This window comes from Shewanella sairae, from assembly GCF_023283535.1.
GTDB classification, from domain to species: Bacteria; Pseudomonadota; Gammaproteobacteria; order Enterobacterales; family Shewanellaceae; genus Shewanella; species Shewanella sairae.
Window position 1 is genome coordinate 57,672 of sequence record NZ_JAKILT010000013.1, and the last position, 53,260, is coordinate 110,931.

48 protein-coding genes (1 of these 48 running past the window's edge) are annotated in these 53,260 nt (G+C 44.0%); 30 read left to right on the top strand and 18 right to left on the bottom strand.

Annotated elements, in window-relative coordinates:
* The 7 genes from L2748_RS07620 to L2748_RS07650 form a co-directional block, all read left to right on the top strand.
* Nucleotides 1-848, top strand: the final stretch of a protein-coding gene (locus L2748_RS07620) for a YhdP family protein (RefSeq protein WP_220778808.1). 3,508 nt of this gene lie to the left of the window's left edge; only the last 848 of its 4,356 coding nucleotides appear in the window; the start codon falls outside the window, past its left edge; it ends in the stop codon at nt 846-848.
* Nucleotides 772-1,599, top strand: a complete 828-nt coding sequence (locus tag L2748_RS07625; protein WP_220778806.1) for a carbon-nitrogen hydrolase family protein — start codon at nt 772-774, stop codon at nt 1,597-1,599. The genes L2748_RS07620 and L2748_RS07625 overlap by 77 nt, the downstream gene beginning before the upstream one ends.
* A gap of 99 nt (nt 1,600-1,698) precedes the next feature.
* Nucleotides 1,699-3,147, top strand: a complete 1,449-nt coding sequence (tldD, locus tag L2748_RS07630; protein WP_220778804.1) for a metalloprotease TldD — start codon at nt 1,699-1,701, stop codon at nt 3,145-3,147.
* 200 nt (nt 3,148-3,347) lie between these two features.
* Complete coding sequence (locus tag L2748_RS07635) at nt 3,348-4,739, top strand: TolC family protein (RefSeq protein WP_220778798.1); 1,392 nt, start codon at nt 3,348-3,350, stop codon at nt 4,737-4,739.
* Nucleotides 4,729-5,700, top strand: a complete 972-nt coding sequence (locus tag L2748_RS07640) for an HlyD family secretion protein (RefSeq protein WP_220778797.1) — start codon at nt 4,729-4,731, stop codon at nt 5,698-5,700. The genes L2748_RS07635 and L2748_RS07640 overlap by 11 nt, the downstream gene beginning before the upstream one ends.
* A gap of 19 nt (nt 5,701-5,719) precedes the next feature.
* Complete coding sequence (locus L2748_RS07645; RefSeq protein ID WP_220778791.1) at nt 5,720-6,886, top strand: ABC transporter permease; 1,167 nt, start codon at nt 5,720-5,722, stop codon at nt 6,884-6,886.
* Between the two features lie 2 nt (nt 6,887-6,888).
* Nucleotides 6,889-8,025 (top strand): ABC transporter permease, encoded by a 1,137-nt coding sequence (locus L2748_RS07650; RefSeq protein ID WP_220778789.1) that lies wholly within the window; start codon nt 6,889-6,891, stop codon nt 8,023-8,025.
* Between the two features lie 212 nt (nt 8,026-8,237).
* On the opposite strand, the gene L2748_RS07655 is transcribed toward L2748_RS07650, so the two are convergent.
* On the bottom strand, nt 8,238-10,763 hold the full coding sequence (locus L2748_RS07655) for an autotransporter outer membrane beta-barrel domain-containing protein (RefSeq protein WP_220778787.1): 2,526 nt from the start codon (nt 10,761-10,763) through the stop codon (nt 8,238-8,240).
* A gap of 148 nt (nt 10,764-10,911) precedes the next feature.
* Nucleotides 10,912-11,454, bottom strand: a complete 543-nt coding sequence (gene yjgA, locus L2748_RS07660; RefSeq protein ID WP_220778785.1) for a ribosome biogenesis factor YjgA — start codon at nt 11,452-11,454, stop codon at nt 10,912-10,914.
* Between the two features lie 228 nt (nt 11,455-11,682).
* On the opposite strand from yjgA, the gene pmbA reads away from it, so the two are divergent.
* From pmbA to L2748_RS07690, 6 genes are all read left to right on the top strand, one after another.
* Nucleotides 11,683-13,023, top strand: coding sequence for a metalloprotease PmbA (pmbA, locus tag L2748_RS07665; RefSeq protein WP_220778783.1), 1,341 nt, complete (start codon nt 11,683-11,685; stop codon nt 13,021-13,023).
* 267 nt (nt 13,024-13,290) lie between these two features.
* Nucleotides 13,291-13,635 (top strand): metalloregulator ArsR/SmtB family transcription factor, encoded by a 345-nt coding sequence (locus L2748_RS07670; RefSeq protein ID WP_220778782.1) that lies wholly within the window; start codon nt 13,291-13,293, stop codon nt 13,633-13,635.
* Nucleotides 13,636-13,692: 57 nt separating this feature from the next.
* Complete coding sequence (gene arsB, locus L2748_RS07675; protein WP_220778778.1) at nt 13,693-14,727, top strand: ACR3 family arsenite efflux transporter; 1,035 nt, start codon at nt 13,693-13,695, stop codon at nt 14,725-14,727.
* A gap of 95 nt (nt 14,728-14,822) precedes the next feature.
* Nucleotides 14,823-15,833: an ArsJ-associated glyceraldehyde-3-phosphate dehydrogenase gene (locus L2748_RS07680; protein ID WP_220778775.1), complete on the top strand. Its 1,011-nt coding sequence runs from the start codon at nt 14,823-14,825 to the stop codon at nt 15,831-15,833.
* Between the two features lie 659 nt (nt 15,834-16,492).
* Nucleotides 16,493-17,710, top strand: coding sequence for an organoarsenical effux MFS transporter ArsJ (gene arsJ / locus L2748_RS07685; protein ID WP_220778774.1), 1,218 nt, complete (start codon nt 16,493-16,495; stop codon nt 17,708-17,710).
* 308 nt (nt 17,711-18,018) lie between these two features.
* A complete protein-coding gene (locus L2748_RS07690; protein WP_220778772.1) occupies nt 18,019-19,395 on the top strand; it encodes an alanine/glycine:cation symporter family protein in 1,377 nt (458 codons plus the stop codon).
* Between the two features lie 113 nt (nt 19,396-19,508).
* Here the strand turns inward: L2748_RS07690 and L2748_RS07695 are convergent, their stop codons facing one another.
* The 5 genes from L2748_RS07695 to L2748_RS07715 all read right to left on the bottom strand — a co-directional run bounded on the left by L2748_RS07695 (nt 19,509) and on the right by L2748_RS07715 (nt 22,647).
* Nucleotides 19,509-19,688 (bottom strand): PA3496 family putative envelope integrity protein, encoded by a 180-nt coding sequence (locus L2748_RS07695; RefSeq protein WP_220778764.1) that lies wholly within the window; start codon nt 19,686-19,688, stop codon nt 19,509-19,511.
* A gap of 328 nt (nt 19,689-20,016) precedes the next feature.
* Entirely contained in the window at nt 20,017-20,709 is a 693-nt protein-coding gene (locus tag L2748_RS07700) for a TorF family putative porin (RefSeq protein WP_220778762.1), read from the bottom strand.
* A gap of 229 nt (nt 20,710-20,938) precedes the next feature.
* Nucleotides 20,939-21,211, bottom strand: a complete 273-nt coding sequence (locus L2748_RS07705; protein WP_012156924.1) for an HU family DNA-binding protein — start codon at nt 21,209-21,211, stop codon at nt 20,939-20,941.
* 136 nt (nt 21,212-21,347) lie between these two features.
* Nucleotides 21,348-22,145, bottom strand: a complete 798-nt coding sequence (locus tag L2748_RS07710; protein WP_220778753.1) for a response regulator — start codon at nt 22,143-22,145, stop codon at nt 21,348-21,350.
* A 100-nt stretch (nt 22,146-22,245) separates the two neighbouring features.
* Complete coding sequence (locus L2748_RS07715; RefSeq protein WP_220778751.1) at nt 22,246-22,647, bottom strand: hypothetical protein; 402 nt, start codon at nt 22,645-22,647, stop codon at nt 22,246-22,248.
* A 172-nt stretch (nt 22,648-22,819) separates the two neighbouring features.
* Between L2748_RS07715 and L2748_RS07720 the strand changes: the two genes are divergently transcribed.
* On the top strand, nt 22,820-23,329 hold the full coding sequence (locus L2748_RS07720) for a DUF4240 domain-containing protein (RefSeq protein ID WP_220778749.1): 510 nt from the start codon (nt 22,820-22,822) through the stop codon (nt 23,327-23,329).
* Nucleotides 23,330-23,390: 61 nt separating this feature from the next.
* Here the strand turns inward: L2748_RS07720 and L2748_RS07725 are convergent, their stop codons facing one another.
* Both L2748_RS07725 and L2748_RS07730 read right to left on the bottom strand, forming a co-directional pair.
* Nucleotides 23,391-23,699 carry a hypothetical protein gene (locus tag L2748_RS07725; protein WP_220778746.1) on the bottom strand — a complete coding sequence of 103 codons (309 nt, stop codon included), beginning with the start codon at nt 23,697-23,699 and terminating at the stop codon, nt 23,391-23,393.
* Between the two features lie 204 nt (nt 23,700-23,903).
* Entirely contained in the window at nt 23,904-24,209 is a 306-nt protein-coding gene (locus tag L2748_RS07730; protein ID WP_220778745.1) for a hypothetical protein, read from the bottom strand.
* Nucleotides 24,210-24,451: 242 nt separating this feature from the next.
* Between L2748_RS07730 and L2748_RS07735 the strand changes: the two genes are divergently transcribed.
* Entirely contained in the window at nt 24,452-24,976 is a 525-nt protein-coding gene (locus tag L2748_RS07735; RefSeq protein ID WP_220778744.1) for a DUF3016 domain-containing protein, read from the top strand.
* 13 nt (nt 24,977-24,989) lie between these two features.
* Here the strand turns inward: L2748_RS07735 and L2748_RS07740 are convergent, their stop codons facing one another.
* Both L2748_RS07740 and L2748_RS07745 read right to left on the bottom strand, forming a co-directional pair.
* Nucleotides 24,990-26,735, bottom strand: coding sequence for a GGDEF domain-containing protein (locus L2748_RS07740; RefSeq protein WP_220778743.1), 1,746 nt, complete (start codon nt 26,733-26,735; stop codon nt 24,990-24,992).
* 109 nt (nt 26,736-26,844) lie between these two features.
* Complete coding sequence (locus L2748_RS07745; protein WP_220778742.1) at nt 26,845-27,156, bottom strand: prephenate dehydrogenase; 312 nt, start codon at nt 27,154-27,156, stop codon at nt 26,845-26,847.
* A gap of 45 nt (nt 27,157-27,201) precedes the next feature.
* Between L2748_RS07745 and L2748_RS07750 the strand changes: the two genes are divergently transcribed.
* Together L2748_RS07750 and L2748_RS07755 are read left to right on the top strand one after the other, a co-directional pair.
* Nucleotides 27,202-28,086 carry a TraB/GumN family protein gene (locus L2748_RS07750; RefSeq protein WP_220778741.1) on the top strand — a complete coding sequence of 295 codons (885 nt, stop codon included), beginning with the start codon at nt 27,202-27,204 and terminating at the stop codon, nt 28,084-28,086.
* A 142-nt stretch (nt 28,087-28,228) separates the two neighbouring features.
* Nucleotides 28,229-29,062: a MaoC family dehydratase gene (locus tag L2748_RS07755; RefSeq protein WP_373317171.1), complete on the top strand. Its 834-nt coding sequence runs from the start codon at nt 28,229-28,231 to the stop codon at nt 29,060-29,062.
* Nucleotides 29,063-29,148: 86 nt separating this feature from the next.
* Here the strand turns inward: L2748_RS07755 and L2748_RS07760 are convergent, their stop codons facing one another.
* Complete coding sequence (locus L2748_RS07760) at nt 29,149-30,039, bottom strand: aldo/keto reductase (RefSeq protein ID WP_220778738.1); 891 nt, start codon at nt 30,037-30,039, stop codon at nt 29,149-29,151.
* A gap of 150 nt (nt 30,040-30,189) precedes the next feature.
* Here L2748_RS07760 and L2748_RS07765 point away from each other — a divergent pair, with 150 nt between their 5' ends.
* The gene (locus L2748_RS07765) at nt 30,190-31,902 is read left to right on the top strand and encodes a formate--tetrahydrofolate ligase (RefSeq protein ID WP_220778735.1); all 1,713 of its coding nucleotides are present in this window, start codon (nt 30,190-30,192) and stop codon (nt 31,900-31,902) included.
* A 67-nt stretch (nt 31,903-31,969) separates the two neighbouring features.
* On the opposite strand, the gene L2748_RS07770 is transcribed toward L2748_RS07765, so the two are convergent.
* A complete protein-coding gene (locus tag L2748_RS07770) occupies nt 31,970-33,586 on the bottom strand; it encodes a mechanosensitive ion channel family protein (protein WP_220778734.1) in 1,617 nt (538 codons plus the stop codon).
* 176 nt (nt 33,587-33,762) lie between these two features.
* Between L2748_RS07770 and L2748_RS07775 the strand changes: the two genes are divergently transcribed.
* On the top strand, nt 33,763-34,101 hold the full coding sequence (locus tag L2748_RS07775) for a hypothetical protein (protein ID WP_220778732.1): 339 nt from the start codon (nt 33,763-33,765) through the stop codon (nt 34,099-34,101).
* A gap of 124 nt (nt 34,102-34,225) precedes the next feature.
* Here the strand turns inward: L2748_RS07775 and L2748_RS24430 are convergent, their stop codons facing one another.
* Entirely contained in the window at nt 34,226-34,351 is a 126-nt protein-coding gene (locus L2748_RS24430) for a hypothetical protein (protein WP_275974212.1), read from the bottom strand.
* A 243-nt stretch (nt 34,352-34,594) separates the two neighbouring features.
* Between L2748_RS24430 and L2748_RS07780 the strand changes: the two genes are divergently transcribed.
* From L2748_RS07780 to rraB, 6 genes are all read left to right on the top strand, one after another.
* A complete protein-coding gene (locus L2748_RS07780; RefSeq protein ID WP_220778731.1) occupies nt 34,595-34,876 on the top strand; it encodes an ABC-type zinc uptake system zinc chaperone in 282 nt (93 codons plus the stop codon).
* Between the two features lie 79 nt (nt 34,877-34,955).
* Nucleotides 34,956-36,182: a hypothetical protein gene (locus L2748_RS07785; protein WP_220778730.1), complete on the top strand. Its 1,227-nt coding sequence runs from the start codon at nt 34,956-34,958 to the stop codon at nt 36,180-36,182.
* 43 nt (nt 36,183-36,225) lie between these two features.
* The gene (locus L2748_RS07790) at nt 36,226-37,092 is read left to right on the top strand and encodes a metal ABC transporter solute-binding protein, Zn/Mn family (protein WP_220778911.1); all 867 of its coding nucleotides are present in this window, start codon (nt 36,226-36,228) and stop codon (nt 37,090-37,092) included.
* A 93-nt stretch (nt 37,093-37,185) separates the two neighbouring features.
* Nucleotides 37,186-37,995: a metal ABC transporter permease gene (locus L2748_RS07795; RefSeq protein ID WP_220778729.1), complete on the top strand. Its 810-nt coding sequence runs from the start codon at nt 37,186-37,188 to the stop codon at nt 37,993-37,995.
* Between the two features lie 218 nt (nt 37,996-38,213).
* On the top strand, nt 38,214-38,942 hold the full coding sequence (locus L2748_RS07800; protein WP_220778728.1) for a 1-acylglycerol-3-phosphate O-acyltransferase: 729 nt from the start codon (nt 38,214-38,216) through the stop codon (nt 38,940-38,942).
* 29 nt (nt 38,943-38,971) lie between these two features.
* Nucleotides 38,972-39,382, top strand: a complete 411-nt coding sequence (gene rraB / locus L2748_RS07805; RefSeq protein WP_220778727.1) for a ribonuclease E inhibitor RraB — start codon at nt 38,972-38,974, stop codon at nt 39,380-39,382.
* A 76-nt stretch (nt 39,383-39,458) separates the two neighbouring features.
* On the opposite strand, the gene L2748_RS07810 is transcribed toward rraB, so the two are convergent.
* Entirely contained in the window at nt 39,459-40,430 is a 972-nt protein-coding gene (locus L2748_RS07810; protein ID WP_246616068.1) for a sensor domain-containing diguanylate cyclase, read from the bottom strand.
* 13 nt (nt 40,431-40,443) lie between these two features.
* Nucleotides 40,444-41,439, bottom strand: a complete 996-nt coding sequence (locus tag L2748_RS07815; protein ID WP_220778725.1) for a response regulator — start codon at nt 41,437-41,439, stop codon at nt 40,444-40,446.
* A 370-nt stretch (nt 41,440-41,809) separates the two neighbouring features.
* On the opposite strand from L2748_RS07815, the gene L2748_RS07820 reads away from it, so the two are divergent.
* Nucleotides 41,810-42,616 carry a crotonase/enoyl-CoA hydratase family protein gene (locus L2748_RS07820; RefSeq protein WP_220778723.1) on the top strand — a complete coding sequence of 269 codons (807 nt, stop codon included), beginning with the start codon at nt 41,810-41,812 and terminating at the stop codon, nt 42,614-42,616.
* A gap of 189 nt (nt 42,617-42,805) precedes the next feature.
* Nucleotides 42,806-43,297 carry a YqhA family protein gene (locus tag L2748_RS07825; RefSeq protein WP_220778721.1) on the top strand — a complete coding sequence of 164 codons (492 nt, stop codon included), beginning with the start codon at nt 42,806-42,808 and terminating at the stop codon, nt 43,295-43,297.
* Between the two features lie 26 nt (nt 43,298-43,323).
* Here the strand turns inward: L2748_RS07825 and L2748_RS07830 are convergent, their stop codons facing one another.
* Nucleotides 43,324-44,226: a DUF3530 family protein gene (locus L2748_RS07830; protein ID WP_246616067.1), complete on the bottom strand. Its 903-nt coding sequence runs from the start codon at nt 44,224-44,226 to the stop codon at nt 43,324-43,326.
* Between the two features lie 117 nt (nt 44,227-44,343).
* Nucleotides 44,344-47,250 carry an RNA polymerase-associated protein RapA gene (gene rapA / locus L2748_RS07835; protein WP_220778719.1) on the bottom strand — a complete coding sequence of 969 codons (2,907 nt, stop codon included), beginning with the start codon at nt 47,248-47,250 and terminating at the stop codon, nt 44,344-44,346.
* 330 nt (nt 47,251-47,580) lie between these two features.
* On the opposite strand from rapA, the gene L2748_RS07840 reads away from it, so the two are divergent.
* The 3 genes from L2748_RS07840 (at nt 47,581) to L2748_RS07850 (ending at nt 53,187) form a co-directional block, all read left to right on the top strand.
* On the top strand, nt 47,581-48,975 hold the full coding sequence (locus tag L2748_RS07840; RefSeq protein WP_220778717.1) for a PhoH family protein: 1,395 nt from the start codon (nt 47,581-47,583) through the stop codon (nt 48,973-48,975).
* 179 nt (nt 48,976-49,154) lie between these two features.
* Entirely contained in the window at nt 49,155-52,859 is a 3,705-nt protein-coding gene (locus L2748_RS07845) for a response regulator (protein WP_220778715.1), read from the top strand.
* Nucleotides 52,860-53,016: 157 nt separating this feature from the next.
* On the top strand, nt 53,017-53,187 hold the full coding sequence (locus tag L2748_RS07850; protein WP_220778917.1) for a hypothetical protein: 171 nt from the start codon (nt 53,017-53,019) through the stop codon (nt 53,185-53,187).
* The last annotated feature ends 73 nt before the right edge of the window (nt 53,188-53,260 follow it).

Sequence of the window (53,260 nt, forward strand, 5' to 3'; positions counted from 1 at the left end):
GGCTTTATTTCGACTCTTTTACTGGCACGTTAAAAATTGATAACGGCGTAGTCAAAACGACTGATACTGAGATGAATGCGGTAGCGGGTAATATGCGCGTGCGGGGTTATACTGATCTGATGAGCGAAAGTTTAAATTATGACATTCGCTTTGTGCCGCAATTGGCTTCAAGCGTACCAACGGTTGTGCTACTGAGTACTGGTGGTTGGACACTCGGACTCGGCGCGTTTGCATTAACTAAAGTACTAGAGCCTGTGATTGAAGTGATTTCAGAGATCCGCTTCAGACTAACTGGCACTATGTCAGAGCCAAAGCTGGAAGAACTCGAGCGTAAGAGTAAAGAGATTGAAATCCCTGAGTCTATTTTACCGAAGAAAGAGTCGCAGACAGGCACTCAAACGCCGCAAGTTTCATCTAATGAAAATAGCGAAATCAATGGTCATGATGCCAGCGTCCCGCCAGTTAATACGCCTGCAGATATTACAGCCTCAGGTGTTGAGCTTAAAGCGGTGACACCGCCTGATACGCAATTTGGTCGTAGTGAATCTCGCCTTAATCGCGGCAATAGCGCAAACTTAACATCAAACAAGCAAGCGGCTGCGAATGTTGTTAATCCTCAGGCCGCGGCTAATGATGGCGTTAACAAAACTCCGCCAGTGTTAGTGACAGAGCCACAAGACGCTGAAACGCTGATTGCGCCTGCAATATTGCCAAGTTCAGTTGTTGAAGATAGTTCAGCTGCTGAAGATAATCGCCAACAGGGAGAGTTAGATGCAAGTCAACCTACTGCAATGTCAAAGCAGCCGCAGCGTAGCCGACAATCTAGCGTTTATCGAGTCGCAGCTTAAGCTGTTAAGCAAAAATAATTCAACACAACTTGTTGTACTGCCTGAGTGCTGCCTATTATTTGGTGGCCAAGAGAGCCAGCAGTTGCAATACGCAGCTCATGCTGCCGACAGCGAATTAAAACAAGCGTTGGAGTTATTGGCTGCCAAGTATCAAGTGGTTTTAGTTGCAGGTAGCATCCCTATTTTGGCTGAAGATGGCCGCGTTTATAATCGCTGCTATGTTTTTGCTGCCGATGGCAGTGTTTTAGGTCAATACGATAAACTGCACCTATTCGATGTCGAGGTCAGTGACGGCACTAAGCAGTATCGCGAAAGTGACGCATTTTGCCCTGGCGATCGTATCGTGGTTGTCGATACGCCAATGGGAAAGCTGGGACTGGCGATTTGCTACGATATTCGTTTTGCTGATCTATTTCGCGCACTTAGAGAGGCGGGCGCAGAGATGATAGCGCTGCCGGCGGCATTTACTAAAGTCACTGGTGAAGCGCATTGGCAAATCTTATTGCAAGCGCGGGCGATTGAAACTCAATGCTTTATCTTTGGTGCCGCTCAGTGGGGCCAGCATAATCAAGGTAGCCGCGAGACCTGGGGACAAAGTATGATAGTCAGTCCGTGGGGTGAGGTTATTGCGCAAAAACAGGAAGGCACTGGTTGGTTACAGGCGGAGATTGATCTGCAAAGCGTACAAGATATTCGCGCCAAAATGCCGGTGATTAACCATAATCGGTTTGTATTACCACAGCTTAAGTAATTGATTTTAGATTAAGCAACACGACCTAATTTAGCCTAACTAAGTAGACAGCATACTTAGTCGGCAACACTTTATTGAAATAATATTAAGAGAGAATAGATGTCACTTTTAACTCAAGTTGGACAAAGCCTATTACAAGATGGGCTAGCATTAGATGATCTACAGAGCTATTTAAAGCGTATCCATGAGCATCAAATTGACTTCTCAGATCTTTACTTTCAAGGAAGTCGCCATGAGTCTTGGGTGCTGGAAGACGGCATAGTTAAAGACGGCAGCTTTCATATTGAACGTGGTGTTGGTGTTCGCGCTATCACAGGCGAAAAAACCGGCTTTGCTTATGCCGATGAAATTACGCCAGTAGCACTAGAGGCGGCAGCAACAGCTGCACGTGGCATCGCAACTGCGGGTGGCAATGCGCAGGTTAATGCTTGGAAAAAGCAGGACAACAAGGCGCTTTACATTAGCTCAGATCCAATCGCTGCGATGGAAGAAGTGAAAAAGATTGAGCTTTTGAAGCAGGCGGATGTTTATATTCGCAGCCTAGACAGCCGTATTATTCAGGTGGTTGTGAGTTTATCCGGTGTACATGAAGAGATTCTAGTGGCAGCAAGCGATGGCACACTCGCAGCTGATATTCGCCCACTTGTGCGTTTTAACTGTAGCGTTATTCTAGAAGAAGACGGTAAGCGTGAACGTGGTGCATCAGGTGGCGGTGGTCGTCATGACTACAGCGTATTGCTTGAGGATGGCGATGATGGGCTACCCTATTGCTTTTCCTTTGCTCGCGAAGCGGTGCGCCAAGCGCAAGTGAACTTACACGCGATTGATGCGCCAGCAGGTGAAATGCCAGTAGTACTTGGTGCGGGGTGGCCGGGCGTACTGCTACATGAAGCTGTGGGTCACGGTCTTGAGGGTGACTTTAACCGCAAGGGCAGCAGTGCCTTTAGCGGTAAAGTGGGCCAAAAAGTGGCGTCAGAGTTAGTTACCGTTGTTGATGACGGCACCATGGCCAACCGCCGTGGCTCATTAACGATTGATGACGAAGGTGTACCAACGCAAAAGACGGTACTGATTGAAAACGGCATCTTAAAAGGCTACATGCAAGACAAGCTTAATGCTGGCTTGATGGGCGAGCAATCAACCGGTAATGGTCGTCGTGAGTCATATGCTCACCTGCCTATGCCGCGTATGACCAATACTTATATGGAAGCCGGTGAGTCAGATCCTGCCGAGATCATCAAGTCGGTTAAGAAAGGGATCTACGCGCCTAACTTTGGTGGCGGTCAAGTGGACATTACTTCTGGTAAGTTCGTGTTCTCTGCTTCTGAAGCTTATTTGATTGAAGATGGTGAAATTACCCAAGCGATTAAAGGTGCAACCTTAATCGGTAATGGTCCTGAGTCAATGAGTCAGATCTCAATGGTAGGTAACGATCTTGCCTTAGATAAAGGCGTTGGCGTTTGTGGTAAAGACGGTCAAAGCGTACCAGTTGGTGTCGGTCAGCCAACATTGAAGCTAGATAAGTTAACCGTTGGCGGTACCGCTTAATCACAAGCGGATTAAGTACTGGTCTTAATTTAGAGTGCTTTTTAGCAACCTCGTTCAAGTTTTATATTGAGCGGCGTAAAGCAAAAAATTCAGTCTAGTCTAGGATTTAGCGATGAGAGTTTCGCCTAAATCCTAGCTTGCTATATTTAGCAATGATAGTATCTACCAATGGGATTGGAGTAAAAGCTCTAGAGGTGCTGATGAAACGTTTGCTGTGTGCGATTTTACTTACTTTGCCGTTAACTGCCCAAGCTAAGACGATGGCGTTTGACGAGGCGTGGCAGCAGCTGATGAAAGTCAGCGATAAACTGCAAGCGGGGGCGCAAGAAGTTAACCGCGCAGAAGCTGAACGCGAAGCCGGTGAAGATATGAATTTGCCGTCGATTAACTTGACTGGTAGCTACACTCGCTTAGAAAAACCGATTGAGTTGGATCTACGCGATCTCAACCCTTTAGCCTCACTTGATCCTGCTACATTGCCACCTGCACTTGGTGGAGCATTGGCCGGGATCCCTGGCTCCTTATTTGTTACCCCTTTCACTGAGCAAGATATTTTCCGCTCTAGCTTACAAGCGATGTGGCCGATTTATACCGGCGGCAAAATCTCTGCAGCTCAGGGGATCCATGAAGCTCACGTTGCCGAAAAAGAGCAGCAACTAAAACTCACCAGTCGTGAACTGTTTTTACAGCTTGTTGATCGCTACTACGCAGTTGCTGTAACTCAAGCACTCGCAAACACTCAAGCTGAGTTGGTTGATTCACTGACCTTACACGCCTCCCATGCGCAAAAGCTGGAACAGCAAGGGCAAATCGCTAAAGTTGAGCGCCTCAACGCCCAAGTCGCATTAGAAAATGCTCGCGTCAGTTACGGTAGTGCGAAACGTCAATCTGAAATGGCTATGATCGCATTATCGCGCATGCTGCATGAAAGAGAAATCGACACTACATCGCCGCTGTTTATGCTAAATAGCTCACCTTCGTTACCGCAGTTAGCCCAGCTAACGATGAAGCAACACCCTGCACTAAAGCTGCTTGAAGCAAAAGAAGCTCAAGCTCAAGGTCTAGTAGATGTTGAAAAGGGCAGTTATCTGCCAACAGTATTCCTCTACGGTAACTACACCTTGTATGAAGATGACAGCTTGTTTTCCCAAATTGAACCAGATTGGATGCTAGGAGTTGGCTTCACTATGCCGTTACTTAGCCGAGATGGTCGCAGTGGCAAAGTAGAAGCGGCGCAAAGTGCACTCCTACAAGCCAGATATACCAAAGCGCAGACTCAACAAGATCTGAACTTACTGCTTGATCAAAGTTACCGGCAGATGTTGCAAGCTCAAGAGGAGGTATTGTCGCTCAATACGTCTATGAGCTTGGCTGAAGAGAATAAACGTCTTAGAGATATCGCCTTTAAGCAGGGACTATCGACGTCAATTGAAAAGGTCGATGCTGAACTTAAATTGAATGCGGTAGCGACGCAGCAATTAGGCGCGCAGTATCGATATGTACAGGCATACGCAAGACTGATGGCGATTAGCGGTCAGCTAGATGAATTTATAGGTAGAAGTATCATGCAAGGGGAAGCGAATGCGTTCTAACCGTATTTTAGCCGCAGCGGCATTAATCATATTAGTTGGTGCCTTGGTATATGGATTAATCCTAGCTTACACGCCTAAGCCGCAGCTACTGCAAGGCCAAATTGAAGCGCGTGAATATAACGTCTCTTCTAAAGTACCAGGACGTGTAGAAGAAGTGCTGGTTAGACGTGGTGACAAGGTTAATGAGGGCGACCTACTTTATGCCATTTACAGCCCAGAGCTAAAAGCTAAGCTAATGCAAGCTGAAGGCGGCCGTGATGCAGCGCTAGCAATGCAGCAAGAGGCGGACAACGGCGCGCGCAAGCAACAAATTGCAGCGTCTAAAGAGCAGTGGCTCAAGGCGCAAGCGGCAGCAAAATTAGCGCGCACTACCTTTGACAGGGTAGAAGTCCTGTTTAATGAAGGCGTTTTGGCGAGACAAAAGCGTGATGAGGCCTTTACCCAGTGGCAAGCGGCTAAATACACCGAGCAAGCAGCACTGGCTATGTATCAAATGGCCGATGAAGGTGCACGAGTGGAAACCAAAGCCGCTGCTGCAGGTAATGCTCGCATGGCAGAAGGTGCAGTTAACGAAGTCACAGCGATTTTGGCTGATAGCCAAATGCGTTCACCTAAAACCGGTGAGATCAGCGAAGTATTGTTACAAGCGGGTGAGCTAGCACCAAGTGGTTTCCCTGTGGTGAGCTTAATTGATATGAGCGATGCTTGGGCGGTGTTCCAAGTACGTGAAGATCAATTAAAGCAGTTTAAGCAAGGTGATGTCCTCAAGCTGAATATTCCTGCACTTGAGCAGCAAGTCGAATTTACCGTAAGCCATATTTCGGTGATGGGTGATTTTGCGACTTGGCGTGCAACTGAAAGTGGTCATGACTTTGATATGCGTACCTTTGAAGTAGAGCTGCGCCCGAACGAGGCAATAAAAGATCTACGGGTTGGAATGTCGGTGTTATTCACGCTTTAAGAGCTGAGAGGGCAAGGCTTTGATAAAGGCGCTCAAACGAGAGTTCACCGCCCTGCAAGACGATCCTTGGCAGCTGGCGTTAATAAGCTATATTCCGCTAATCAGCATTATTGCTCTTTGGTTACTTTTTAGTGCGGGGCTGCCGAGGCAGTTACCCGTGGCAGTGGTTGATTTAGATAACAGTCAAACCAGCCGCGCATTAGCGCGGCAGCTGCAAGCTAATCCGGTCACTAAACCAATTAGTTATACAGGGATCCCGAGCGCCGAGGCGGCAATGCAGCAAGGTGAAGTTTATGCTTTGCTAGTGCTGCCTTATGGTCTCAAACGTGATTTATTAACCTCAAAAACACCTACCATAGATATTCGATATAACAGCCAATTCTTGCTGGTGGGTAAGTTATTATCAAGCCAGTTACAGGCCAGTATGGCTGATGGCTTAAAGCCCTTAGGCGAGCTTAAATTGCTTGCGGCAGGGGTGCCAATGCAAAGAGTGGCGGTTAATTTAAACCCGGTGAGCAGCCAAACCACTGCATTGTTTAACCGCAACAATAACTATGTGGGCTTTTTAGTGCCGCCGGTTCTCATTGCGCTGTTGCAGCTGGTGGCTATGATGGTGTTTGCCAATAGCCTAAACCGCGAACTTCGCTGGAACACCACTGCGCAGTGGTATGAATTAGGCGTATGGAAAGTGGTTGGCGCTAAAATATTATTTTACACGCCATTAGTCTTGCTCCATGGCGGCTTTATTCTCGCGCTTATTTACGTGTATCTTGGCTTACCCATTGCTGGCAGTATCGCGGTACTTTTGATTGCTCAAACGGTGATGCTACTTGCGGTATGGTTGATGGTGTTGGCGATCTTCTTTGCCCTTAAAGATAGCGCTCGAGTGATAAGTTTTTGTACTGCGATGTTTGCACCAGCCTTTGCATTTATGGGCGTGACATTTCCAACCCATGAAATGCCACAACTCGCCCAGTGGTGGCGAGTGATTATGCCAACGAGTCATTATATTGAAACCCATATAGCGGTAGTCAGTTACGGCCAAAGCCTGATTGCTAGCCTGCCGCACTTACTCAGTTATTGGGGCTTCCTGTTGTTATTAATACCTATCAGTATTTTTGCTAAAAAAGGTTTTCCAGCCGTTAATGAACAGGCTGAAATTAGCCCGATGATTAAGGGGCAATAACAATGAGCTTCTTACAACTTATTTGGGCTGAACTTAAAGCCGTATTAGCAGATAAAACAATCGTCATCACTGTATTTGGTGGCGTGTTGTTTTATTCAATCTTGTATCCATTACCGTATTTGCATCAAGTTCCTACCGAGCAACAGTTGGTGGTGATTGATCATGATCACTCATCCCTTAGTCGGCAACTGATCCGCCATGCTGATGCCAGCCCTAAGATTAAGGTGATAGCAGAGCTGGGTTCAATAGATGAAGCGAAGCGCTGGATTGAGACGGGTCGTGCTCACGGTTTGTTAGTGATCCCTGCAGACTTTAGACGCGATTTACTATTAGGTAGTGGCGTGACCTTAAGTTATGGCGGAGATGCCAGTTACTTTTTGATTTACTCGGCGGTGGCTGAAGGGCTTATTTCTGCAGGTATAGATGCGGGTAAGAATATCCAGCGGTTAGGCATGTTAGCTAAAGGCGAAAATGCAACTGCGGTAAAGCAAAGCCTTAATGTGGTTAAGCTCAATAGTATTCCAGCGTTTAACCCAAGCTTAGGCTATACACCGTATATTGTACCGGGGCTGTTTTTACTTATCCTGCACCAAACCTTGTTGATTGGTACTAGCATTCTTGGCGCAAGCCAGTGGCAGCATAAAGGCTATTGGCGTGAGGTCAGCCCGTTTAAACTAGTTTGTGGGCGTATGGCGGCGTTTATGGTGATTTATAGCCTGCTCAGCAGTTACTACGTGGGGTATTGTTACTATTGGTATGATGTGAGCTTGCAAGCAAGCATTGGCCAAGTTGCGTTATTGATGTTGCCATTCTTATTGGCGACTACGGCTGCAGGGATCGCGTTTAGTAGCCTGTTTACCCGCCGCGATCTGCCGACCCAAGTATTACTACTGGTGTCGATGCCGATATTGTTTGTGTCAGGCTTTGTGTGGCCAACAGCGCTTATTCCTGAGGCTGTGGTGGCTTTTTCGCAAGTCGTTCCTGCTGTACCGGGGATTATGGCAATGTTAGAGCTAAATCAAATGGGCGCATCGTGGCAGAGTATTATGCCGCAATGGCTGCAATTGTGGGCGATGGTTATAGTGTTCTTTAGCTTGGCTTATTGGGGCACATCTAATCGTTTAAAAGCTGTAAGTTAACGCTCCGTTTAGCTAGTTGATAGCTGATATTGATGCGAATAGACAGGTTTATGCTGAAGCTTGAGTTAAGGGTTTATCTGAGAATAATACTTTGATAAATCGGCAAGCTAAACCTTGCTCAATCTCGGTAGATAAACATTAAAAAGCCCGTGTTCATTAAGTTGAACACGGGCTTTTAATATTTAGCGACTAAGTTGCTTTAATTTAAGTCATTAAGGTGTTGGTGCTGATAGCTCAACGCTAAATAAAATACCGGACTTTATCGTTTTAGGTGTTTCTGACTCAATAGATACTAGGCTGATTTTTGTTGGCTCATCAGTGCTTGTTGGGTCAATATCATTGGTTAATACAAAACTAGTGCTGCTGCCACCACGTCTATTACGGTTGCGTACTTCATAAGGGTCCGCATCCAACTCACCTTTGCTAGCCGTCGTTGTGATAATGGTACCTTTCGGTAGGATCTGGTTAGCGCTATCGAAGAAACGCACATGGAATATTGAAAAGTCTCCTGCTGGAATAGGCTCTAGCTCTGCTAGGTCTGTACCTGCAATATCACTGTAGAAAGGTTTTGGGTTGTTACCTTGGTGTACTTCAAAACGCGCAGTAGAGCCTGACATAGTCATGATAAGCGCTTTACGGATGTAGGTTTTGTTAGCTTGGTCTTTACCGCATAAGCTCCCGGTGCACTGAGGTCCATTGAATACTCCATCAGCTAACTTATATTCAGCCTTTGATTCGGTATTAAAGTATGACTCACCGGGGGTGTGTGAATATGACTCATCATCATCACGGAAGGCATCGCCTAAATCACTAAAGCCTTGAGGATGATATGTCTCAATATCCATACCATTGCCTGAACATGCAACCGCATCACCATTGGCTTTTAAACAAGCTGCCGCTACAGCTGTGCCATCTTCATCATCAAATACGTTATTACCGTTAGTATCGAAGAAGGTTTCATGGCCTAAGGCGTAAGCTAATACTGTGATGCGATGATCTGGCACTCGTGGGTCTGCAGCAGTCCATTCAACACTACAAGTACCGTTTACTGTGGCGCAACTTGGCTGAATTTGGCCACCTTCAGAGGTGAAGTTAATCGTGGTGTCATCTGGGGCTGGGTTGCCAAAGCTGTCTGATGCATACGCTGTAATAGAGACGACGTCACCGTTGTGACTGCCCGCTTCTGGATTAAACAAGCTGCTCGATAAGCTAAAGCCTAGCTGTTGTGGTAAACCAGTATTAATAGTCAGCTGTTCTGACTGGGTTGTTACAGACTCGCCATTAGCTGTTGCTGTCGCTAATACGCGCACCGGCGTAGGCATAGTGCCTGATAGTACTGTTGCGCTAACTAGACCTGCCGAGTTACTGGTATTGCTAGTAGTAATGCTGTCATTGGCGAATGTAATGCCGCCCACAGTAGTATCAAGCGAGAAGTCGACGGTTTGCTGGGCAATAGGCTGACCATTGGCATCAGCCACTTTAAAGGTGATAAGTGATGACTCGCTTGAACCTGTACCGCCAGCACCTTGGATGCGGATTGATGTTGGCTCGGCAGAGATAAAGCTTAGGTTCGCTAAGGTTTGGCTTGCGAGAGAGAAATCTAAGGTCGCTGAAACGGTCTGGTTGCCTGCAACCACAGACGCTGTAATTTGGTCATCGCGTTGACTATTACCACTGCAGCTAGTGTTTTGGAACGTCGAGCTTGCTGTACCTGAAAGTGTAGTGACAGGTGAGTCGATGCTGGCATCATTGCTAAGTACACAGCTAGAGCTGAAGCTCACGCTTGTTGGTGTTTGCAAGCGAGTATAGGTGCCATCATCGTTCTTGGTGGCTAAGTCCGCAGTGACGCCAAATGTACCGCCTGCGCTAACTGTTTTGTCATCAGGTAAGGTGGTTGCAAGTAGGTTTTCAGTAAAGCTACCATCTGTTGAAAAATGGCCGATAACAATCACGCCATCATCACTGACAGCATCCTTGGCTAATACTTCGTAGAGACCCGAACTTTGGTAGGTTTTACCGTCATTTTCTAGGGTCACTGAAAAGTTTGCTGCACCAAGTTCGGTTTCGCTAGCGGTATAGCTCACTTGCGCAATACCATTGTCTTTGGTTAATGCTGAACTTGGATTTAAACTGGCGTTACCGGCTGTAAAGGTCGCCATTTTACCCGCGACGCCTTGGCCTTGTTCATCTAAAAAGGTTGCTTGTAGTTGTACAGTTTCTTCAGCTTTAAACTGAGTGACTACAAGAGTGCCGTTTATGATTGCGCTATTTAAGCTGAACTTGTGCTCTGATGGATTCGATGTTGAAGTGAATTCAAAATTTCGAGTTGCGCTGGCGTTATTGTCACCTTCAGTAAAGTCGGTCGTTAGTGTGCCTGCACCTTCAGCATTTTCAGCGTTACTAATAATAACTTCGGCTTGGCCGTTTTCATTGGTTAATTTAGTGCTGCTTGAAAGTTCGCCAAAACTAGCTGAAAAGCTAATCAGCTTGCCGCTGCGGTTGCTGTTACCTTGCTTGAGATTGGCTACCGCACAAAAAGATTCATTAGCTGCAAAGCTAAGTGAATTAGTGGGTTCAGCACATGCTCCATTGACAACCGTTTTATAACTTACCGATAGGCTATATGTGCCACCGTTATCGGTATCGGTGCTTTCGTCAGATGAGCCATTACAACCACCTAATAACGATAGACAGATAATAGATAATGGCAGAGTGGCCAGTTTTTGGGGCAGGCGCATGTGCATATTCCTTGTGCTACAAATTTTGTACAGGATTCTAGGAGGGCTGAAGTCAAGATAAACAGACCAAAAAAAGCCCCTTAAGTCTGGTAAAAACTTAAGGGGCTATTGTGGGGTTATATAGCGATAATGTCTATATATGTAACGATTAATCTTTGATCTCGTTACGTAAATACTTACTTAATTCTTTCGCTGTCTTAGATGCTTCGATATCAGCGTTTTTCGTCAGCTCTTTTTTAGTTTGACGGACTAGCTGGCGTAGCTTTTGTCTGTCAAATTCAGGGTGCTGCTCGATAAGCGCTTGTACAGCAGAGTCGCCTTCAGCAATTAGCTGATCGCGAGTCTTATCTGCAACGTTAGTTTTAGCACTTTCGTTACTGTTTTGGTTTAACACGTTCTTAATTGCGATCTCTAGCTCTTCGAGATCGACATAGCGCATTAGCTTACCAATGTACTGAATATGACGACGGTGCGCTTCAGTATTAATCTTGATTGTTTTAGCTTTCAAGACATTATCGTAAAGCGTTTCATCAAGGTTTAGCTTTTCTACTTGGCTCTTACTAAGTGCTACTAATCTATTGCCATATTCTTGATAGATGGCGATTTCGCGTTTAGCGTCCGCTCTACTTTCGTAGTTGTCATCTTTGTCATAGGGCTGGTGGAAGTGTTCTGAGTCACCGACAATCTTCATATCTACAATCTCTTACAAATTCTGTGCTAATAATAACATCTAAACTTGGTTATTTCCTTTCCTATTTTTGACCGTAGCATGCTTTCTTATGAGTTTTAGCGCTTGTTTAGCGGTTATTTTTCTAGCAATTGCTAAAGTCATTATGCTTGCCTGCATGGGATTATTTAATGTGATTGGCATTTGGGTTTGTTATGCTAGCGCCATTGCCGACAATTAAAGAGTAGAACTGTGTCTTCACCTAGCATTGATATTGAATTGGATTCCCTGAAAGACGCTGTGTCAATGGCGCTGGAATACGCAAAAACATTGGGCACTTCTGGTGCAGAAGTTGCCATAAGCAAGCAACAAGGCTTGTCGGTTTCAACGCGAATGAAAGAAGTTGAGACTGTTGAATTTAATAAAGATGGTGCCTTAGGGATTACCGTTTTTAGAGATGGCTGCAAAGGTAGTTCATCGACTTCTGATTTGAGTAAAGCTGCGATTGAGCAAGCGGTAAAAGCAGCTAATGATATTGCGCGCTTTACCTCTGCCGATGAATTTAATGGTTTGGCTGACAAATCGTTAATGGCGACTCAGTTTCCTGATCTTGACCTGTATCACCCACAAGATATATCGCCAGAAGAGTTAACTCGCCTTGCTATATTAGCTGAAGAAGCGGCGCTAGATACTGACAAACGTGTACAAACCTCTGATGGCGCCAGTGCGAATGCCCACACTAGTGTGAAGGTTTATGGTAATAGCCATGGTTTCTTAAATGGTTTTTGTAGTTCTCGTTACAGCCTTAGCTGTGTCGCCATTGGTGAGCACGAAGGCGGTATGCAACGTGACTATGACTATACCGTTGCGCGTAAATTTAATGAGATGTGTGCACCAGAGTTAATTGGTCGTAAAGCGGCAGAGAAAACCGCGGGTCGACTCGGTGGACGTAAGATCGCCACAACTCAGCTACCTGTGCTGTTTTCGCCTGAAATCGCTACCGGTTTAATGGGTCATTTAGTCGGTGCGATCAGTGGTGGTAGCCTGTATCGTAAGTCGAGCTTCTTACTGGATGCGATTGATACTCAAGTTTTCCCAGACTGGTTCAGCATCCATGAAGATCCATTACTTGTAGGGGCATTGGCAAGTGCGGCTTACGACAGTGAAGGTGTTGCGACTAAAGCGCGTGACATTATCGATAATGGTCGTTTGGCAACATATTTAACGACTAGCTATTCTGCACGTAAACTTGGCATCGCTAACACAGGTCATGCGGGCGGGATTTATAACTGGACGCTATCTACAACAGGGCAAACCTTTGATCAGTTAGTTAAAGAGATGGGCACTGGCTTGATTGTGACTGAAGTAATGGGCCAAGGCGTTAACACTGTGACCGGCGATTACTCTCGTGGTGCAGCGGGTTTCTATGTTGAAAATGGCGTGATCTTGTATCCAGTAGAAGAGATCACCATTGCGGGCAACCTTAAAGATATGTACAAGAATATTGTTGCTGTGGCTAAAGATAGAGATCTGCGTTCATCAATTCGTACTGGTGGGATCTTAATGGATAAGATGAAGATCGCTGGTAACTAAGCAGCTTTATACTGATAGTTAAATGCTGATTAAGGCTTCCTTCGGGAAGCCTTTTTTATTGGCTAAAATTTATGTTTGATAATTTTATTCTGATTGGCATTAAAGGCCATAAGTAATTGGATCTTAAATGTTTGGCTAGGATCCTTGTTATGAGCAATGGGATCTTTTACTTAGTAAATTAAATTAATACTTGAATATATGAAAAATCATATATATCATTTTTCGTATATACTATATTTCGTACATTTAATATATCGAGAAATTGAGATGACACCTTTAACGTTTTTTAAGGCGCTGGCCGATGACACGCGACTACGCAGTTTATTGCTGATCCAGGCTGAGTCAGAACTGTGTGTTTGCGAGCTAATGACGGCACTTGAAGAGATCCAACCAAAAATCTCACGCCATTTAGCACAATTGCGCAAACTAGGTTTGCTGGTTGATAGACGTCAGGGTCAGTGGATTTTTTACTGCATTAATCCACAGCTGCCTAGTTGGGCTAGTGAGATTATGCAAACTTTGGCTAAGGAGCAGGCCAATCTTATTAGCGAAAATTTAACTAACTTACAGCAGATGGGCGACCGTCCTGAAAGAGTTAAAAACTGCTGCTAACTGCTAAGCACTCATGTTGTAACTGAGTGCCACCATCATTGTAATAGGCCAAAGATTATGGGTATTTTCGAACGTTATTTAAGTGTGTGGGTGGGCTTAGCCATCCTCGCAGGTGTGTTTCTGGGTAATTTATCTCCAGATACGTTTGCGGTGGTTGCTGGGCTCGAATACGCCCACGTTAACCTAGTGATAGCTGTACTGATCTGGGTAATGATCTATCCAATGATGGTGCAAATTGACTTTTCAGCAGTCAAAGATGTGGGTAAAAGCCCCAAAGGCTTAGTGCTGACTTTAGTGCTTAATTGGTTAATTAAGCCTTTTACAATGGCGGCATTAGGTTGGTTATTCTTCAGGGTTTTCTTTGTTGATTTAGTTGACCCTGCCACGGCCAGTGAATATATCGCCGGTATGATCTTGCTTGGCGTTGCACCTTGTACTGCAATGGTCTTTGTCTGGAGCCAACTTACCAAGGGCGATCCAAATTACACCTTAGTGCAAGTGTCGGTTAACGACTTAATTATGGTTGTCGCTTTTGCGCCAATAACGGCATTACTGCTAGGCGTTAGTGACATTGAGGTGCCATGGGCTACGCTATTGTCATCTGTTGGTTTATATGTGGTATTGCCGCTAGTTGCAGGTGCTATCACTCGTCATCTGTTGCAGAAAAAGGGCGATGATTCTCAGTTAAATGCATTTGTTGCTAAGTTAAAGCCTTGGTCTATGGTGGGCTTGTTAGCCACTGTGGTGCTGCTATTTGGCTTTCAAGCAGAAACCATTATTGCCCAGCCGCAAAACATTGCGTTGATAGCAATCCCGTTATTAATTCAGACTTACGGTATTTTCTTTATTGCATTTTATGCTGCTAAGAAAATGAAACTGACTCATAAAGTGGCTGCACCAGCTTGCATGATTGCGACCTCTAACTTTTTTGAACTAGCGGTAGCGGTAGCCATTTCATTGTTTGGTCTGCACTCAGGTGCGGCGCTTGCCACTGTAGTCGGTGTGTTAGTTGAAGTGCCGGTAATGCTGTCATTGGTGGCAATCGCTAATCGCAGTCGCCATCTGTTTGCCGAAGATGAAGCAAGCAGTTAATTAAGAGCTAAGCAATCAGCTCGGGTCATAACGCTGCGAGCTGGTTGAATAACAGAGTTTATTTACATCCTTTAAAATTAGGTTGAGAGATGATTATGACAATCAAAATTGGTATCAATGGCTTCGGTAGAATGGGGCGTTTAGCATTAAGATCGGCTTGGCATAATAGCGATGTTGAATTTGTACAGATCAACGATCCAGCCGGTAATGCAAATACATTAGCACACCTATTAACCTTTGACTCAGTACATGGTCGTTGGTCAGAAGAAGCAACGGCAGACGGCTCTGATATCGTAATTGGAAGTCAGCGTATTACCACTACGCGCAATAAAGCGATCGCAGATACTGATTGGTCTGGCTGCGATGTAGTGATTGAAGCTTCTGGCGTGATGAAAACCAAAGGTTTACTGCAAGCTTACTTGGATCAAGGTGTTAAAAGAGTCGTTGTTACCGCGCCTGTTAAAGAAGACGGGGTACTTAATGTCGTGATGGGCGTGAACCATGACTTATATGACAAGGCGATTCACCCGATCGTGACGGCTGCTTCTTGTACCACTAACTGTTTAGCACCTGTGGTGAAAGTGATCCATGAGAAGATCGGTATCAAGCACGGCTCGATGACCACTATCCATGACATTACCAATACCCAGACGATTTTAGATGCACCCCATAAAGATCTACGTCGTGCCCGTGCCTGTGGCTTAAGCTTGATCCCGACAACGACGGGCAGTGCAACGGCTATCACTCATATCTTCCCTGAGCTAAAAGGTAAGTTAAATGGCCATGCGGTACGTGTTCCGTTAGCTAATGCCTCGATTACCGACTGCGTGTTTGAGCTACATCGTGACACTACTGAAGCTGAAGTGAATCAACTGCTACGTGAAGCTGCTGAGGGCGAGTTAAAAGGTATTTTAGGTTATGAAGAGCGCCCGTTGGTGTCGGTTGATTATAAAACCGATCCGCGCTCAAGCATTATCGATGCACCTTCGACTATGGTGGTGAATGGCACGCAAGTGAAGTTGTATGTTTGGTATGACAACGAGTGGGGCTACGCTAACCGAACTGCCGAGCTTGCCATTATGGTAGGTAAGATGGATCAGGCTTAAAGGAAAACCAGGACGCTTCGCTTACGGTAAAGAAAAGATAGTACATTGACTGTAGGTTGGGCTTTAGCCCATCAAGCTAAGATGATGCCAGACTGAGTCAGTTTGCTGTTCTAGCTTTTTCCAAGTAGCGCAGCGTCCTAGGCCCTTTTGATCGATCCTTAGAATATGAATTCTTTGCATATAGAGAATAAGCTGTAGTTGATTGTTACGGGGGCCCTATTTGAGGGGGCATTGCTCTAAACGCTCTAATTTTAAAATCGTAAGTAATTGGTTTAGGTGGTTTGATCGTGCTAACAAAACTTCGTTCATTGCCTGATAGCATTAAGCAGTATTTAATCGTTACGGGGCCCTATTTGAGGGGGCATTGCATCCGTTATTTTAATATTTTTCATATAGAGAATAAGTCGTGCTAACAAAACTTCGTTCATTGCCTGATAGCATTAAGCAGTAGTTGATTGTTACGAGGGCCCTATTTGAGGGGCATTGCATCCGTTATTTTAATGTTTTTCATATAGAGAATAAGCCGTGCTAACAAAACTTCGTTCATTGCCTGATAGCATTAAGCAGTATTTAATTGTTGCAGGGGCCCTATTTGAGGGGGCATTGCTCTTAACGCTTTAATTTTAAAATCGTAAGTAAATGGTTTAGGTGGTTTGATCGTGCTAAAAAAACTTCATTCATTGCCTGAGAGTATTAAGCAGTATTTAATCGTTACTGGGAACTACTGGGCATTTACCCTTACTGACGGCGCGCTGCGCATGTTGGTGGTGCTGCATTTTTACGACTTAGGTTATCAACCTCTCGCTATTGCCATGCTGTTTTTGTTCTATGAGATCTTTGGCGTGATCACTAATCTCGTTGGCGGCTGGCTTGGTGCAAGGTTAGGTCTTAACCGAACCATGAATATCGGGCTTGGATTACAGATCCTTGCGCTTTCGATGCTGTTGCTACCAAGCGCAATGCTTACTGTACCTTGGGTGATGGCGGCGCAGGCATTGTCAGGGATCGCTAAAGATCTTAATAAAATGAGCGCCAAAAGCGCGATCAAAACCTTAGTGCCAAAAGGTGCTGAAGATAAGCTTTATCACTGGGTAGCCATGCTAACCGGTTCTAAGAATGCTTTAAAAGGTGCAGGCTTTTTCTTAGGGGGGCTACTGCTATCAACTGCAGGTTTCGCCGGTGCTGTTGCGATTATGGCTGCGACTTTGTTGTTGGTGTGGATCTTCAGTATTGTTAGTTTAAAAGCTGATTTAGGCAAAGCTAAATCTAAACCCAAATTCACTGAAATATTTTCTAAAAGCCAGAAAGTGAATATCCTTTCGGCGGCGCGGTTATTCCTATTTGCGGCCAGAGATGTTTGGTTTGTGATTGCTTTACCGGTGTTTTTAGCTAGCCAGCTTGGCTGGGAGCATAGTAGTGTTGGCGCATTTTTAGCGTTATGGGTTATCGCTTACGGCATAGTGCAATCTGTGGCGCCAAAGATAACCTCGCGTAAAAATAGTCCAGACGGCAAGGTTGCGACACTCTGGGTTGGTGTGCTCACAGCTGTTACTGCGGCGTTAGCGTTAGTCATGTTTACGGGGTGGGTTGCACCAGAGGTTGCCTTGATTGTCGGGCTAATGGTATTTGGCGCGGTGTTCGCCATTAACTCCTCGCTGCATAGCTACTTAATCGTGAGCTACGCTGGTGATGATGGTGTGTCATTAGATATTGGCTTTTACTATATGGCGAATGCCATGGGCCGATTAATTGGTACCATACTGTCAGGTTGGGTATATCAACAAGCGGGACTCGCGGCTTGTTTGTTTATATCGGCGGGCATGTTATTTCTGACCTTTATCATTTCTTTTAAACTTCCGCGCCACCCTGTTCGCTAAGTTGCGCACGCAGCAAAATTAACTTTGCTGAAAGCCTGCTGTAATAATTGTCATGGCGCTACAAACGCCATGACAACTTTTCATCTGCCTACTTTAGTTTGTTTTCTAGCCTTTCCAAAGGTTAACAATTCGTTGTACTCTGTTTGCTAAGTTTGAGTGTTTTTAGCTCGATGAGCTAACCGCTGACTTAGATAGGACCTTTTGATCTTGCAAGCCAATGACAGATCAAAAAGCCCTAAATACATGATTATAAATATAAGTATAAATATAAATAATAACGAAAAATTATCTGTATCGACGAGGTTTGAATGGAAGCTATTACGAATTTTGTAAGCATGATCAATGGGGTGGTTTGGGGAACACCTATGTTGGTTATGATCTTGGGAGTGGGCTTATTTCTCACTGTCGGATTACGTTTAATGCCAATTGTGAAATTGGGCACCGGCTTTAAATTACTATGGTCTGGCAGGATCCCTGATAAAGATAAAAACATGAAAGGGGAAATTAGCCCTTTTAATGCCTTAATGACATCACTGTCTGCCACTATTGGTACCGGTAATATTGCTGGTGTTGCTACGGCGATTTTTATTGGTGGTCCTGGTGCACTGTTTTGGATGTGGTGTACTGCGTTGGTGGGCATGGCGACTAAGTTCGCCGAGGCTGTGCTTGCAGTTAAGTACCGTGAAGTTGATGACAATGGTAACCACGTTGGTGGACCAATGTATTACATTAAAAATGGTCTTGGTTCTAAGTGGGCTTGGCTCGGGACCGCATTTGCGCTATTTGGCTCTTTGGCAGGTTTTGGTATTGGTAATACCGTGCAGGCTAACTCTGTTGCTGATGCGCTTAGCAGTAATTTTGGCGTGCCCAACTGGGTTACAGGTGTAGTGTTAATGGTGCTGGTTGGTGCTGTGCTTATGGGCGGTATTAAGCGTATTGCTGATGTGGCCGGTAAGCTAGTCCCTATGATGACGGTATTTTATATTGCTGCGGGTATTGCTGTATTAGTCGTTTACGCTGCAGAAATTCCAGCGGCAATTGAGTTGATTTTGCATAGCGCATTTAACCCTGTGGCGGCGCAAGGCGGTTTTGCTGGCGCAGCGGTTTGGGCGGCAATTCGTTTTGGTGTTGCACGTGGTGTGTTCTCTAACGAAGCAGGTCTTGGTAGTGCGCCAATTGCACATGCTGCAGCGCAGACCAATAACCCTGTGGCTCAAGGTCTAGTGGCGATGCTAGGTACTTTTATCGATACCTTAATCGTTTGTAGCATTACAGGCCTAGCGATTATCGTCTCTGGTGCATGGACTTCGGGAGAAAATGGTGCGGCATTAACTTCGTTTGCTTTTTCACATGCCTTCCCGTTAGGTAATTATGTAGTGGCAATAGCGCTGACGGTATTTGCGTTTACGACGATTCTGGGCTGGAGCTTTTACTGTGAAAAGTGTGTGCAGTTCTTGTTTGGGGTTAAGGCGATTAAGCCTTTTAGAGTGATTTGGACCTTAGTTGTGCCACTCGGTGCGGTGAGCTCACTTGAGTTTATTTGGCTACTGGCTGATACGCTGAATGCCATGATGGCTATTCCAAACTTAATTGCCTTAGCACTATTAAGCCCTGTGGTGTTTGCGTTGACTCGAGAATACTTCTTAAACAAGCGTGAGGCCGATGCGAAGACGCAAAAGAGTTAAGTTCGCTTGCTGTTTATAAAACTAAAAAAGCTCCTGCATATGATGTCAGGAGCTTTTTTTATTTATCTGAGTAAGCTGATGCTTGTCAAATATTTGCTAGCACGTACTTTGGGTTATGCCCAGAAGTCATCTTCGCTTAAATCACGCTTCAATTGCGCTTGTTCAAGGTATGCTTCAAGACGTTTTTTAACGGCTTTCTTGTGTGCTAACTCGTCAGCAGCTTGCTGAGTTTTAGGCGCTGTATACGCCTCCATTTCTACATCGTTGGGCACCAAATCAAAAGTCTGAGCCATCACGAATTCCTCTTAGCTAGGTATCCATGTTCCGAATCGCTTACTTAGCGTTAAAAGGAAATACTTTGATACCATCGGTTAATAACTAAACAGTGTCTGCGCCCGGTGACTTACTTAATTAAGCCTATTAGGGAGCGCTTAATTTGGAATTTAGCAGGAAGTGATTTATAAATATGCGATCCATGTAACAAAATTACATTTATCGTTCACTTTTTATTGTTTATGATGTTTTTTAGTAATTTAGTGAAACTATACAACAAAAAAACGTGTGGGAAGGGTTTGGCTATTTATCCTGATTCATAGGACAAATAGCCAACTTTTTAGGAACTTATAATGAAAAACTATAGCTGTAGCCGAGTAAAATCTTGGCATCATCATTTTTCAGATCTGTGTCACTGACGGTGAAAGATACGCTGCCCAAATCGGTATCTTTACTGAGTGACAAGGAGTAATCAGCATAATCATCGCGACCATACCAGGCTGTCACTACATCACCGCTAGAATAGCCATAATGGGCACTAACAGAAAGCGTATCAGAGATAGGGTAAGTTAGTGTGGTTTGCAAATAACTCATATCTTTATTATCAAGTGGCTCGCTGGCGACATCACTCCCGGCATTGACTAAGTGTGAGTAGCTGACTGCAATCCACTTCCAGCTGACAGCTGCTGTGACTTCGCCTAAATCGATACTGCCGTCAGCATCTGGATAGGCGTAGTAAAGATAATAGAGGTCATACTCAAAGCTATCGCCAAAGCTGCCAGCAAAACCCGCGTAGACATCAAGCTCGTAACTCGTATTGTCACCAAAATCGACATTAGAAGCCCAAGTACCCGCATAAAAGCCAGACTCGTGACTGTAGTCGATGCCACCTTGTACTGCCGCGGCATCATCTGTTTGCGTCACGCCGCGCCATAGGTAGTTTGAGGTCACTCCTATATTGGCTTCAACTGCAGCATGGGCGGTGCCAGCTAACATTGATGTAAGTAAAATAGCCGTGGTACTGATTAGTTGCTTGTTCATCTCATTCCCCTTATTACAATATTTACTGCTTTTTATAGTGACTAATTAAGTAGCAAACTCTGAGCCAAAAATAACTTTCAATTAAAACAGTTGTTTACAATGTTATTGAGCTTGAGGGGAAAGTGAATTGATTCAAACTAGGGCAATGAGCACCGAGATAGGGCAGAATTAACAGATATAAAAAAACCTCCATATAGGAGGTTTAGTTATCAACTGTAGTAACAGTGATTTAGTTAACGCTATCTTTAAGCGTTTTACCAGCTTTAAACTTAGGTACTGTAGCCGCAGGGATCTGTATTTCTTTACCAGTCTGTGGGTTACGACCTGTGCGCGCGGCACGCTGTGTAGTTTCAAAAGAGCCAAAACCAACAATAGAGATCTTGTCTCCATTCTTCATCGCTTCTGCAACAGTTTCTTCAAAAGATTTTAATGCACGCGCCGCTTCTGCTTTAGTTAGTTCTGCAGATTCAGCCATTTTTGCAACAAGTTCAGTCTTATTCATTTGAATAGTCTCTTCTTTCCGTAGATTTAATTGTTAGTAGCGTTATGTAACATGCCACAAGCTTTTGCATTTGAAAAGTGCTTTAGCCCCATGAAATCGGCATTAAAGTCAAAAATAGGCGCGATTTCTCAGTTTTTTACTCTTCCAATAGCTGATACAGAATTTGTTTTACAATGTTAGGCTCGAAAGGCTTATCACATAGTGCGTTGACGCCGGCTTGTGAAACATTACTTAAGTGGGTTTCATTGGCCTCTGAAGACACCATCAAAATAGGAATATGGGATTGCTGGCTGTCATTACGAATAAATTGCGTTAGGGCTAAGCCATCAACACTCGGCATGTTGTAATCGGTGATGACTAGGTCAAACATCTGCTGTTGCATCAGTTCAATGGCTTGCTGACCATCTTCAGCTTCGGTGATAAGGCGCAGTCCAAGGTTAGTAATCGTGCGCTTAATGATATTGCGCGCCATTTTACTATCATCAACCACTAACACGCGTAAATCTTGCACATCAAAATGGGTTAAGTCGAGCTCATCATTACTGAGCAGATCTATGGTTGCGTTAAGTGCTTTTGCTAAGTGTTCTGCTGTAAAAGGTTTAGGCAGAATAGATACAACACCTGATTGCCTGTATTGTTCTAATTGGTCGCGGCGGCACTCACTTGAAACCAACATAAATTGAATATCATTAAAATGAGCCGAAGATTTAATATGTTGTAGCAGCTCAATAGCGGTGCCATCTTGATAATGCATCGAGCTGGCCACGAGATCAGGCTGGTGACGGTTAATGATCTGCAAGGCTTCAGCGAGATTAGTTGCCGTTTGAATCTGTTTTACACCTTCTTTTTCTAGGCGCTGATAAATGATTTTTCTTTGCGTATCTGAAGGCTCTACCAGCAATATTGATAACTCGCTGGGCTGTAAATGGCTCATATATGTAATTACCGTCTCTATCTTGGTATTGTTTCCGCTTAATCTTAGGTTAACTCAAATTGCTCTTCAAGTAAGTAAGTTGTTCAAAAACACTGTTTTATTAGTTTTCAGAGCGGGGTATTTTAGAGGTTAAATATCGTTTTGTTTTTTGGCTAAAGGCTATCCAATATTGAAAGCTCATGACTACTATTGCAACGGCTACGATGGCACTAATTGGAATGTTTTGACCTTGATAAATCACTTTTACATCTTCAGGGGTTATTTGATAAGCGATAACTGCAGCAGTTGCGAGTGCAAGTAAGGCAACCGTTTGAATAGCTAAATAAATTTTTAGTACCACTGCGGCCCAGAATTGACGAGTGATTAAACCATAAAGAACGGGGAATACGCCCAAAGTCAGCAGGTCAAAGTTTAACGTGGTAAAAGTGCGCCATAAGGCTGCGATAGCGACTAGGCCATAAATAAACATTAATATCGCGAGTAGTGGATGTGGTTTTGTCATTAGGTACTTAACGCTGCTCAATAGAAGTTATGTGAACAGAAGTGTAAAAAAAACTCTGTGTGACGTCTACTCAAGTATTAATTGTTCAATCACTCTGTTCGATATTGTTTAGCTATAGCGCTGACTTCTACGCTAGAATAGCGACAATTAAACCGTATGATTAGAGAGTCCGATGACAGAATCTGAGTTTTGGGCATTAGTAACCCGAACATCACCACAACAAGATCAAACTGAGCTTGCAGATGCATTGAAGCAAAAGCTAAGCCCATTAAGCAATGATGAGTTGCGAGATTTTGACAAGATTTTTGGACAGCAGATGCGTCGAACTTACTCTTGGTCTGTTTGGGGCGCGGCTTATATTATTACCGGGTGCGACTCTGAATATGCTTTTGCTGAGTTTCGCTGTTTCTTAATTTCGCTGGGTAAAGATTGGTATGACAAAGTCGTTGATGCCCCTGACGAGTTAGGCAAGCTTGAACTTTGGCCTGAAAAAGACGGTTATGCTTACCCATTTCTTGATGAGTATGATTTGATTGCTGGGCAGCTATATGAAGCGCGCGGTGATGATGAACTACCTTATGTGCCATCAGGGCAAGCGACTCCAGCGGGCAAGAAGTTTTCACATAAGAAAAAGCAACTGAAAGCGACTTATCCACAATTAAGTGCGGCGTTTCCCTTCTAGAGATCCGCTAAATAAAAAACGAGGCAAATGCCTCGTTTTTTATTGGTTAATATTATGAATGCTATTCATAGCAGGCACCTGTTTCTCTATCTGCATCAAGTCCGTGTGCGGTGCAGACCAGCGCCATAAACTCTTGTTCAGATTCCTTTACTTGCTCAACAAACGTAGCCTCAGCCTGCATTTCGAGTTTATGTTCTGACTGCGCAATTTGCTCTTCTAGTATTTGCTGATGTTTTGCAATGGCAGCTTGTTCTTTAGCAGTAAACTCATCGGCCTTTACTTGACCTGCAAATGCGAAAATACTCAAAATTAGCGCCACAATAGCCATACGACCAGAAAAGGTAAGGTTACGCGTAGTTGAATAGTTCATATTGGTACTCCAAACAATGAAAATAATTGCTGCAGTCATTGTAACTAGCGACCGAATGTCGCTTCAGTCTTACAAGGCTGCCTGATAACTTGGTACGTAGTTTAAATTAAACAATATGTATCAAAGCTGAACGAAAAGTGAGCAGTGTTGTTTGGCGTTATCGAGTGTGGTGAATGACTGCTAGCGCAACTGTTTAGTGATGAGTTATTCATTACTCATCGTATCGCAATGAAAGCCTTGGCGCATAGAATCAAAGCGACAATTAAGTCCGCATTCCCAGGTAACGCCATCTAGTTGTTTCGATGCTTTTTCTGCATAAAGCTTACAATGCTGATAACTATCGAAATCATCTTTTTTATCATACTGCCCTGAGTTATAGCCGTTTTTATAGATAAAGGCTGACCACGACTGTATTGCTGTAGACGTTTCAGATTGGTTGATTGAAAAAATGGCCGCAACAAGACCAGTAAAAAGCAAAGTGACAAACAAGATGGGAGCAAGCTTTTGCATAGTGGGGCTCCTTAAATAACTAGCGTAACTCAGAATATATAACTAAAACATAATGCTATTCTAGTTATAGGTATTGATGCAATTTGAAGCAACTTTATTGCCAATAGTATGTTTTACTAATATGTTAGTTAGCATAGATTATACCTATTTGAAGTTTAGCTGTAATGCTTAAGCATGGGTTCAGCTTGAGCATTACATAATCAAATTAACAACAGTAAGTAGTGTTAATTGGGGAGACACATATGAAAGTACAACTTATGCTCGCGGCGAGTATTCTGCTATCGGGTTCTGTGTTAGCAGCAGACGAAGTGACTGAAAATCCAGTAACGGAAAACGGCATCGTCAAAGTGGAGTGGCAAGATCCAAGTAGCTTTCGAGATATTCGTTCAAGTGGCGAAATGAAGTCACGCTTTGAAAACCGTACCTTCGAGCAGCTGACAAAGCATTTAAATAAAGAAGCAAGCCGTATCCTTAAACCAGAGCAAAAGTTAGAGCTGGTGGTTACAGATCTTGATCTTGCTGGCGATGTCAGACCAACATTTGGCGCAACAACCAATGATATTCGGGTGGTAAAAGACATTTACCCGCCACGCATCACCTTTAGTTACAAGGTATTGGATGGCGACAAAGTGATTATAGCAGGTGACGAAAAGCTCACTGATATGGGCTTTATGTACTCAATTAATAAAATGAACGATAAGCCATATCGTTATGAAAATGCGTTGCTGTCATCTTGGTTAAAGAAAACCGTAGAGCCTAAGTTATAAAAAGCTGAGCCTGCTATATTTCGGTTGCCATTTCGAGTTGAAAAAGGCTGAGTGAGCTCGCTGCTTGCTTAGCCTGTTTTTTTGCTTGAGCGCTGTATAGCGACAATTGTTGTTCATTACAATTCATGGTGATTTTGGGAGGTAAAATCCCGACACTTAATGAAATCAGCTCATGGTAGCAAAGCACTCCCTTTCTATCTTCTGCCAACATCTGCTGTTCTTGCCAATGTTTCTTTGAATAAAATAGTGACTTACTTGCTTCAAAGTCGCTAATAACCTGTTTAGCCTGCAGTTCAATATCAGCACTAGCGCTAATAATGACAAAGTCATCGCCGCCCACGTGGGCAATAAAATTGTCGCTGCTTTGCTGGCGCAATAACAAGTGCGATACGTCCATTATGACCTCATCACCACGGCAGAATCCGTAAATATCGTTATAGGGTTTAAAGTGTGATAAGTCGAAATAGGCCAAATAAAAAGGCTTCTTTTGCAGACGCAGTCTTTGTAGTTCTTCTTGGATGGGAATATTGCCGGGTAATCCTGTTAAAGGGTTGGCATGGCGGGCGACAGCAATTTTTTGTTCAGTAATTTTTGCCAGTAAATCTTTAGTGTGACCGATACCAAGCAGCTTTCCCTGTTTAAGGATGATGAATTGCTGGACAACTAAGTCGGTAGATTCATTGGTTAGGCGTTGGCTCACTTGAGAAATAGGCATGTCGGCGTCGATTCTAATCAGCTCAGCAGTCAATACCTCTTCAACCGTTTTATGTTCGTGTAACGCACGACCATAAGGTGTGCTAAATAGCTCGATTACCTGGCTTCTTAATACCATACCGATAACCTCATCTTGGCGCATTACCACCACGGCCTGAAGATTGGGGTGTTGGTTAAAAGTCTCACCAATCTTTTTGAGTTTACAGTCACTTTGGCAAGTTGTTGCTTTACTTGACAAGCTTTCCGCAGACTCTGCAAATCGGACTCTTTGAACAGGCACTTCGTTGTGTGTTGGCGCGAAGGGAATGTGGCGGTTAGGGCTGACTTGTGGTCGGCCAAGTAAAAATCCTTGGCAATAGGTTATACCGAGTTGTCTGAGTATTGCTAACTCGGCGTGTGTTTCAATGCCTTCGGCAATCACTTTGCAGCTTAAGTTTTGGCATAGGGCAATAATAGATCGAACAAACTCCTGCTTTACTGACGAGGTATCGATGGCTTCAATAAAGTGACGGTCAATTTTAACGTAATCTGGTGCTAACTCTGACCATAAACGTAATCCAGAGTAGCCGGCACCTAAGTCATCAATTGCGGTTAAAAAGCCCTGACTACGGTAATGATTTAAACATGACTTGAGCAGATCGATATCGTCTGCAGGATACTGCTCTGAGAGTTCAATCACCACTTGAGAAGGCTGTAAGCCAAGCTCCTGCACTATGCTTAATGTCAGACCGGTTGCATGGTTTGGCTCGAGTAATGCCTTAGGGGAGATATTTAAAAACAGCTTGCCGGGAAGTTGAGTGTTTTTATATTGTTGAATAGAGATCCGCCGACACAAGTTCTCGAGCTCTGATAAGCGCCCTTCATAGGCTGCAGTTTTAAATAATGGAACTGGTGAGTAGAGTGGACTATGCTCAGGGCCACGGCTTAATGCTTCAAAACCATAAACTTGGTGGGTTGAGATATTACAGATTGGTTGGAAAACCGCTTTAATTCTTTCCTTATCGATAATTTTGTCGAGTTCAAGAGCAAGATTGATAGCGGGCATGTATTTCCAACCAAAGTATGAATGAGGTCGAAAATTCTATGACACAGGTGTGACAGTTAGATGACAGAGAACAATCCATTAACAAACTAAAGATTGTTCTCTAAATCTGCTATTTAGCGTTAGATTTAAACGCCTGCATAGTTTGCAGTAGCAAAGCAAGTTTTGGTATGTAGCTTTCTAACGCTGTAGCAAGTGACTCAGGGGCTTGAATCATAGCCTCCATATCCGCTGCGAGTTCTTGTACGTATGGTGTAAAGCGATTGCTTTTGCTCTTAAAGCCTTCTGACGCACTAAAAATAGCATCGAACTTTACATGGCCGGCTTTTTTAAGCTCGTCGAGTCTAGCGTCAGCATCAATAGCTTGGCGGTAGGCGGTTTGCAAACTGGCTTTAAGTTGCTCGATAACCTGTGTGTGTGGCATAACAGCCTCTCAAATTGAAATTTTGCTGAATTATAAGGGGCAAGCATGATCGCAACAAGTGTCGTTAAGTGTTTATTAGCTATCACTGGATTCAGCCTTTTGTTTATTTCTGGAGAATCTGTAGCTAAATCTGAGTTTAAACAACCATTTTATCAGATTTCATATCAAGGGCAGGTGGGTTATTTACTTGGTTCTATTCATATTGGCAAAGCAAACTTTTATCCATTGCCCTCACAAATAGAAGCCGCTTTTGAACGTTCAGGCGCTTTAGTGGTTGAAGCCGATGTTAGGGGCGAAAATATTGCTGCTTTGCTGGCAAAATATGGTGGAAAAAAAGTCGCTATGGATAGTGAAACGCAAACGGTAATGGCGGGGTACTGCAAGGATAAGCAGCAACTGTGCGCAGCACTTGAAAATTATTCGCCTTGGTTGCAGTCAATGCAGTTAAGCATAGGTCGTTATGCTCAATTAGGCTACAGCGGCGAATACGGTGTTGATGCTGTTTTAGTGAGTCAAGCAGGTAGCAAACCTATATATGAGTTAGAAAGCACTGAGTTTCAGTTTAAATTATTATCATCGTTCGATGCAGGCACGCAGTGGAGTATGGTGACTGAAGCCATTGAGGCACCTGATGCCGATATGCTTGAGTTGATTTCAGCTTGGCGCAGCGGTAATGAAGCTGAACTTGCTGATTTGATGGAAGGCGAAATGATACGCCAGGGCGAAACTGACATGGTAGAAAAAATGCTATGGGATCGAAATAAAACTATGGCTCAACGCATCGTAGAGTTAATGCTCTCTCCTGATGCGGCGCAGCCATTATTCGTGGTAGTCGGTGCAGGTCATTTAGTGGGTAAAAAGAGTGTCCAATCCTATTTGCAGCCTTTTAATGTGACGATTAAAAACTGTTGGCAACAAAGTTGTGAATAAGTGCCATAGAGTCACAAGCTTAGGCATCATTTTTCGGTTAGCAGGTTTTGGTGTATAATGCGCCGCTCGATTTTTGGTTTCCCGTATCATTGTGAAGGGTTTTATTGGTTTGAATAAAGAATACAGTATCGATTTAAAGGCGTTGCCATCCCTATTTACGCTTTATCGCAAAATATTTTTTGGGCGTAAGCCAGGCTGGGATGAACAGCCACTGCCAATGATTAATATCATGACCTCAGATGTTACTTTGTCTGTAGATAAGGTAAACCAATATGCCAAAGTATGTGGTTTTGAGTTTGATGGCAAAACGCTACCACCAACTTACCTTTATGTGATGGCGTTTAGATTACATGCGGTTATTTTTACCCATGATGCCATTACCTTCCCGCTATTAGGCATGATCCATTTAAAAAACAGCATTACCCTGCACCGCAGTTGTCGTGTTGATGAAAAATTTGATATTCAATGTACGTTAACAACCAGTCGCATGACGGATTCTGGTCTTGAATTTGAACTTGTATCAAAAGCATTGGTTGACGGTGAGTTAGTGTGGGAGGCGTTATCTACCTACCTATACCGCATTGAGGGTAAGGGCAAACGAGTGCGCCCGCCTAAAGGCACTGATATGGCTTGGGATGACCCAGTAAGCTGGAGTTTAGCGGAAGATCTTGGGCGTCGTTATGCCAAAGCATCGGGCGACTATAATTTGATCCATCTGCATCCAGTCATGTCAAAGCGCTTTGGTTTTGATCGTGTATTGGCACACGGTATGTGGTCAAAAGGGCGTTGTATTGCCGAGCTAATGCCAAGTATTATCGATAGGCCTTGCAAGATTGATGTAGCCTTTAAGTTACCGCTATTTATGCCAAGTAACGTGACTTTTGCTGCTGATCAACTTGACGGTAAAACAGTATTTGAGCTTAGAGATCAAAAAGGTCGTCGACCACACTTAAGTGGTGAAATCACTTATCTTTAAAAGTGATTTATGTTTGAACAGGATAACAAGGAAAAGGCGCAGTTAGCGCCTTTTTTAGTTTTAGCAGTTAGCTTTGAAATGTTAGCTTAAGGTACACCATGGCCAGTTGATGCCTGCCAAATGCTAAACCATTGCTGGCGAGTTAAACGGAGCTCAGTCGCTTTTACTGCGGAGCGAATACGTTCAATATTACCACTACCAATGATCGGATGCGGCTTACTTGGTAAGGCAAGCACCCAAGCATAAATCACCTGGCTGATATTCTCCGCGCCGACTTCATCAGCAATACTCGCTAGTGTTGATCTTAGTCTGATCGATTTTGGATCTGTGGCATTGAAGATGTCGCCGCCGCCCAAGCAAGACCAAGCCATAGGTTTAAGTTTATGTTGCTGGCAATGATCTAGGGTGCCATCGTGCAGTGCGCTCATATTACTCGGCGATATTTCGACTTGGTTACAAACTAACTTTTGCTCAACCCGTGATTGCAACAAGTCAAATTGCTGCGGGGTAAAGTTAGAGACACCAAAGTGCAGCACTTTACCTTGCTGTTGTAACTGCCCAAAAGCATGGGCGACAGCGTTAGCATCCATTAACGGATCTGGTCTGTGGATCAATAAGAGATCTAAATAGTCAGTCTTTAAACGAGTTAATGAGTTTTCTACACTGGCGATGATGTGCTCTGATGTGGTGTCATAATGATTGAGATAAACATCAGGATTATGATCGTTGACTAAGCGAATGCCGCACTTACTAATGATCTGCATTTTATCTCGCAGTGCGGGAGCTAATGCGAGGGCTTCGCCAAATAATTGTTCGCATTGATAGCCGCCATAAATGTCGGCATGATCCATACTGTAAACACCAAGATCTAAATAGCCTTGGATTAATGCTAAACGTTGCTGTGTATTTGTGTTCCTGTCGGCGGTTCGCCAAAATCCGGCGATAAATTGTGATAGCTGCAATGCAGTCTCTTGCATGTTGTTTCCCTACTTAACGGTGCGACTTTGTTGACGTAGATTGCAAAACGCTAAAATAGCGTTCGCTGACTATTTAACCTGTGACAGAGATCATCTATATTCCCCGTTGAAAGCCTACCCTACATAAAAAAACATCGTGGAACCATTCTAATGCTGTCAGATATTGAAATTTCGCGTCAACATACTTGCCAACCTATTAGTACAATCGCCAGTAAACTTGGGATTAATCCTGATGAACTGTCATTGCATGGCGCTCACAAGGCCAAAGTTTCTTTAGCGGTTACCAATCGACTTTCCAATAATAAAAATGCCAAGCTAGTCATTGTTACTGCAGTAACGCCTACGCCTTTTGGTGAAGGAAAAACGGTTACGACTATCGGGCTTACTCAAGCACTTAACCATAATGGTCATAAAGCTTGTGCTTGTATTCGTCAGCCAAGCATGGGACCAGTTTTCGGTACTAAAGGCGGCGCAGCGGGTGGTGGTTTTGCTCAAGTTGTGCCAATGGAAGAGCTTAATTTACACCTCACTGGCGACATTCATGCCGTGAGCAGTGCACATAATTTAGCCGCAGCGGCGCTTGATGCGCGTTTATTTCATGAGACTCGTTTGGGCGCAGACGCTTTTAGCCAAGAGTCAGGTTTGACTGCACTTAACATCGATGCAGACAATATCTTATGGCGTCGAGTGGTCGATCATAATGAGCGTAGCCTAAGAGAAATTAAAGTTGGCTATGGTGGGTTTAATGGCCCAGTGCATGAGTCTGGCTTTGATATTACAGCAGCCTCAGAGCTGATGGCGATTTTGGCGTTAAGTCGAGATCTCAAAGATCTACGATTACGCATAGGGCGTTTAGTGTTAGCGCTCAATACTCAAGGCGAGCCGATTACCGCAGAAGATCTTGGTGTTGCAGGTGCTATGACAGTCATTATGGCTGATGCGATTGAACCGACTTTGATGCAAACGTTATCGGGCGATCCTTGTTTAATCCATGCTGGACCCTTTGCCAATATCGCTCACGGTAACTCATCGATTATTGCAGATACTATTGCTGCAAAATTGGCTGATGTCGTGGTTACTGAAGCCGGTTTTGGCTCAGATATGGGCTTTGAGAAATTTAGTAATATTAAAGTCAGAGAGTCTGGCTATGCCCCTAGTGCTGCCGTTGTCGTTGTTACGCTAAAAGCGTTAAAAGCTAACAGTGGTATTGCATCAACAAACGACATTAATCAGCCTGACAACGAAAGACTGCAAGCTGGTTTTGCTAATCTTGAGTGGCACATTAATAACGTCAGTCAGTATGGCGTTCCGGTTGTGGTGGCGATTAACCGCTTCCCGACTGATACCGATGCCGAGCTTGAGTGGTTGATTCAACGTATTGGCCAAACTAAGGCGTTTGGCTGTGAAATCAGTGAAGCCTTTGCTAAAGGTTCTGAGGGCGCTATTAAGCTTGCTGAAATGGTTTATCGTGCAACTGAAACGCCATCGGACTTTAAGCTGCTTTATAACAGTGTATCTAGTTTAGAAGTTAAGTTAATGACGTTGGCTGAAGTTGGTTATGGCGCTGCAAGTGTTGCATTGTCAGATAAGGCAAAGAGCCAATTGGCTTGGTTAACAGAGCATCACTACAGTGGTTTACCAATATGTGTCGCTAAAACCCCAATGTCGATTAGCCACGATCCAGATATTAAAGGGATCCCAACAGGCTTTGAGTTGCCGATCACCGAGTTAAGATTAAACGCAGGTGCGGGCTTTGTGACGGCTTTAGTTGGACAAGTGATGACGATGCCAGGGCTAGGTATTAAGCCTGGTTATCTAAACATTGATATTAATGACGATGGCGACATTGTGGGTCTAGCTTAGCGGCGATTAAACGGATACAAAAAAGCCCCGGCAACCTAAGTTGTCGGGGCTTTTTTTCAGCTTAGAATTACTTTTCTAGTGCTGTTTGGTAAATATGTACATCGCGCTGTGGGAACGGAATGCTAATACCTTCAGCGTCAAAACGCATTTTAACGGTACGGGTAATATCCCAATAAACATCCCAGTAATCTTCAGGCTTAGTCCAAGGACGAACAATAAAGTCGACAGAAGACTCACCAAGCGTGTGTAGCTTAATTGTAGGCTCTGGATCTTTTAATACTAAAGGATGTGCCATTACGATATCGCGTAACACTTTTTCAGCGTGCTCGATATCATCGCCATAACCAATACCAAAAGTCAGATCCACACGACGTTGATGCTCAACAGTGATGTTGTTGATAGTATCGCCCCAAATCTTGTTGTTTGGCACAATAAGTCTTTGGTTGTCTAAGGTCTTAATCGTGGTTGAAACTAAGCTCATGTGGCTTACACGGCCTGTAACACCGCCGGCATTGATTAAGTCACCAACGTCAAATGGACGGTAAACGAGAATCATCATGCCCGATGCAAAGTTAGATAAGGTATCTTGCAATGCAAAACCGATGATCACACCCGCAATACCGAAACCAGCGAGTAGCGGAGCAAGCTCAAAGCCGAGCTGTGATAACGCAATAAGTAGACCCAGTGCGAACACCACTTTACCCGATAGCGAGATAAAGAAGTCTTGTAGCAGCATGCTAAATTTAAGCTTAGAGTTACTTACTGCTTTTTGAACAACACTTTTAGCTACTCTGCCTACAAGGCTAGACAGGAATAAGATCAAGCAGAAGATAATGAGCTTGAACATGATGCCTGCGCCATTTTCCATCGCTTGGTTCTTAGCGATAGTCATCCACTCAGCTAGCAAGTTACTTGCTACGTCAAAGTTCAGTACGTCTTGGGTGATGTCACCAGACACACTAAATAGTGTTTGCTTGTAAAGTGCAGTGTTTTGGCCGTAAGTATCTAAGATCTCAATCGTTGAATTTAGGCTGCTTGAGCTTTGGTCCAAGCGTTCTTTTAACTCAACAACTAATGACTTTTGATCTGCGCTAACATCTGCGCCAGCAATTTGCACATCGGCAACAGCTTGACTCAAACGCTCTTGGTTGTAGTAAACAAAGCTATTTAAGTCATCAGCACGAGAAGTTAATGCTGCGACAAAGGCTTTGCCTTCAACTTCGACATTTATGCCTGCTTTTTTTGCCCAAGATAGTAGTTCATGTTCAGAGGTGAATAACTTATCTTGTTCACGTTGGATCTGCATTAGACCAAGCATAATCTTACGATCGCTGCCTGGACCTGCTTCACCCATTAGCTCTGCTTTTTGCTTGGCAAAATAAGCTTCTACAGCATTGGTAAAGGCAAGTTGTTTAACAATGTATGGCTTTAAAAAAGCAACATCGGGGTTAGCCCCGTCCATTTGCTCTTTTAAGGTTTCTTGTAATAGGGCTGCATTGCGACCAATACGGTACTCAAGAAAGTTCTTAATTTCGCCTTTTGTGCTAGGCAGCGCTTTAACGTCATTATCAATTAATGACTGTATTTTATTCAGGTTATTCGCTAACTCAGTATTCTCTGCTGATGATGCAAAAGAGCAAAAGCACAAAATAATAAGTAAAAGTTTGGGGAGCAAATTTTGCATTTGGTGTTTCCGTTAGTTCCCAGGATCTAGTAATAATATTACGCCTTTTGAAAACTGTCGATTTGTTATTGTGATAGTGATAAGCAAAATAGCGAATATACAGATAAATCTGCTAAACTTTTGCGCCTAATATGACGGCAAGCTAACTGCATAAGCCTTTAAGAGAGAAAGTTCTAGTGATATGTGCCCATTGTTCTAAATCATTTGCGATAGATAAAATTGAAAACCAGCGCGGCAAAGGGTTAAACACCGAGATTGAATGTCCTTTTTGCCAAGCTTGGTTAGGTAAAAATGCGATGTTGTCTTGGGCTAAAATCGTCAGCTTCTATGCGGCTGTTATATTGTTTGCTTGGAGTTACTTTGATGAAGGAGCGCGAGCGATAGGTGTACCAGTAGCCATTTTTTCAATGATGTTAATGCTGGTGGTGCATCTAGTCGACAACTTGAAAGTCACTGAAGCGCCGGAAGTTGAAGAAGTGGATAACAGTGAGCACTTAAAGAAGTACCGCGACTAGAGGTTGGTACATGTGTGGTTGCTTGCGGAACAAAAATAGCGGCAGTTTTAGCTGCTATGTGAAATTACCTAGCAGCTAACATGAACTCTGATGGCAAATGGCCATCAGAGGCTTTTACAAAAGCTTAATCGATTACCTGTACTTGCGCTTCAAGTGCAGCTTCTACGTAATAAATTCCGCCTAGTATTGCGACAAAAAATAGCGTGGTCATGATGATAAGCTTTAGATTTGAGCGAAGAAATTCAAGCATGATAATTGCGCCTTTTAATAGATAAACTCTTGCCAAATATCACTTTGGATACATTTGATGCTAGTAATATTAGTGGTTAGAGCTTAAGACAGTATTAATTGCCATTCAAGTTTCAGTGATCCTAGTCACAAACACTTTGTAACGCTTTGAGTAAGTGCTTTAATATGAACAGGGCTTGACTTCATTTGTCAGCTCAATACACTTGTCGACGTTTTAACACATAAGGTTAACACTGTGATTCGAATGAGTAACGTAAAACAGAAACTGGTAATGGGGCTTGTTGCCGTATTCCTGTGCCTGTCGTTTGCGGCGTCCGCTCATAGTCTGAGTCATTTGGACGATGGCGCCAAAAACCATTGTACTCTGTGTTATCACCAACACCAGGTCAACAACCTGCTGCCCAGTTGTGAACTTAAGCTTGCCATTGAGCGTCAGGGCGTTGAAAGCCAAGAGTACTTCCTGCCAGTGTCATACTCACGTCATGTGAGTTTCTTTAATAGCCGCGCCCCTCCAGCTTCAGCGTAATTCTTTATCCCAAACAATAACTAAGAATTTTTTTAAAGTATTCCCACGGGGAAGGCTTAGCTGTATTTCGGAGAATAAAATGACTATATCAACTATGCGCCTATCAGGTGTAGCGGCAGCATGCGCGCTACTTTCAACTCAAGCATTGGCAAACGATCCTACATTAACGAATCCGGCAATTAGTGCGGTGTTAGATGGTTACTACCAAAGTGGTGAGCGACCGATGTCAGAGCGTGTTGAAGGCTTTGGTCTAGGGCATACAGAGCTTGCGATGAGCGCAAATATTGATGATATGTTTTACGGTAAATTAACCGCCGTGGTTGAGATGCATGATGGTGAAACTGAACTTGGTTTGGAAGAAGCCTTTATCCAAACGTTAGCTATGCCTGGGGGGCTATCAATTCGAGCGGGTCGCTTCTTATCGGATATTGGTTATCTTAACAATCAACATGTACATACCGATTCGTTTTCAGATCGTCCAGCCGCTTATCGTGCGTTTTTAGGTAGTCACTATTTTGATGATGGTGTGCGTTTAAGCTATGTGGCACCAACGGATCTATATTGGACCATGGGTGCTGAAGTGTTCAAAGGCGACAATATGCGTGCGGCTGATGAACACGGCGAGCGCGAGTTTGAAAACCTCGGTGTTTATACTGCCTTTACTAAAGTCGGTGGTGATGTGGGCGCTAATGGTTCATGGCAGGCTGGTTTAAGCTATCTACGTAATGAAAACGGCCGTATGACAGCTGAAGAGCATGGTCATGATGAACCTGTTGCTGACGATGGCCATGATCACGAGCACGAGCATAGCCACAGTGCTCAGTACACAGGTGAAAATACCTATGTAGCCGATTTTGTTTATAAGTGGGCACCTAATGGCAATTATAAATACCAACACCTAACCTTAAGTGGTGAGTATTTTAGAGTTACCGACTTTAAACCACTTGAAGAGCATCATGAGGATCACGATGGCCACGAAGAGCATGAAGAACATGGTCATGGTGAAGAGGTTAAAGACTATCAAGAAGGCTGGTATCTAAGCAGTGTTTATCAGTTCTCACCAAACTGGTCAGCAGGTGTTCGTTACGGTCAAGTTGATACCCAAATGATGCATGGCGATCATTTTGATCCGCAAAAATTGAAAGAGACCGAAGTGAGTCTTGCATGGCACCACAGTCATTTTTCTACTGTGCGTCTGCAATACACCAATCAGCAAGGGACTAACTTTGATGGTTTCGAAGATGACAACATCATCACCCTACAATATGTTATGACTCTGGGGGCTCACGGTGCGCATCAATTCTAAGCAAATTTTATCAAAAGGGGCACAAGCATTAACATTAGCGCTAATGCTAGGGGTGGCTAATAATGCGGTTGCCGGGTTAAATATTTTTGCTTGTGAGCCGGAATATGCGGCACTGGCAAAAGAGTTAGCACCGGATGCGAAGATCTATTCGGCGACGACGGCGATGCAAGACCCTCATCAAGTGCAAGCTCGTCCAAGTCTAATTGCTAAAATGCGCCAAGCGGATCTTGCGATCTGTGCCGGTGCAGACTTGGAAGTCGGTTGGTTGCCTATGTTGCAAATGAAGTCAGCCAACGCCAAAGTGCGCTCTACCGATCAAGGGTTGTTTTTTGCGGCAGATCAAATCGAAACCTTAGATCAGTTAGCTTCGGTAGATCGCTCTATGGGCGATGTACACGCGCAAGGTAATCCGCATCTGCATTTCGATCCGACTCGTTTGCAAGATGTGGCTACTAGCTTAACGGCTAAGTTGATCCAACTTGATCTTGCAGCCAAAGCTGATTATGAGGCGGCACTTGCCAGCTTTACTCAGCGTTGGCAAGCGGCGATTCCTCAATGGCAAGCTAAAGCTGCGCCATTGCAAGGCAGTAAAGTCATTGCTTATCACTCTAGCTTTAAATACCTATTTAACTGGTTAGGCCTAGAGCAAGTTGCTGACTTAGAACCAAAACCTGGGATCCCGCCTAGCAGTTCACATCTTGCTAGCTTGTTGAGCCGCACTAAACAAGGAGATATCTTGGCAATCATTACTGCCTCATATCAAAGTGAGCGTGGTGCAAATTGGTTAGCTGAGCGTTCAGATCTACCTGTATTAGTACTGCCAATGTCAGTGGGTGGTAATGAGCAAAGCGTCGATCTGTTTAGCCTTTACGACAGTGCGATTGATCTTTTGCTCAGTGCTAAGCAGTAGCAACTCAATAACCTAAGTGACTTAGGTGCCAAATAGGGCAGATCGTTAGCTTACGGTCTGCCCTGATTTATCAATGTTGATAAGAGTTTTGTTATGTTAGATCTCGATCTGCTATCTATTTTATTACCTGCTTTTGTAGCAGGTGTTTTAGTGTTATCGACCCACGTTGTATTGGGTCAGCAAGTATTAAAGCGTGGGATTATTTTTATCGATCTGGCGATAGCCCAAGTTGCTGCTTTAGGCGCGATTGTGGGTCATATGAATCACGATATTGAAGCGTTGCCGTTTTCACATGTGTGGATGCCGGCGATGTTTGCCATTGCAGGTGCAGGCTTTATTGCTTGGTTATCCAAACGTATGGCTGATGAGTTAGAGGCGATCATTGGTTGCTTTTACGTATTGGCGGCTGTCGCGGCAATGCTACTGCTGTCGAACGATCCTCATGGCGCAGAGATGCTTAAAGAGCTCATGTCTGGGCAAATACTTTGGGTGAGTTGGAGCCAGCTAGTGTTACCCGCCTGTCTTTATTTCGCTATATTAGCGGCATTGCTCTATAAGCCAGAACTACTCAGCGGCCGAGCTTTTTATCTGATTTTTGCTATCGTGATTACTTTGTCGGTTGAACTTGTTGGCGTGTACTTAGTATTTAGTAGCTTAATTCTGCCAGCTCTGGCAGTGAACCACTTTTATGGACGCTATAAACTATTCTGGGCTTACGTGGTTGGTTTAGTTGGCTATATTGCAGGTCTGGTACTATCGGCAAGTTTAGATCTACCAAGTGGCGCGGCAATTGTATCGACATTAGCTGTTAGTGCCATCGCCTTTAGATTCATTTTGAGTCTTAATAAGCAGTCATTGAAAGCTAATGGCGCTATAAGTAAGCAAACTCCACCGCAGGTCTGACCTTGCAGTGAGAGGAACTAGGCTAGAATCTCCCGAAAATTTGTAAGTGTTTAAAGTTTATTTAAGTCGTGTGGGCTAAAGTGCTGCGAATTTACTTTTGTGTAGTCTGTGTTCAGGCTACACGTGTAAACTATTGTTCATTGACATAAATCGTATTTATATTGAGTCGCACTTACTTGGTGGCTATACTGGCGCCAATTAAATCGCGGGAGATTATTGTGCTGTTAATCCTTAGATGTTTGATCTTATCAGTTATGCTGATTTTAGCTTTTGTTATCGGTGGTTTAGCTTGTATTTTACGTCCTCGCCACCGAGATAACGTACATATGTTCGCCAAAGTGTTTTCTTGGGCGGCGCCTGTATTAGGTATTAAAGTCATAGTACGTAATGCTAAAAAACAAACAGATAAGCCTTGTGTGTTCTTGGCGAATCACCAAAATAATTTCGATATGTTCACTCATACCGCTGCCGTACCTAAAGGCACTGTTAGCTTAGGTAAAAAGAGTTTGGCGTGGATGCCTCTGTTTGGTCAAATTTATTGGCTATCAGGTAACATTTTGATTGACCGTAAAAATCGCAGCAAAGCATTTGATACTATGGCGGCGACAGCGCGCAAAATTAAAGATAAGTGCTTGTCGGTATGGATTTTCCCAGAGGGAACACGTTCACGTGGCAAAGGTTTATTACCGTTTAAAGCGGGTGCCTTCTATACTGCGATAGCTGCAGGTGTACCTATGGTGCCAGTGCTTGCGTCAAATCAAGGTCATATTAAACTAAACCGTTGGAATAACGGCGTGGTGATTATTGAAATGATGGAGCCAATTGAAACAACGGGTATCGATAAAACGCAGGTTAAAGAGCTTTCTAAGCGAATTCATAGCATGATGTCGGAAAAGTTATCTCAGTTGAACCAAGAAGCTTCAGCATTAATGACTAAAGCGGTATAATCGGTCGCGAAATTTTTGAGGAGTCATCGATGTCTATTGAACGTCAGTTAAAAGAACAGAAACAAGAAAACAGCGAAATCGTTGAAGCGATTCTTGCAGATGGTTCGTTACCAGATGCCGAGTATACGATTGAGCATCACTTTTCATCGACCAACTTCGATCGTTTAGAAAAAGCGGCTGTAGATGCATTCAAGCTTGGTTATGAAGTGAATGATGCAGAAGAAATGGAACTAGAAGATGGTTCTGTGATCTACTGTTTCGACGCTGTCGCTAGTCACGAGCTTAATACTGATCTGCTAGATGAAGCGTGTGAAAAGATGATCACACTGGCTGCTAAGCAAAAGATTGATTACGACGGTTGGGGCACTTATTTCATTGACGAAAATGGCGAAGAAGTCAGAGACGACGATGAATATGATGACGAAGAGCCGCTACACTAATCCTAATTTCTAGTGTCTGATATTCATAAAAATGCCCATCAATAGATGGGCATTTTTATATGGATTATACTGTTGGCTACTGTTGAGTCACACTGCAGTTACGGCCAGATTCTTTAGCTTGGTATAGCGCCTGGTCGGCTTGAGCTAACCAAATATCACTATCTGTCATATCAGGTTTTATATCGCAGATCCCCAAACTGATAGTCACTTTAATCAACTGCTCTTCATACATAATCTCAGATTGTTCAATCTTCTTACGTAAGCGCTCAGCAAAGAACAAGGCATTAGCTGCAGGCGTATTCGCGAGTATCACCCCAAACTCTTCACCGCCATAACGTCCAGCACAATCGGTTTCACGCAGTGACTTTTTAATAATGTGCGATACATTTTGAATGACCCTGTCACCAGCCTGATGACCATAGGTGTCGTTTATTGCTTTAAAGTGATCGATATCGAGCATAACTAAGCTGGTTTCACTGCCATAGCGGGCATAGCGGTCAAACTCTTTTTGTAAGCAGTGTTCCCAGTGGCGGCGATTATAGAGCTGACTTAATCCATCGACTTGGCTCAGGTATTCTAAGCGTTCGTTTGCTGATTTTAGCTGGAGCTTATTGATAGCTACATCAGTTACATCATACACAATCATGCTGATATGAGTGATCTCACCCGTTAGCGATGATAACGGCAATAAGGTGACATTTTGGTACATGAAGTCCGCTCTACCGGTTATTGGACGGTAGTTTTTAAACTGGAAAATAAAAGGTCGTTGTTCCCAGCTAATAAAAGCACGGTTTTCCAGTAGGTAAACCGACTCCATTTTTTGTTTTAGCCATTTAGCAGGTAGGTAATCAAACTGTTCAAACAGATTTTTACCCTTAATTGAATTTGGGCTTACACCACTGTGGTTTTCCATAAAACCATTCCACAGCTGAATGTTAAAGTCACGATCGAGTACCACTAAACCTACTTCTATGGTCTGTACCATATCGATTAGCCAGTGGAGTTCGTTCATTGCACTGTTGTCTGCTGCTTTCTGATCTGTTGCCATCCTAATATCCATTTTAATCTAGCAAGTAGCCGAGTTTGTTGTTGAGTGTCGGCAAAGAATCTTCTGTAAATAGCAGCAAAAGATCGCACTGAATATCGTGATCCTCAATGCTGTAGTTGATCTCCATCGCCAGTGTACGGCTCCATTTATCAGAGTTCTCGCTGATCAGGTGATTGACACTGCAGTGCCTGCCTAAAATCACTGGATGGCTCTGGCTAAACTTCATATGAAGTTGTTCAGAGATCCCATTGAGAAAGGCGCCAATAAGCACATTGGCTGTGTCGATCATCACTTCTAGTTCAGTTTCTTCATCTTCAGGGTTTTCAAGCTTCATCAGCTTAGCCATATCCTGAAATGATGAGTCATGGAACAAGAGTAGCGCTTCACCAGCAACGCCTGCACCAATAAAGCCTTGGCAAAGTGCCGATACGGTACCGTAATCCTCGGTGGCTTTAAGGGTCATCGTTAGCTCGCTGACTTCGAGCACATTGACGTTAGGAATAGGAAGTTTAACAAAAACGTTTAAGAGTTTAGCTAGCAGGTCTGCAGCGCGACCCATAGCAACGTTAGCCACTTCTTGGCAAGCATCACGTAGGTCGACTTCGATCATAGGTGCTTGTTGTTCTTGGCCACCTAGTGCTAATTCTAAAATGCCGTATTCTTGTAAAATATGGCTAATGGCGTCCGCACTGACAGGTTTTTGGATAAAGTCGAGGGCGCCCAAGCTCTTCACTCGTTCATGGGCTTTAATTTGAATATCACCAGAAACAACGATAACCAGAGCCGGTAGGTCTTCCCTTTGAATGGCTTCTAAAACTTGATAGCCGTCCATGACAGGCATATTCAAGTCGAGGAATACCACTTCCCCTTTGCCTTCACGAATCGCTTCTATACCCTCTAAGCCATTGGTTGCATATGTGATCTCTACATCCCACTCTTTAGGGAGAGTACGCGCCATCTGCTTTCTGGCAAGGGCTGAATCGTCACAAATTAGTATCGGGAGCGGCATTATTATTATTGTTTCCTATTATCCATCTTTTATTTTGCTTGGTTGTCATCAATTTTTACCAGCGAGCTCTCTGCTGTTCTAGTGCCGCTATGATTAAAGCAATTGCATTTTTTCGCTAATACACTAATGCATATTTCGGTGATATATCTTTGGGCGTTACCATTAAATTTAGCGTTATAACATTGCCTTACAGTAGGCAGATAAACGATATCGCCCGATTATTCATTATCAATCTGTTAATGGAAAGATATATTTTGTGACAGTAAAATGACGCTCGTCATTTTTTTGCATATGTTATAGCTATTAACGAAAGAAACCAAATATGTTAACTTGCCATCTGGACTGACCACTTAGCAAGAAAGGACGCAAAATGACTTATGATTTAGTTAGTATGACTAAAAAAAATGGTATTGCTTATGTAAGCCTAAATCGACCAGATAAGTATAATGCACTGAATTATAAGCTATTCAAGGAAATGGATCTCTGTATTAAACAGCTTGCAAAAGATAAATCATTGACTGCAGTCATTCTTTTCGGTGCAGGGGGAAATTTTAGCTCAGGTTTGGATGTAAAAAGTGTGATGAAGTCGCCATTAGACGCAGTTCGATTGTTATTTAAGTTATTGCCGGGTAATGCAAATTTAGCGCAGCGTGTGTCTATTGGTTGGCGCCGACTGCCTGTTCCTGTCATCGCTGTTATGGAGGGGATCTGCTATGGCGGTGGAATGCAAATTGTTCTAGGAGCTGACTTTAGAATCGCTTCACCCGCTTGTAAAATATCGATTATGGAAGCTAAGTGGGGTTTAGTACCCGATATGGCAGGCTTGGCTGGCCTTAGAGAGTTAATGCCAAAAGATCAGGCGCTTATGTTGACCATGTCTGCAGATATACTGACTGCAGAGCAAGCTTTAGGGTTTAATTTAATTACGGCTATAGAGCCAGACCCCATGGCTGCAGCAACGGCACTCGCCACTAAGCTATCTCAAACCTCTCCTGATGCTAATGCGGCAATTAAAGCCAGTATTAACAAAAACTGGTCAGCTTCAATTAGGCAGTTACTCAGACGAGAATCCTGGTATCAAGTACGTTTATTACTTGGAAAAAATCGTATAGTTGCTGCCATTAGGCAAAGCAAAAATCCTCAAAAAAATTATCGTGATAGACAGTCCGGCTGGTAAGTTTTCTTGATTGTTTAAAGTGTGATCTAGTTCACGAAAATCCATGTTTTTAGTGTGGTGAAGCAAGGCTTATTTTACACTCGCGCCACATTCAATAAGCTAAAGCAAAGTTAATTGCATTTAGCTTTTTGATTAACAAGGTTATTTTCAAATAAAGCCATCATTTATACTATTGGGATCTTAATACTCATGCGTGAACTTTTTGAACGTTTTCTCTGGAGCAGCCGTTTATCGGTAATGTTTGGTGTATTGTCATGCATCATTGCGGCTTTTGTTGTTTTTGCTATGGGCTTGAGAGACGTTGTCCACATGATTGAGCTGATTTTGGGCTATATCTTCAGTGGTAGTCACGCTGTACGAAATGATTTAGTGATGGTGGTGGTTGAGATCTTAGACACTTTCCTTTTAGGCGCGGTACTACTGATTTTCGCTTTCGGTTTATACGAGCTGTTTATCAATAATTTAAAAAGCGCGAGTAGCAGCGAAGCTGGCGGTAAGATTCTGATCATAAGTAGCATTGATTCACTTAAGAGTAAGCTAGGTAAAGTGATCTTAATGATGTTGATTATTAAGGTATTCTCATTCTTTACTGATATGAAACCAACCTCAATGCTCGACCTACTCTATATGGGGATTACCGTGGTCTTGATTGCTGGCGCATTAAAGCTAAGTAAAGACTAAATTCTTAGCCGATTTACTAATAAAGCCTATCCATTTGGATAGGCTTTATTGATCCTGGCACTGAAACCTTTAATCAGGTTGAAGGTGTTTTCCCAAGAGACCTGCAGTGACAGATCCAGTGCTAGAATTTGCTGACTGTAGCGAGTCGGGGCATTTTCAGGTGCTAAAGTTAATCTTTGCTGTTGCGTCGCGAGGGATTCACTACTGCCATCCTTTGATTGCAGATCGAGCACTGGCACATTTAAGGCGGTAATTTTTTCGGCCAATAACTTGTTGACGCTGTCTATGTCGCTGTAAGGGTTGATCACAACCAACATATTTGGTGGTGGCAATCGCTTAGCGTTAAGTAACTCAGTGACTAAATTGGCGCTCTCTCCAAAAGCGATAATCATTCGCTTACCGCTAAAGTCTTTGCCTAAACTATCTAGCTGGCTCATGGAGTTCAGCATAAAGTCTTGCTGTTGCTGCTGGATCTTTACGAGTTGTTCCTCGCTATAATCTGGGGTTTCTTGTGCAGCGACTTGAGTGTTGCTTTGCTGCCCAGCTTTGGCTATTTCATCGGCTTGAGTTGCAAAGTAAGGTGGTTGACTGACGCTGGCTGGCGTCAGCGCAAGTGTTGCCCAGCCAGCATAGTTTAGCTGGTGACGTAGGAAATTGGCCGCGCCAGGTGCATCTGCACGGTTAGAAAAATCAGGAACGATGATTGCCAAGCCATGTTTTTTCTTGCCTAACCAAGGACGCAGCAGCGCAGGCACTTCTTGGTCATTAACTTGTAGTTGTTTAACTTCACTTGTGGGTAAGTAACGGTAATCAGCCGTCGTCAACTCAGCGGCTAAGGCCGTTGCCGAACTGAAAACACTCCAAGCGAATACACTCATACTTAGTGCGATTAAAGCAAAGCGCTTAGATAGAAAAAAAGAAGACTTCATCTTGGCAAACAACCTCTTATACCCACAACATAGACGATGGTAAGCGCAACAGTATATACACTTAGCGGCCATAAAAAAGCCCCGACAAGTCAGGGCTCTTTATTTGTAGCGGCTAAATTAAGCGTGGCTAACCAATACTAATCTAATCGCATCAAGCTGTAGCTTGCTACTGTCTAGGTAACGGTTTAGTTCGCTCATCTGCTCACTCAAGTGGCTTAGCTCTTCATCACGGATATTAGGGTTAACCGCTTTTAGGGCTTTTAAGCGCTCAAGCTCACCTGATAGCTGGCTAGTCATCTTCTCGCGTGCGCACTCTGTTAGTGTACTTAGCTCTGCATTGGCAAAGGTTTCTGCTTTAGCAAACAGTGGGTGCAAGATAGCTTGTGACGCATTCACTAGCTTACTGGCGATATGACGGTTTACCGCGCTTAACTGCTTATTAAAGCTTTCATAAGTCACGTTGTCTGACAGGTTATTGCCGTTTTTATCTAACAACACGCGAATAGGTGTTGGTGGTAAGTAACGGTATAGCTGGCTCGACTTAGGTGCAGACGCATCTGCTAGGTAGATAAGCTCTAAGAACACAGTACCCGCTGGTAATGCCTTGTTCTTGAGTACTGCTACGCTTGTCGTACCTGTTTCTGATGAGGTGATTAAGTCTAGACCCGTTTGCACCAATGGATGCTCTTGGGTGATTAGGGCGATATCATCACGAGACAACGCCATTTCACGATCGAAAGTAACAGTAATACCGTCTTCTGGTAAACCTGGGTAGGTCGGGAACATCATGTGTTCACTTGGGTGCAAGACAATCGCGTTTTCGCCGCTATCTTCTTGCTCTACACCAATAATGTCCCACAGGCGAATCACCGAGCCAATTAGCTGAGTATCTTCATCTTTTTCCGCTAGGCTTTGTACTAACTTGTTAGCACGCTCACCACCGTGAGAGTTGATCTCAAGTAGTTTGTCTCGGCCTTGCTCCATCGCCAGTTTAAGTTCTTGATAACGGGTCTTAGTGTTATCAAGTAAGCTGGCTAGGGTCTCTTCATCATTATTCAACAAGGTTTCTAGTAACTCACCAGAAAACTCGTTAAATAGAATGTGACCACTTGGGCAAGTGCATTCAAAGGCGTTCAAACCTTGGTGATACCACTCAGTTAATCTTTCTTGTGCGGTGTTGGCTAAGTAAGGCAGGTGGATCTCAACATCGTTCTTTTGACCGATACGGTCCAAACGACCAATACGCTGCTCTAGTAGATCTGGGTTTAATGGCAGATCAAACAATACTAGATTGCTGGCAAACTGGAAGTTACGACCTTCAGAGCCGATTTCACTACAGATCAGCGCCTGAGCACCACCGGTTTCTTGGGCAAAGTAAGCACCTGCTTTATCGCGCTCAATAATCGACATGCCTTCGTGGAAGACGGTCGCTTGAATACCTTCACGGGTGCGCAATGCTTCTTCTAAGCTCAATGCTGTTTCTGCTTGGCTTGCAATAATCAGCACTTTCTTGCTGCGGTTGTTCTTTAGGAAGTCAATTAGCCAATCAACACGTGGATCGAATTTCCACCATGCCGCACTGCCGCTATCAAAATCTTGGTAGATCTTTTCAGGGCTAAGCACTTGGCGCACTTTAGCGTTAGTGTCTAAATGCTTGTTCATCATCGAGCTAACACGGTAAGCCGTCACATACTGCTCAGGCATCTTTTGCGGATGGGTGTGCAAAATACGCTGTGGAAAGCCTTTAACCGATGCGCGGCTGTTACGGTATAGCACGCGGCCAGTACCATGACGGTCAAGCAAGTCTTGCAATAAGCCATCGCGCGCTTGGAAGCGGCTGTCGGCATCGGCAGACTCATCTTGAATTAATGCGATATTAGCGCTGATATCTTTTTCAGATAAAAGACCCGTTAAACTAGCAATCGCTTCAGCTGATAACTGCTCATTAGAGGCAAGGGCATCGGCAGCAGTTGCTACGTCTTTGTAGCTGTCTTCTTCTTTCAAGAAAGCTTCGTAGTCGTAGAAACGATCTGGATCTAGCAAACGCAGACGCGCAAAGTGGCTCTGGTGACCGAGTTGATCTGGGGTTGCTGTCAATAACAGTACGCCTGGGATCTCTTCACTCAAAGCTTCAACAATTTGGTAAGCACGGCTTGGCGCTTCTTCGGACCACTCTAGGTGGTGCGCTTCATCGACAACCATTAGATCCCAGTCAGCATCTAAGGCTTGATCTAAACGGCGTTTCTTACGCAATAGATCTAGCGAACAGATCACTAACTGCTCGGTGTAGAAAGGGTTGTCATGATCGGCATAAGCTTCAACACAGCGGTCTTCATCAAATACTGAGAAACGCAGGTTAAAGCGGCGCAGCATTTCAACTAACCACTGGTGGCGCAGGGTGTCTGGTACGATAACCAAAATACGCTCAGCACGACCGGTCAGTAGTTGCTGATGGATAATCAAACCTGCTTCAATGGTTTTACCTAAACCCACTTCATCGGCGAGTAATACGCGTGGTGCAAAACGTTGACCCACTTCGTGAGCGATCCACTGCTGATGCGGGATCAATCCTACTCGTGGCCCTTGCAGTCCTAACAAGTCTGATGTGGCTAGCTTATTGCGAAGCTGCTGACATTGGTAACGCACGTTAAATCTATCTAAACGATCGATTTGACCGGCAAATAAACGGTCTTGTGGTTTATTGAAACGGATATTGTGATTCAGCAGAGTTTCGCGCAGGCTCACTTGTTCGCCTGTTTCGTTATGAGTGCCGTGGTAAATAATCAGTGAATCTTTTTCTTCAACTTCAGTAACGGTAAGACTCCACTCTTCGTGGCTCTCTACGCTATCGCCTGGGTTGTAGATAACACGTGTTAGCGGGGCTTCGGTGCGAGAAAACAATCTATTTTCGCCAGTGGCTGGGAAAAGAACGGTCACCATACGACCTTCAACTCCAACAACGGTACCTAAACCTAATTCTGATTCGGTGTCACTGATCCAACGTTGACCTAAGGAAAACGGCATTTAAAACTCTCATATACTGGGTGAATCACAAGGGGCGCGTATGTTATACCAATCGCGAGCATATTGAAAATTGAACCCGCTAATATTCGCCTTAATCTGAAGTAATAGTGTACTAAATAATCAGTTGCTCTGAAGTATTTTTTTGTGTCATGCCGCAGTCATACAGACTTGTTATCAATGGAAACTTATAGATAGCTGCAAAAATTTATGCAGAACATTGAAGCCGATGGTTATTGGTGGCAATATGATATTACGCGTTAACATATCTGTAACCATAAATAGGAGCTGGGCTTATCTTGTAATTGATACTAATGCACAATTGGAGGCGCCATGGAACAAGACGACAGAAAGTTGTTTGTACTGGATACCAACGTATTACTGCATGAACCTTTAGCGATTTATTCCTTTAAGGAACATGACGTAGTCGTACCAATGACAGTTCTGGAAGAGCTGGACCTGATTAAGGATAGAAAACGAGACGTCAGCCGTGATGCTCGAGTCGCAATTAGAGCATTAGAAGATATACTGGGTGGAAAAACCACGCCCGAACAGATTGTTCAAGGCGTACCACTGCCGAGCCGAGAAGGTCACGGTGATGTATCTGGTACCCTTTCTATTTTCCCCGACCATCAAATCGAATTCACCATCGGCAGCATGCCAGGTGGCAACAATGATAACCGCATCATTAACACTGCATTGCATCTACAAGAGTTACACCAACCGCGTAAAGTCGTACTCGTTACCAAAGACATCAATATGCGCCTTAAAGCTAAGGGTGCGGGTATTCAGCGAGTTGAAGATTACCGTACTGACCAGCTTATCGATGATATTCGTTTTTTAACCAAAGGTTTCCATCGTATTGAAGGTGACTTTTGGGCCCACACTGATGATGTCAGCACTGAAAGCGATGGCCGTCATACGGTGCATAGTGTGCCGCTGGATAAACTTGGCGATGATATGTTTTACACCAATCAGTACCTGCTAGATGAAGGTAGTGAGTTCTGCGGACGTATTATTGAAAAAACGCCTACTGAGCTTAAGTTCTTAGACTTAGGTCAAGAGCGATTGCTTAACCTTGAGGCTTGGGGAATTAGGCCGAAGAATATTTATCAAGGTATGGCGATGCAAGCGTTGCTGGATCCAGACATTGATCTGGTGATTTTAACCGGCCCCGCAGGTTGCGGTAAAACATTGTTAGCGATGGCGGCTGCACTTGAATTGGTAGTTGAGCAGGGTAAGTATGAAAAGGTTATTGTTACCCGTAACACGCCTGAGATTGCTGAGTCGATTGGTTTCTTACCGGGCACCGAGGAAGAAAAAATGGCGCCATGGTTAGCGGCTATTACCGATACCCTTGAAGTACTGCATAAGAATGATGTCAATCCTAGTGGTAGCATGAACTACATTATGGATAAGGCTAACATTCAGTTTAAGTCGATAAACTTTATGCGCGGTCGCTCGATTCAAAACTCGGTAGTATTGCTCGATGAGTGCCAAAACTTAACCGCGTCACAGATCAAAACCATGATCACGCGTATGGGTGAGGGCACTAAGTTGATTTGTAGTGGTAACTTGGCGCAAATTGACTCCAATTATCTTACCGCAGTGACCTCTGGATTAACCTATATTGTCGAACGTTTTAAAGATTTTGATGGCAGTGCAAACGTCTACCTAAACGGGGTTGTACGCTCGCGTCTCGCTGAGTTTGCTGAAGAAAACCTATAGCTAATATTGTTTTCTAGAATGATTGATTAGGGCCTCACACTCGTTGAGGCCTTTTTTAACTTTTAAGTTACATTTTTAAGCTATTATTGAAAGCTATCTTACTGATATTATTAACTCAGAAGTCCTGTATTTGCATGGCACATTGAGATTAAGCTCAACAGAGCATACCAAGGGTTTAAATGAAACGGATTGAGCCGACTCTTCAACTAAAGTCAACGATTCAGAAAAACTATAATAGAGCAGTTTTTTACACCTATATTGGTGTAATTATCATGGCTTCGGTGACTGCTTGGATGTCTTTTGACCGACAGAAGGCTCAGCTTATTCAACAAACAGAAGAGCTAGTAGAGCGTCATGTTTTGCAAGTCGACTTATTGCTTGAATCGAGTATTCGCGCGGTGCAGAGTTTACGTAATGTTGCGGTTGATCACCTGCGTCTTGGCGAGTTAGTGCGTAAGGATCGCCTACCTCAGTATGAAAAGTTTAACGAAAGCGGCCAGTTTTTTACCCTAGAACCTACCTATGCCAAAAGTGGTGAGCCCTTTACCAATATGGGCCGTATTACCGGGGCGGGTTCACTCAATGGCCGTAGTGATAAGTTTTATCAAGAGCTGGAAATGCTGTTCGAGTTATCACTGTCTTTTCCTGTGGCAAATGAGGCTGCACCTAAAGCTTCCTCTATTTATTACATCTCCAAGCGACGCATCATGTCGTATTTCCCGTGGCCGTCAGATGAGCAAAGATTTCGGGATGAGCTACTGAATAAGAAACAGTTTCAGTTAGTGACACCGTCTAATAATCCGCAGCGCAGTGTGGCATGGAGTCCGGCTTATGTTGAACCGACAGGTAAGGGCTTGCTGACGACCTTAGGTGTACCGATTTATCTAGAAAACGAGTTTATTGGTTCGATCAATTTAGACATGACTTTAGCCTCGCTGCGTAAGCAAATTCGTTTGTATTTTAAAATGCCCGGTACAGTGATATTGCTTGATCAAAATAACAATATTTTGACCCACAGCGACATCGACACGTCTGATGTTAATCGGGTTTATCATATTAGCCAAAAGATCCCATCAGAATTACATTCAATTCCAGAGTCAGAGCTGTTCGATGCCCATGAAGGCATTATTCGTAATGGCTACTATATTCACTCGGTGGCACTGCATAACGCGCCATGGCGCTTACTGTATCTGCAAGATGTTGATGAGCTATTTAAAGATTCGTGGGAAAAATTAGAGCTGACCTTCTTACTCGTAGTATTGGCGTTATCGATTCTGGTGACCATTGTTCACTGGCAGACTCGTCGCTCGTTTGTAAACCCTGCGTCGCGTTTATTGACTCACCTAGAGCAATGTTCTGCTGAGCCGATTAAGCCGCCAGAGAAAATCACGGTTGGCTGGGCGCCTTGGTTCCAGTTGGTCAGCCGGATTTTTGAAGAAAACAAACAATATACGCGCCATCTTGCCGAGCAAAATCGTCGTCTTGATAAGCTAGTCGCCCAACGTACCGAGCGACTAAAAGACACCACTGAGCGCCGCGAGCAAGAATATGCCTTGCTACGTTCATTGCTGGATTCTATCCCTGAAGCGATTGTGTTTAAAGACAAAGAAGGCCGCTATTTAGGCTGTAATAAGTCGGCTGAACGCATGCTAGGCTTTAGTGAAAGTGAGATGATAGGTCAGCTTTCTGATGCGTTGACGCCTGATGAGCAAGCGGTACGTATTCGCGCTGAAGACGAGCGGGTACTTACCGACAGAACACCACTGCGTTATCAAGAGAAAGTGGAAATTGCCGGAAAACCGGTGCTGCTCGACGTACTAAAAATTCCATTCTATAACCGCCGTGGTGAATTACTGGGTTTGATAGCCGTTTGGCGTGATGTTACCCGCGAATATGAATCTGCTGAGCAGCTGCGTTTGTCAGAAGAACGTTACCATTTAGCCATGGACGCGGTAGAAGATGGCCTGTGGGATTGGTATTTAGACTCTGAACAAATTATCTGTAATCCAGCCTATTACTCAATGTTAGGTTATAAGGTCAATGAATTCCCAGCGCTGGTTTCAACCATTGATGAGCTAGTGCATCCAGACGACTTGATCCGTGTGCAGGAATATCGTGAGCAATACCTCGCAGATCCTATTGGTGCTTACGATATTGAATTTAGAATGCTCGGTAAGAGTGGTGAGTACCATTGGTTATTATCACGTGGTCGAATGGTGGAGTTCACCCCGAGTAACCAACCAAAACGTATGGTGGGTACTCACAAGGATATTACTCGCCATAAACGTAACGAAGTGGCGATGCTAGAGGCCAAGCAAGATGCGGAAATGGCCAACCTGTACAAGAGTGAATTCTTGGCCAACATGAGCCACGAGATCCGTACGCCAATGAATGCGATTATTGGTATGTTGCAGCTGGCCCAGCGCACGTCATTAACGGCGCAGCAAAAGGACTATCTGGAAAAAGCCGGCTTCTCAGCCCACTCATTGCTGCGGATCATTAATGATATTCTTGATTTCTCTAAGATCGAAGCCGGTAAGCTTGAGCTAGAGCGTGTGGCATTCCCACTCGATAAAGTGTTGGATCACGCACTGGATCTCAATGCATTGAAGGCTCAGGAAAAAGGCGTTGAGCTACTGCTTTATGCGCCAGTTACCGCAGGACTGATCTTAGAAGGCGATCCGCTGCGTCTAGGTCAGGTGTTGATTAACTTATTGTCCAACGCAGTCAAGTTTACTCAGTCGGGTGAAATTGAGCTAGGTTGTGAAGATGTGGGTGAGCGCGATCATCGCATTACGCTTAAGTTCTGGATCCGCGATACCGGTATCGGTATCACCAAAGAACAGCAAGCCACGTTATTTGACGCCTTTGCTCAGGCTGATGGCTCAACCACACGTAAATATGGTGGTACCGGGTTAGGCCTATCTATCAGTAAGCATTTGGTGTCTATGATGGGCGGTACCATGCAAGTGGAAAGTGAAATGGGCGAAGGCAGTACCTTTAGCTTTACCATTAGCTTTGAGATTGCAGAAGAAGCAGAGGTGATGCCATTAGTTGTACCAGAGACTTTGGGCAACCTTAAGACCTTAGTGATTGACGATAACCCTACCGCGCTGCAGATTTACTCGAGCGTGATGCGCGACTTCCATTTTGACGTCGATACTGCAGCCAGTGGGCCAGAAGGCTTATATAAGCTAAGCAAGAAGCCAGTTGATCTGCTGTTACTTGATTGGATGATGCCAGAAATGGACGGCGTTGAGGTGATTAAAGAGATCGACGAAATGGTCGCCGATGGCCGCCTAAGTAAACGACCTATCATTATGATGATGACAGCCTATGCTGCGGAGCCGATGCAAAAAGATGTTGCTGATGCCAACGTTTATGCGCTGCTGCAAAAGCCGTTTAAGGCGTCATCCTTATTCGATGAGATCATCTCAGCTTTTGCCGATGAGCCGAGCTTAAATCCGCTACCAGAGGTGAGTGAAGAAGAGTCTGATAATGACGCAGGTTATGTACTGCTGGTGGAAGACAACTTTATTAACCAGCAGGTTGCTACCGAGTTACTTAAGAGTGCGGGTTACACCGTTGATGTGGCAGAGAACGGTCAAATAGCGCTTGATATGATTGATAAAGCTAACTATGACGCGGTATTGATGGACATTCAGATGCCAGTGATGGACGGCTTAACAGCGACTAAAGAGCTGCGTAAGCGTTATTCTCCTGAGCAACTCCCTGTGATTGCCATGACAGCCCATGCTATGTCTGGTGATAGAGAAAAGAGCTTAGCAGCCGGTATGAACGCGCATATTACCAAGCCGATTGTTTTGACTGAGCTGTTTGATACCTTAAGCCACTGGATAACAGAATGTGGCAAAAAGTCATGAAGCATCAAACAACATGATTCTTACTTAAATTGACCAAGATAGGCTTGCTTACCTGTTAGCCTATTTATTAAGCTAGCCATTAAAAATTAATAATAACAATAAAGGCTATGGTCACTAGACCAATGCGATAGCTCACATTAAAGATCAAGGAGATCAAATGAGACCCTACAAGCTCGCGCTGGCAATAGCACTTGCCGTTGTGCCCATAACCAGCGCTGTGGCTGCCACCACAAATACTGCAACGATTATAAAGAAAAGTCAGGCAGCAACAGGTTTCGTTAATCTGTTTTATGAGCAAGCCTCTGGTGACTGTCTAGTCCTAAAATAGGTTGACGGTTTTTATTAAGCCAGTTGGTACTCCCAACTGGCTTTTTCATGCACCTCGTTTGGGGTTTTCATTC

What these genes read in the sequence shown, in the direction of transcription:
- L2748_RS07625 (WP_220778806.1), top strand. Translation starts at nt 772, where the DNA reads ATGCAAGTCAACCTACTGCAATGTCAAAGCAGCCGCAGCGTAGCCGAC.
- tldD (WP_220778804.1), top strand. Translation starts at nt 1,699, where the DNA reads ATGTCACTTTTAACTCAAGTTGGACAAAGCCTATTACAAGATGGGCTA.
- L2748_RS07635 (WP_220778798.1), top strand. Translation starts at nt 3,348, where the DNA reads ATGAAACGTTTGCTGTGTGCGATTTTACTTACTTTGCCGTTAACTGCC.
- L2748_RS07640 (WP_220778797.1), top strand. Translation starts at nt 4,729, where the DNA reads ATGCGTTCTAACCGTATTTTAGCCGCAGCGGCATTAATCATATTAGTT.
- L2748_RS07650 (WP_220778789.1), top strand. Translation starts at nt 6,889, where the DNA reads ATGAGCTTCTTACAACTTATTTGGGCTGAACTTAAAGCCGTATTAGCA.
- L2748_RS07655 (WP_220778787.1), bottom strand. Translation starts at nt 10,763, where the DNA reads ATGCGCCTGCCCCAAAAACTGGCCACTCTGCCATTATCTATTATCTGT.
- yjgA (WP_220778785.1), bottom strand. Translation starts at nt 11,454, where the DNA reads ATGAAGATTGTCGGTGACTCAGAACACTTCCACCAGCCCTATGACAAA.
- L2748_RS07670 (WP_220778782.1), top strand. Translation starts at nt 13,291, where the DNA reads ATGACACCTTTAACGTTTTTTAAGGCGCTGGCCGATGACACGCGACTA.
- arsB (WP_220778778.1), top strand. Translation starts at nt 13,693, where the DNA reads ATGGGTATTTTCGAACGTTATTTAAGTGTGTGGGTGGGCTTAGCCATC.
- L2748_RS07680 (WP_220778775.1), top strand. Translation starts at nt 14,823, where the DNA reads ATGACAATCAAAATTGGTATCAATGGCTTCGGTAGAATGGGGCGTTTA.
- L2748_RS07690 (WP_220778772.1), top strand. Translation starts at nt 18,019, where the DNA reads ATGGAAGCTATTACGAATTTTGTAAGCATGATCAATGGGGTGGTTTGG.
- L2748_RS07695 (WP_220778764.1), bottom strand. Translation starts at nt 19,688, where the DNA reads ATGGCTCAGACTTTTGATTTGGTGCCCAACGATGTAGAAATGGAGGCG.
- L2748_RS07700 (WP_220778762.1), bottom strand. Translation starts at nt 20,709, where the DNA reads ATGAACAAGCAACTAATCAGTACCACGGCTATTTTACTTACATCAATG.
- L2748_RS07705 (WP_012156924.1), bottom strand. Translation starts at nt 21,211, where the DNA reads ATGAATAAGACTGAACTTGTTGCAAAAATGGCTGAATCTGCAGAACTA.
- L2748_RS07710 (WP_220778753.1), bottom strand. Translation starts at nt 22,145, where the DNA reads ATGAGCCATTTACAGCCCAGCGAGTTATCAATATTGCTGGTAGAGCCT.
- L2748_RS07715 (WP_220778751.1), bottom strand. Translation starts at nt 22,647, where the DNA reads ATGACAAAACCACATCCACTACTCGCGATATTAATGTTTATTTATGGC.
- L2748_RS07720 (WP_220778749.1), top strand. Translation starts at nt 22,820, where the DNA reads ATGACAGAATCTGAGTTTTGGGCATTAGTAACCCGAACATCACCACAA.
- L2748_RS07725 (WP_220778746.1), bottom strand. Translation starts at nt 23,699, where the DNA reads ATGAACTATTCAACTACGCGTAACCTTACCTTTTCTGGTCGTATGGCT.
- L2748_RS07730 (WP_220778745.1), bottom strand. Translation starts at nt 24,209, where the DNA reads ATGCAAAAGCTTGCTCCCATCTTGTTTGTCACTTTGCTTTTTACTGGT.
- L2748_RS07735 (WP_220778744.1), top strand. Translation starts at nt 24,452, where the DNA reads ATGAAAGTACAACTTATGCTCGCGGCGAGTATTCTGCTATCGGGTTCT.
- L2748_RS07740 (WP_220778743.1), bottom strand. Translation starts at nt 26,735, where the DNA reads ATGCCCGCTATCAATCTTGCTCTTGAACTCGACAAAATTATCGATAAG.
- L2748_RS07745 (WP_220778742.1), bottom strand. Translation starts at nt 27,156, where the DNA reads ATGCCACACACACAGGTTATCGAGCAACTTAAAGCCAGTTTGCAAACC.
- L2748_RS07750 (WP_220778741.1), top strand. Translation starts at nt 27,202, where the DNA reads ATGATCGCAACAAGTGTCGTTAAGTGTTTATTAGCTATCACTGGATTC.
- L2748_RS07760 (WP_220778738.1), bottom strand. Translation starts at nt 30,039, where the DNA reads ATGCAAGAGACTGCATTGCAGCTATCACAATTTATCGCCGGATTTTGG.
- L2748_RS07765 (WP_220778735.1), top strand. Translation starts at nt 30,190, where the DNA reads ATGCTGTCAGATATTGAAATTTCGCGTCAACATACTTGCCAACCTATT.
- L2748_RS07770 (WP_220778734.1), bottom strand. Translation starts at nt 33,586, where the DNA reads ATGCAAAATTTGCTCCCCAAACTTTTACTTATTATTTTGTGCTTTTGC.
- L2748_RS24430 (WP_275974212.1), bottom strand. Translation starts at nt 34,351, where the DNA reads ATGCTTGAATTTCTTCGCTCAAATCTAAAGCTTATCATCATGACCACG.
- L2748_RS07780 (WP_220778731.1), top strand. Translation starts at nt 34,595, where the DNA reads ATGAGTAACGTAAAACAGAAACTGGTAATGGGGCTTGTTGCCGTATTC.
- L2748_RS07785 (WP_220778730.1), top strand. Translation starts at nt 34,956, where the DNA reads ATGACTATATCAACTATGCGCCTATCAGGTGTAGCGGCAGCATGCGCG.
- L2748_RS07790 (WP_220778911.1), top strand. Translation starts at nt 36,226, where the DNA reads ATGCTAGGGGTGGCTAATAATGCGGTTGCCGGGTTAAATATTTTTGCT.
- L2748_RS07795 (WP_220778729.1), top strand. Translation starts at nt 37,186, where the DNA reads ATGTTAGATCTCGATCTGCTATCTATTTTATTACCTGCTTTTGTAGCA.
- rraB (WP_220778727.1), top strand. Translation starts at nt 38,972, where the DNA reads ATGTCTATTGAACGTCAGTTAAAAGAACAGAAACAAGAAAACAGCGAA.
- L2748_RS07810 (WP_246616068.1), bottom strand. Translation starts at nt 40,430, where the DNA reads ATGGCAACAGATCAGAAAGCAGCAGACAACAGTGCAATGAACGAACTC.
- L2748_RS07815 (WP_220778725.1), bottom strand. Translation starts at nt 41,439, where the DNA reads ATGCCGCTCCCGATACTAATTTGTGACGATTCAGCCCTTGCCAGAAAG.
- L2748_RS07820 (WP_220778723.1), top strand. Translation starts at nt 41,810, where the DNA reads ATGACTTATGATTTAGTTAGTATGACTAAAAAAAATGGTATTGCTTAT.
- L2748_RS07825 (WP_220778721.1), top strand. Translation starts at nt 42,806, where the DNA reads ATGCGTGAACTTTTTGAACGTTTTCTCTGGAGCAGCCGTTTATCGGTA.
- L2748_RS07830 (WP_246616067.1), bottom strand. Translation starts at nt 44,226, where the DNA reads ATGAAGTCTTCTTTTTTTCTATCTAAGCGCTTTGCTTTAATCGCACTA.
- rapA (WP_220778719.1), bottom strand. Translation starts at nt 47,250, where the DNA reads ATGCCGTTTTCCTTAGGTCAACGTTGGATCAGTGACACCGAATCAGAA.
- L2748_RS07840 (WP_220778717.1), top strand. Translation starts at nt 47,581, where the DNA reads ATGGAACAAGACGACAGAAAGTTGTTTGTACTGGATACCAACGTATTA.
- L2748_RS07845 (WP_220778715.1), top strand. Translation starts at nt 49,155, where the DNA reads ATGAAACGGATTGAGCCGACTCTTCAACTAAAGTCAACGATTCAGAAA.
- L2748_RS07850 (WP_220778917.1), top strand. Translation starts at nt 53,017, where the DNA reads ATGAGACCCTACAAGCTCGCGCTGGCAATAGCACTTGCCGTTGTGCCC.